This is a genomic window from Streptomyces sp. NPDC088354 (genome assembly GCF_044753585.1).
Classification (GTDB): Bacteria; Actinomycetota; Actinomycetes; order Streptomycetales; family Streptomycetaceae; genus Actinacidiphila.
Map to the genome: position 1 here is coordinate 113,103 of NZ_JBIVNJ010000013.1, position 53,712 is coordinate 166,814.

Sequence of the window (53,712 nt, forward strand, 5' to 3'; positions counted from 1 at the left end):
GAGATATGCAGGCGGATCAGGACAACCAGCCACCAAGAGCTTGACACGTCAAGCATACCGCATGTGGATGGCGGCGGTAATCTAGATCGTTTACAGGGCGCTCATAGCGCTGGAGCGCCTCGCCGTGGCCCAGCACCACCCGTGACACTTCAGCCTCGACAGCACTCGGCAGCATCGCCGCCACAGCCGTTAATCGGACTCAGGGGCGATAGACCAGCTCGAGGACGGCAGCGATCCGGACATCGGCGCCGGGCCGCAGGATCGGCAGGACGCCGTCCACGGTGAAGCCGAAGTACGCCTGGGCGTCGACGAGGGCGACCTCGTAGTCCAGGGCGCTGGAGATGGCGGTACGGCGGAGCGCCGCCAGGTCGGTGTGCAGGCCAGCGTCCGCGCACAGGCCGTGGACGCGCTGGACGAGGCGGATCTCCCCGCAGCCCGGGAACAGGGGCTGCCCCGGCTGGACGCCGGCGGCGTGCGCCTGGGCGTGGACGGCGCGGGCAGCGGTGGGGGCGATGGCGATGGTCCGCTCGTACCGGCGGAAGCTGGGGGCGATCAGCGTGACGCCGTCGACCGGCAGCTCGGGCGCGGCCAGATCGAGGACCTCGCGGCCGCGGAGGCCGGCGCGGAGCAGCAGCTCGACGAGGGCGGTCTCCTCCGGGTCCTGGGCGGCGGCGAGCACGGCGTACGCCTGCTGCGGTGCCAGGACATCGCTCGTCTCGAGCATCGGCGCTCCCTGATCACTGGTTCGGGTGCTGACGGTAGCGGGGGGGTGCTGACATCGCCCGTGAAAATACGGAAAATCCCCCCACCGCCCGTGGGCGGTGGGGGGCGGTGCGGGAGGGCTCGCATTTACTCGGGCGGCCGGTCGCGCTCCTTGCGCTGAGCGTCGGTGACCATGCGTGTGAAGCCGCTGATGAGCACGGCCATGACGAGGAGGATCGTGCTGCGGACGGCGCGGAGGGTGTCGGCGAGGAGCCCCTCAGGCCAGATGGTGATGAGGATCGTGTAGAGGCCGAGGACGCCGAGGACGGCGACGAGGGTCATGATGTGGCGGCCTGTCGCGGTCGAGCGCCAGGGCGCCCGCAGGTGGTAGATCACGACGAAGCGGGCTGCGGCCAGGGCCACCAGGCCCGAGCCGACGAGGTTGATCGTGCGTGCTGGGTCGTTCACCGCCCCTCCTCGAGGGCTGCGCGGATCCTCGCCGCGAAGTGGTTGGTCTCGCGTTGGCGGCGTAGCTCGGCGCCGAGCTGCGCCGCCTCGCGGCCGAGCTGCCCGACCTCCTTGCAGGCCTCCTTGGCGCGCTCGAGCGCCCGAGTTGCCTCCTGCAGCTCGGGGGACGGCTCGCGCGCCTCTTCTGCCGGGTCAGGTCGCCGCCGGCGACGTGTCCACCGCAGCATCGGCCGTCACCTCCTCACGGGAGGTCGGCGGCGCGGGGAGAGCGGTCAGGACCCGTACCGCGGTACGGGAGAGCTCGAGGAGCTCGGCGTTCTGCGCCTGCTGCTCCATGCGGGCCCGTTCCGAGGCGAGGGCGACGTCGCGCCAGGTGTCGCGCTCCTTGCGAGCGTCGGCCAACTGCGCGTCGCGGTCGGCGCGGATGTCGTCGACGGTCCGGCGTGGGACCAGGCGGCCGACGATGACGAAGACGACGACCAGGGCCAGGATGCCGGCGGGGCCCACGCTGCCCAGTTTCAGTCCGAAGAGTTCGCTCATGAGCAGTGCCGCCCTCGGTTCGGCCGCGGGGACGTGGCTCTCTCGATCGCTGGCGCAATGGTCGGCTTCCAGACGGTCTGGTAGGCGGAGCCCGCGGCGATGGCTGCGATGAGGATGTTCCCTCCGATGGTGTGGGCGGTGAACTGGCCGTTGAAGTAGGCCGTTCCGGCGCCGAGGGCCACCGAGGACAGCAGCATGACGAGGGTTTTTGCGGTGCTGGACCAGCGGGGCTGCTGCACGACGGCGATGAGCGGCGGCGCTGCGAAGCCGAGGAACGCGGACCACAGTTGCGCGTCGTCCGGTGCCATGGCGGGCCTACTTCTTGCGGAGGCCGTTGGCGACCTCGTACGCGTACTGCCAGGTCTTGGGGCCGGTCTTGCCGTCGGCTGGGCCGAGGGCGGCGAGGTAGTGCTGCTGCAGGGCTTGGACCTTGAGCAGGTCCAGGGCGGTCATGGTGCGGGACGGGCCGACGCGGTACGGCGGGCCCCACTGGCCGCGCTGTAGCCACGTCTGCAGGAGGAGGGCGTGGTCGGAGGTGGCGCCGAGGAGGAAGTAGCCGCGGCCGGGGAAGGCCGGCATGACGTTCGCGACGGCCGGCGCCCAGCGGTACGCCGTGGCGGGCTTCCCGCCGCGCGGGTCGTTGGGGTCGGCGGTGGGCGGGCAGATGCCGTCGGGGAAGACGGGGGCGAGGTAGCCGGTGACGCGGGAGGAGCGGCGCTCTGTGCGGTGGGAGAAGACGCCGTTGCCCTGCCCGGAGTCGGAGGCGCCGGCTGCGATGGAGTTGCCGCCCTTGGTGTAGACGTACGTGGCGTCGAAGCCGGTGACGGTCTCGGTGTGGGCGCCGTTGTCGATGTTCACCCAGGCGCCGACTGAGGGGTACTGCGACCAGCAGCCGTGGACGCGGGCCCAGCTGGTGAACGCGGAGACTGAGGCGGTCTTCGGGACGATGGCGTCCAGGCCGACGTCGGCGTACATGTCCCAGCCGAACATGACGCACCAGGCGACGCCGTCCCAGCCGTACTGCTCGCCGAAAGGCGTCTCATTGTTCCAACCGACGACGGGTTCCCAGGTCTCGTAGATGCGCTCCGGGACCGCCATGACGTGGTCCACGAGGCGTCGCCATTGGGGTGTAGCGGTGCTCATGAGGGTCCTCTCAGCCGGAGATCCATTGGAGGCCGAGGCACGAGTCGACGTCGGTGGCGACGTTGGTGTTGAGGGCGCCCCCAGAGGTCTGGAGGCCCTGGACCTCGACGTAGTCGCCGACGCCCAGCACGAGCTGGGATACGGCGGTGATGCCGCTGGAGTGCGTATTCGACGCCGACTGCAGCTTGTTGAAGGAGCCGCGGATTGGAGAGCCGTTGACCAGGAAGCGCACGGCGCGGTTTCCGACGGTGCCGGCGACAAAGCCGACCGTGCCGATCGCCAGGTAGGTACCTGCGACCTGGCAGACGTACCGGCTCGGGTTGGTGGTGGTGCTGTGGCCGCCGTCGGAGTCGAAGTCCTCAGCGTCGAGCGTGATGGCAGCCCAGGTGTTGTCGGAGAGCGACTGGGCCGAGGCCTGGTAGCCGCGAAACCGCGGCACGCCGTTGCTTCCACTGCCCATCAAGTAGTCGCCCATGGCCTTGACGGAGGCGTTCCACAGGGCTGATGTGACGTAGAGGCCCGGGGTCTCCTGTGCGATCACAGGCACGGTGCGTGGCATAGGGGGTCACCTCCTAGTAAGCGAAAGCCGCGTTGTCGAAGACCGTGGTGTCCCAGGTGGTGGGGTCGGTGACGCCAGCGGGTAGGGGCTCGCACACCACGTCGCCCGAGGTGTGGGCCTTGGTGGTGGCGGCGGTGAGGGTGAGGGTTCCGGTGGTCCAGCCGCTGGAAGTCGCGCCGACCGCGGAGACGGTCACGGTCTCAGCGTTGGCGGTGCCCTGGCCGAGGACGAGTTGTTGCCCGGGCGCGATCTGCTGCGAGAGCAGGTTCGTGTTGTCCTGGGGGCGGTTGAGCGTGATGGACGAGACGCCGGAGCCGATGCTGCTGGCGAGGGTCGTGTGCCAGGCTGCGAACACGGCGTAGGGGGTGATGTCGGCCGGTGAGCACTGCAGCGTGACCCAGGCCTCGTTGTCCTCCGTCAGTTCCCAGTCGATCTTCTCGATGTAGCAGTCGATGGCCACGGGCGGGATGCCCGGCGGCCGCCGCATGACGCGGGCCCGGGTACCGAGCTCCAGGCCGAGGACGGCGGGCCACAGGGACGGCATGGCCGACGGGTGCAGACGCAGGCCGGCGATACGCATGCTGGGGTTGCGGTAGCGGGACAGGAGGTAGCCGGCGGCGTCCTGGCACTCCAGCGGGTCGGAGGAGTTGATAGTGCGGGTCAGCGGCCTGGGAAAGTAGTTGGTGATGCTGGTCTGGTCCTGGGCGTAGAAGGCCTGGCCGGTGGCCTCCTGGGTGACGGTGACCTGGTTCGCCAGGTGGGTGGAGTCGTAGTCGGGCTGGATGTCCTCGTAGGGCCATTCCCCGAGGTCTGTGCGCTCGCCGAACGTGATCGCCGGTGTCGTGGCGTTGTAGCGGGCGGCCCTGCTGCGGAAGACGATGCTGCCGTCCCGCGCAACGAAGTGTTCGCCGGACTCGGTGTCGACGACGTTCTGCAGGGCGGAGACGCCGTCCTGACCTGACAGGCTCGTCGCGGGCCCCATGGACGTGGTGAGGCCGGTCTGAATCGACGAGGGGCCGGTGTACCCCGCGTAGCGCAGGATGCGGGCGTACCGGGCATCGGAGGACTCGCCGGCGCAGGCCGCCTTCCAAGCCTGGTACATGTTCGGGATCTGAATGATGTTGAAGAAGGTCCCGAATTCGGCGGCGAAGCTGATGTCGCCCTTGAAGTTGAAGGTAGTGCCGTTGCCCACGGTGACGTCGACGAATCCGCCGAGGTTGTCGCCGATGATTCCGGTGGGGCAGACGTCTGGGGACAGGCTGCCGATGTACGCGGTGGTGGAGCCGTCCTGGCTGAGTACGACTTGGTTCGTGGCCTGGTTGTATCCGAAGATCAACAAGTGCCAGTTGCCGTCGGCGCAGTTGGTGGCCCCGCCGAAATTCGACCCGACGCCCACGCCGGTCGGGCCTTGCACGCTGAGCGTCGGCTTCCCGGCGGTATCCAGGTAGACGTAAATGTGGGAGCCGGACGGGTTCCCGGCGGTGCGCTGGCGGTCCATGGACGACCACAGGTATGCCGCGCTCGCCGGTGTCGGACCCGTGTACCGGAACGCGATCATGCGGGTCCAGCGCGTGGGGTCGACCGGTCCGGTGATCCCCGCCGAGGTCAGGCGCAGATAGGTCGCCCCGCCAGTGGTCAGGCCTGTTCCGGGGTTGCTGTTGTTGAGGGTGGCGACGGTGTCCGTGGCGCCGGTGTAGATACCGCCGACCGGGTCGGTCGCGGTGATCGCTGTCCCGAACACCAGGCTGCCGGCGCCGTATTTGCTGATGGCCAGCGGCACGCCGGGGAAATTGCCGGTCGTGTCGGACGCCGTCGTGCTGCCTGCGGGGTCGTTGAGGGCGTACAGGAACCTGGGCTGGTTGAGGTTGACCTCGGCGGTGAGCGGGTCGGTGAGCTGCGACTGTGACAGCAGCGCGAGGGCGTCGACGACCGTGGGCGTGACCAGGCCGTAGGTGCCGCTGCCTTCCCATGAGGGCGGGTACCGCTCGGCGAAGCCGGCGTACAGCGGATACCAGACGCCCGGGCAGGTCCAGGGTGTCGCAACGGAGCCGCGCTCGAGCTGCCAGCCGTCGACCTGGATGTTGCAGGTCGCGGCCGCGGCCGCCGTGATGCGGAAGCCGCACAGGAGGTAGGCGCCGTCGGCGCCCAGGGTGGTGGTGACGGTGATGGTGGACCAGGAGGCGGTCGCCGAGCCGGACAGGGTGACGGTGCTGCCCGCTGTGACGGTGCCGACCTGCCCGGCGGTAGCGCTCGAGATGTAGGCCTGCACCGATACCGACGTAGACGGGGTGATGTTCCGGACCCGCATCGACATCGTGTAGGTACCGAGGCGCTCCCCGGCGGGCTGGGGCGTGTAACAGACTGTCTGGCCGGAGGCGGTCCCGGAGGGAACGGCGAACTGGAAGACACGGCCGCCAGACCATGCCGAGCTGCTCGCGACGATGCTGCCGCCCGAGGGGTCCGATACGGAGAACGTCGAGATACCCGCGTTGCCCTGCGGGATGGTGCCGAGCGAGTAGCCGCCGACGTCACCCCCGGACGCCTGTACCTGCGTCAGCAGATTGCGGGTGCGCGGCCACTGGGCGCGCATCCGGTAGGGCTGGTACGGCATGAGGTGCCCGTAGTACAGGCCGGCACTGTTGTTGGGATCCCAGATGCCCTCCGGGTTGGCCAGGGAGCCGGAGTGCTCGCCTGACTGGACTTGGTCCAGCTCGTATTGCCGGCCGCGGGTGATGGTCTGGGCTCCGCGGGTCAGCAGGCTGACGTCCGAGTACCGGTCCAAAGGGAAGTCGCCGCCGTTGCAGTTCCAGCGGGCGCCGAAGCCGTGCTCGACCTGCGGCCAGTTCGGGTTGTACGGGCCGCCGAGGGTGGTGTTGACGTTCTGGATCGTGGCGACGTTCCCGGGGGCCTCGGTGGCCGACGCGCTGGTCTGGAAGGCGACCTGCAGCGCAGTGGCCGCCCACGAGTACGTCGTCGAGCCGAGCGTGGTCCAGGTCCAGGAGTCGGCGGAGGCCTCGGCGAAGAAGCTGCCGCCGGACTCCCGGAGCCGCCACCAGCGGTGCGCGTGCGGATCGTACGAGCCGAGCGCGGTGGCGACGGTGGTGCCCGCGGTCTGCCGGGCGAGCTCAAAGTTCCCCGCCCGCAGCCGCATGGAGATGCTGTTGTTGGCGTCGAGGATGAGCCGGAGCGCCGTGCTCGTGGCGCCGTTGCCGGTCGGCGAGACCCCGATCTGGGCGTGGATCTCGGATGAGGTCGCGTCCCACACCGAGGTCGTGCCGAAGCTGTTGGTGCTGCCCGACGCGGTGGGCTGGGCCAGCGAGACGAGGTCGTTGACGGTGTCGAGGGTGGCCGCGCCACCGGTGATGCTGTTCCAGACCCCCGTGTTGATCGCCGGGGCAGTGAACGGGTCCTGGAAGAGCTCCAGCTTGGGGGCCATGGCTCACCGCCTCTTGTAGGGGGCGTACGTCTGGGGGTTGCGGGCACCGGCCTTGAGGAAGCCGGCCTGAACGACGTCGACGAGCTGGCGCTCGGTCAGGACGCTGCCCTCCACCTGCACTGTGAGGTGGTTGTGGATCACGGACTGGCCGGCACCCGCCCCGGCTCCGACGGGCAGCGGCGACAGCCGGCCCCGGTTGAGGGCGAGGTCGTCGACCTTGCCCGCTGCGGTGACGCCTGCAGCCATGGCCTGCACGGAGCGGACGGCCTCGTGTGTGGATGCCGCGACGCCCTTGGCCAGGCCTTGGGGGATGAACTGGCCGAGGGCGGCGAAGACAGTCGAGGGTGACTTGATGCCGAGGGCCTTCTTGATCGCAGACTGCATCGCTTTCGCGATCTTCGTCATCTGCTTCTCGATGGCCTTCTGCTGGCTCTGCAGGCCCTTGACCAGGCCCTGAGCCGACCGGATGCCCGCGCCGTACATGGCGTCGGCGACGGCCGCGCCGGTCTTGTTCGCCTGGGTCTTCATCCCGGCCTGGAGTGCGTTGACCTCCTTGATCTGTCCGGCCGACGCGGCGGCGAGGGCCTGGGCGGTGGCGCCGCCGCCCTCGACGCCGGCGGTGGCGATCTGCTCGACGAGGTCGGAACGCAGGCCCTTCTTCCGCAGGGCGGTCAGGTTCTTCGCGAACGTGGCGGCCGCGGCCGCCTGGTCGCGCATCTTTTGCACGACGTCGAAGGAGTTGACCGCGCGGCCCTCGTCGGGGGACTCGGTGATGACCGAGATGCCCTGCATCAGGCCGCCGGCGATCTCGTCCCGCTTGGTCGTCCACTGCTTCTTGATGTCGGTGAGCTTCTTCTGTGCCGCCTTGAGCTTGGTAGCCACGCTGTCCCGGTGTTTGGCGAGGGACATGAGCAGCGAGTTGTCCTTGGCGACCAGGCGCTGCAGTGCCTTGTGCGACCCCCCGAAGTCCACCCAGAGGTCGCGGGCGAGGCGCTGGGTGGCCGTGCGCACTCGGGCGGTCGACGCGGTGAGGCCGTCGACCATGCCGTGCATGACCCACGCACCCAGGGCCTTGAACTTCTTCGAGGGGCTGGCGATCTGCAGCTCGTTCTTGAAGCCCTGCTGCATGGCGACGGCGGCGCCGACCGTCGCGCGCACGGCGCCGGCCTGTCCGGCGAGGATGCCGTCGGCCATGCCCTGCATGAGGGCCCGGCCGGAGTGGGTGGTGTAGCCACGACCGGAGAACGGGCCCTCGAGCGCGGGACTGTGCGGGAAGAGCCGGCCGACCGGTCCGAGGACCTTGAGCGCGGCGTCCTTTACAGACCCGGCCATCGAGCTGATGCCGTTCATGAAACCGCGGAGCAGCGCCCTGCCGGAGTCGTACAGGTACGTTCCGATTTTGCCGAGGGCGTCCCGGGCCTTCCCTGGCAGTTTCTTGATCCAGTCGAGGACGATTTTTCCGCCCGTGACCTGGGAGTTGTAGAACTTGCGCCAGGCGGTCGAGGCCAGGCGCCCCAGGGACGCTCCCAAGCCGGCCAGGAATCGCAGGACGCGGCCTGGCAGGTCGCCGACCCACTTGAGCAGGGACCTGCCGACGTTGACCGTGGCGTGGTAAGCGTCGGAGAAGCCCTTGCTGATCTTCTTCCAGTGGGTGACGATCCACGTCACGGCGATGCCGATGGGGCCGGTCAGGAAGCCGAGGATCTGCTTCCAGTGGGTCTTCACGAAGCCGATCACCGCGGTGACAAATTCGCCGGTCTTGGTCTTGATCGCGGTCCAGTGCTTGACGACCCATAGGACGGCCAGGCCGATCGGCCCGGCGAGCAGCGCGAGCAGTAGCGGCCAGTGCGTCTTCACGAAGTTGATCACCCAGGTGACCGCCGTGCCGATCGCGTGGAATGCCGCATCGACGATCCGCCGGAAGCCAGCGAAATGCGTGTAGGCGTAGATCAGTCCAGCGACCAGGGCAGCGATCGCGATGACGATCAACATGATCGGGTTGGCGTCCATCGCGACGTTGAGCGCCCACTGCGCGACGGCCGCGGCCTTCTCCGCGATCGTCGAGGCGATCAACGCCACCTTCTGCGCGACCCATGCGCCAGCCGCTCGCAGAGCGGACAGGGCCGATGCCGCCATGGCGCGGCTGGCACGGCCGATGGCGAGAGCGGCGCTCTTGGCTGCCGTGCCCACCGCGCGCATGCCGGAGGCGAGGCCGGACCAGGCTGCCTTCGCGCCGGTGGCCGCAGCGCGGCCGACCGCTCGGCCGAACGACGCCACGGCAGAGCCGGCCCGCTTCGCACCGGAAATCGTCGAGTTGAAAGCGGTGCGCAGCTTCCCGCCGAACGTGCCGGCACGGCCGCTGAATGCGCTCTCGGCGACCTGGGCAGAGCGGAAGCCCTGGACGACCCGCGCGCCCATGCGGACCCCGGCCGCGCCCATGCGGGCCATGGACGCGACGCCCCTGGCCGCAGAGAGGGCGAGCTTGGCGGCGTACGCCACGACCGACAGGGCGAGGACGCCGCCGATGACCGCCGCCAGCGCTACCGCGACGTTCTTGTGCCGGCCGAACCAGTCGACGATCGAAGTAACGACCGGGATCAACTTGGTCCCGATCTCAACCGCCAGAACGTGAAGGGTGGCCTTAGCCTTGGCGAGCCTGACGTTGAAGAGCTTCTGGGTCTGGTCCCATCCTTCGACGTCCTTGGTGGCGTGGTTGTAGGACTCCCGGATCTTGTCGACGCGGTGTCGGTAGCCTTCGGTGTTCTCGCCCGTGAGCTGCAGCGCGGTATTGAGACCGATTGCGCCGCCGAGCATTTTCCGCATGGCCTCGGTGTACGTCTGCGCTGCGGGGCCGCCCTTTTTCAACTCGTCCGCGAATCCATGCGAGCTCTTGAAAAGCGTTTTGAACTGCGCGCCCAACACCTGCTGGTCGGCAGGGAGTTTACCGATCGCCTTGGCGAACTGATTGGAAGTGAGGGATCCCTTTTCCAAGCCGTGGGCCAGGTCCTGAAGCTTGGGCGGCATCAGGGAAATCATCTTGTTCATGTTCTGCGTAGCGAACTTCGTGTTATTGAAGCTGCTGAGCAGAACCGTTCCGGACTTGCCCATCTTGCCGAGCACGGTCTTCGACAGCAGATCGAACGTGCCCGTCAGGCCCCGGCCGCCCTCCTCGACGTCCTTCATCTTGGTCGCCACGTCGGTCGACGAAAGGCCCAGTCGGGCCATCTCCTTGACCGCCACGGCGTTGGGCGAGGCGAGGGAGCGGATAGTGGAGGCCAGTTCCTGCGTGCCCTCGCGGGCACTGGTGCCGTGCTGCGTCAGCGTCGAAAGGGCGCCGGATACCTCAGAGAAACTGATTTTGTTGGCAGACGCGATCGGCAGGACCGTCGACAGCGAAGCAGCGAACTGCTCCATCGTCATTTTTCCTTCACCGGCTGCTGTCTTCATCGCATTCATGACCTGGACTGAGTCCTTGGCCTTGAGGTGATACGAGGCCATGACCGAGGTCATGGCGTTGGTGACGGATTCCAGTGAGGCATTTTCTTCTCGCGCACCCTGGGCTGCGGCCTTAAGAACTTTCAGGCCGTCAGCACCGCGAATCCCCGCCTTCTCGACCTGGTACATGCCCTCGGTCAAGTTCTCCAGCGGGTTGCCGGTTTCCTTGGAGATGTCGAGCAGGCCGGCCCGCACAACCTTGAGGCCGGCCATGGTCTCGCCGGCGGCCGTGTGGAGCACCATCGTTGAGGCTTCGAAGTCGCCGGCCATCTTCATGGAGGCGACGCCGACGCCGGCGCCGATGAGGCTGACGCTGCGGCCCATACGGGCCATGCCCGTTGCCACGGTGGCACCGGCGGCCCGCATGCCCGCCGCGGTGCCGTTGACCTGGGCACGGGCCTCGGCCATCGTCGCTCGGAGCTGGGTGATGTCGCCCAGCATCCGTACGACGACTGGGGGCAGGAGCCCTCCCCCGCCTCCACCGCCTCCGCTCATGTGGGACGCACCCCCTGTCTGTTTCCGGCAAGGGGGCATCGCCGAGCGGCGTGTCCCGTGGGTCAGTGCGCGGCGCCGCGCGCGAGCGCGGCCCGCCAGGCCGTGTGGTAGGTCCGGCTGATGGCGCCGCTGGCGATGAGTTGCTCGTAAGCGGGCTGGACGTACGGGCGCGGCGGCAGTTCGGCGCCGTGGCCGGCGGTGCCGCCGAGCTCCTGGATGCGGCCATAGACGGCCGTGGGGCCGACCTGGGCGAGCCACTTCCCGAAGCCGACAGGGATCGGCCCGACCACCTTGGTCGAGCGGCGCAGGGTGCCTGTGACCAGCGAGGGCGGCTCTCCCGGGGCGCTGGGGGTCGGTGTGCCCTTGGGATGGCTCGAGGTCGTGAGCATCTGCTTGATGCGGGCCTCGGCCAGGTGCGCGGCGTGTGCCGTCGCCAGGCGCGTCGCGCGCTCGAGGTCGTGCTCGAGCGCCACGAAGGCGCCGGTGAGTTGGGTGAGCCCGAGGACCTGTACGCCGCCACCGGACACCAGGCCCACCCCCTGTACTCAGCGGGCCTGGCGTTCGGCGTCGCGCTGCGCCTGCTCCCGGGCCTCTTCTCGGACCTCGTCGAAGAGCTGGGCGAGCTCGGGCAGCACCGTGTCCAGCCATGCCGGGAGCTCGTCGACCTGTGCCGGGGTCCACCGGTATCGCTCGGCGTACCAGGCGTACATCAGGCCGTCGTCCCAGACGGTGGGCGGGTGTTTGCCCGGGATGGGGCGTCCCTCCAGCCGAGCTCTTACTCGGCGGAGGGCTCGGTAGGGGACGCCGGGTCAGCGAGCTGCTCCGGGGTCGGCTCGGGGGCGCCGGGGAAGAGCAGCTTGTGCGCCGCCTTGACGAGCTCGTGCTCCTCGAGGGCGTTGCCATCCTCCATCGGCAGCATCTCGAGTGATTCGGCGGTGACCGGAAGCGGGAGCGAGTACGACCAGGCGGCGATGAGGACGGCGAGGACACCGTCCGCCATCTCGATCTGGGTGCCGAGGGTCAGCGCGCCGTCCTCGCTGATCTCGACCATGCGCAGAGCGCGCTTCTTGTCGCCGCGGCGGAGCTCGGCGGGGTCTCGGAGCTCGACCCAGGCGCCGGACGGCAGGCTGATTCGCTGGTTCACGTGGTTCTCCTGGTGAGGGTTGAGGGTTGGGGGCGGCGGCCTAGTAGGAGCCGGGGGCGACGTTGCAGGTCACGGAGACCTTGCAGGGGCTGTAGGAGCCGGAGCCGCCCGCATTCGTCGTGTTGAGGACGGCCTTGAAGGTGTTGCCGTACTCAACGGCGGTCTTGGAGCCGTCGGGCTCGGACTCGGTGAAGGCGGCCTGGGCGAAGTCGAATGTGACGCCGCCGGCGGCGTTGCCAGCCAGGCCGTTGGAGATCGCCAACTGCAACTGCGGCTGCGTGTTGTTGATCATGTAGAGGTACGGCGACTCGGACGCGGCGACGAAGTTGAGCTTGCCTTCGACCGTCAGGCCGGCGCGCTGGATGATGTACGGCGCCTGGATGCCGTTGCCCGTGAAGTACGGGTTGAGCTCGCGCTTGATGCTGATCTCGCCGTCGGTGACGGTCGGGATGAGCGTGCCGCCGGCTGCAGGGCCGCCGATGCCGACGGCCATGCGCCAGGACGCGATCGGTGCGACGGAGCCGGGGTTGGAGACCGGTGCGGAGCCGAGTGCAAGCGACGGGAAGGCGGTGGCCTTGGCGTCGAAGGTGAACAGGTCCGACTCGGCGTTCCACTTGAAGCCGAGCTCGGAGAAGCACGCGCCCGGGTACTGGCGCGCGCCGGACACGGCGGTCGGGCCGAGCATGTGGGTCAGCGTGTGCGACGGTGGCTGGCCCGAGCCGCTGTTGAGGAGCGACCAGGCATAGGTGTAGGGCCCGGTGACGGGCTGCACCGCCTGCGCGGAGGCGTGCTGGTAGGCCAGGCCCCCGGTCGGCGACGCCAGCGGAATCGTGTACGGCCCGGAGCCGGACGGGGTGCCGGTGGTGAAGACCTCGGCGGTGGCACCGGTGCCGATCTGGATGACGGTGCCGGACGGGATGGTCGCGGCGGTGGAGATGCTCGAGGCGCCCGGTGTCCCGGTCGCCGAGAGCGTGGTGCCGCCGGTGCCGGTGCTGGTTCCGGTGACAGCCAGGTCGCCCATGATGTTGCGGAGCATGTAGCCGAGGCCGTCGAGGAAGACGGGGCCACCGAGGTCGAGCTCACTGATCTGGGTGCCGGGGATCTGCGCGAAGCTGTCGGTGGCCATGGCGCCGCGCCAGGCCTTGTCCTCGAGGAACTTCGGGCTGTCCTTCGGCTTGAAGGAGTCGAGCAGCAGGGTGGCGGCCATGTTGACCGCCGTGCCCTGGCTGACTTCGGTGGCGATGCCGACGAATTGCTTGGCCGGGGCGAAGGTGGTGGGCACCGGGTTACTCCTTGCTGCTCAGGAGGCCGCCGGCGTTGTCCGCGGCCTGGTTCGGCTTCCGGCGGGTCTTGGCCCAGCGGCCGTCGGTCGGCGGCCCTTCGGGCCAGTCGAAGACAGTCGCGGCGCGCTCGGGAATCGCCGCCGTGGTCTCGGTGGCGGGTACTGCGGGCTGGTGCGGGTGGCAGGTCAGCGGGACGTGCGGGTACACACAGCCGATGCCGTGGACGTACTCGTAGACCCCGGGGCCCTGCTTCTCCGGGTCCTGCTCGGGCTCGTCGACGGCGGCGGCCTGGTCCTCGACGACGTCCTCGGGGTGCCCGTCGGCAGGTGTTGCCTCGGCGGCCCCGTCCTGGGGGGCCTTGGCGGTGGACTTGGGCATGTGGCCCTCCAGTGCGGGAATGGCGAAGGCCCCCGCGGTGGTGCGGGGGCCCGAGGTGGCGGTCGGGGCGGTCAGGCCTCGACGAACTCGACGGCGGCGAAGCGCATCGAGAAGTAGCCCTTGGTGAGCTCGGCCTTGGTCGAGGGCTGGGCGTACTCGAAGTCGAGGCCGTCGCCGCCGGCCGGGCCGCCCTCCTCGACGTGCTCGGCAGCCTGGAACACGGCGCCGCCGAGGGTGCGGTCGCGGCGCAGCCACTCCGCCAGGGCATCGCGCAGGGCATAGGCGTCGTCCTGGGCGTCCTCGGCGTACGCGGTGCGGGAGCGCAGGTACACGTTGAGGATGACCTCGTACACGATCTCTTTGATGCCGCCGTGCTCGCCGCCGACGGCGCGCCTCACCTCGTGACTGCGCGGGATCGCTACCACGATCTGGGAGCCGGTGCGGGCGCCGGGCTCCATGCCGAGGAAGTAGTCGGCCTGGTTCTCGTTCTTGGGCCAGCCGCGCCGGACGACGCCGACGCCCGGGACGGGCGAGCTCCGGTAGGTCCGGGTGGGCTGGTCGTAGTCGCCGCCGAAGTACCGGCAGATCCCGTCGTGAGTCGCAGTGATGGACACGGCGTCACCGGACCCTTCGGTACGAGGTGAGGGTGCGGCGGGCCTCAGCGAGCAGGCCCATGCCCTTGGTCCGGGTGTCCTCCGAGCGGGTGGAGGCGGCCTGGTTGTCGGGGTACTCGTCCTCGGCCGGGGAGTCCGGGCGCATGAGCTGGACGATGGTGTGCTGGACGACGGCCAGGCGCGCGTCTGCCGGGAGGCCGGAGAAGTCGTGCTCTGCGTCGTGGTCGTAGCGCAGCGGGCGGAGCAGGTCGATGACGGTGGGTTCGGGGGTCGTCGTCAGGGGCGGCGGGGTCCAGTCCGGGGAGACGATGACGGCCTCCTCGCGGGCGGGCTCCCAGATCCGGTATCGGCCGCCGGGCTCGATGCCCGTGGGGTCGTCGACGACCAGTTGCAGTGCGCCCTCGTTCGCGCCCTCGGTGAGGAGCGTGACGGCGAAGCCGGCCTCGTAGGTCATCTGGGCGTAGATGGTGCCGCCGGCGACCGGGGAGCCGAACTGCAGGCTGCCGGACCAGCCGACCGAGCCGTTGTTCGCGATGGACGCGACGATGTTGGCGTCCTGCTCGATCCACACCGTGGGGTTTTCGAGGGTGGTGAGCGCGGTCTCGTTCCACCCGTACCCGACGCTGCCGACGCGCCTGACGGGCGTGTTGTCGGCATGGATGGTCAGCCGGCCGTCCCGGTTGAGGAGCGTGCGCTCCCGCTGGGTCACGACGTGTGCGGCCAGGGGCTGGTCGCACTCGTCGTCGGCCCATTGGCTGGCGGTGAGCAGGCGGTTGGTGAGCTCCGCGGTCTGCGCCTCCGGGTCGCTGGTCGCGCCGAGGTTGAGGCCTTCGGTGTCCAGATAGGTGGGGTGCGCGCGGAAACTGGCCGCGGAGACGTACGGGATGACGGCCACGGCTCACCTCCAGAGGGTTGCGGGTGGTCAGGCGTCGGGGGCGGGGCGGGTCCAGGTCCCGTGCTCGCAGCCGACGGCGGTGACGGTGTCGCGCCAGCCCTGGGGGAAGCATTGGGGGCAGGGGCGTTCGGCGGGCTCGTCGCTGCCCTCGTCGGCCTTGGGCGCGTCGTCGTCGCCCGGGTCAGGCGTCGGCTCGGTGCTCTCCGTGGCCGGGGCGGGCGCCGGGGTCTCCTCGGCCGGCGCGGGCGCCGGGGTCTCCTCGGCCGGGGCCTTGGCGGCGGTCTTCTTCGCAGCAGCAGCCATGGCAGCTACTCCTTCTCGCAGGTGCTCCCGCAGCGGGAGCAGGTACGGACGAACGATCCGAATGAGCAGGTGGGGCAGCGGTAGCCGCCGCGGGTACGGCCGCCGAGGTTGGCGGCGAATGCGCCGTACTCGCGCAGCGCGCGCTCGTGCTGGGGGTTGTCGACGGTGACGGTGCCGTCACGGCCGGCGGTGTACGAGGTGACGGAGCCGGTCTGGGCTCCCTGGATGTCGATGCCGCGGACGGCGCCGTCGGGCAGGCAGAGGCGGGCCATGACGAGCTCCTGTGAGGGTGGGAGGGGAACGCCATGGGGCGCCCTCGGCCGGTGGCCGGGGGCGCCCCATGTGCGCGGTGATCAGGCCTTCTTGATGCCGGTGATGGCACCGTTCCAGGCCGGGGCGTAGCAGAGGAGAGCGCCCATCCAGTAGCTCGAGGACTCGAAGGCGAACTGAGTCACGGGCCAGTCGACCCCGAGCAGGTCCTGCACGTTGAAGACGGACCACACGTCGCTGACCTCGGAGTCCGGGAGCGGCAGGGTGTCGGAGATGATCGGGGCGTTGCCCTGCGGCATCCAGGGGTGGACCTCGACGGCGACGCCCTTGCCCGTGACCTCGTTGATGATCGTGTTGACGACGTCGCCGAGGGTCACGCCAGTGAGCTGGTCCTGCGTGATCGTCATGCGGTAGTTGCTGGACGAGTTGGTCTTGAGCGCGTCCGAGAGCTGCTTGCGGTCCGAGCCGTTGAGCAGGGTCCGGTCGGGGTCGGCCTTGACCGCGTCGTACAGGGCGGCGAAGGCCGTCTGCCACTCGCTGCCGGGGTTGGTGTTGGAGAGGACCGCGTTGAGGCGGTTGACGTACCCGGAGTCGGGACCGGTGCAGATCGGCAGGATGCCGTCGTAGCCGTTGGTGTAGGCGGTGGTGTCGGCGGTGATGGTCGACGCCGCGACGCCGGACGTCGGGAGCGCGCCCTGCAGGGTGAAGGTGTTGTAGCCGACGCGGCCGGCGTACCAGCGGGAGGCGTCGCCGGGGTCGGATGCGCCGGTCGAGACGTACACGCGGACGCCGGTGGCGCCTGCTGGCAGGACGCAGGTGACGTCAACGACCTGGCCGGCAGTAACGCCGACGTTGGCCGCGGTGCTGAGGACCGACTGCCCGAAGTCGCCGGCGTCGCTGGTGACCTTGACGTAGACGTTGGTGGTGAAGCCGGACAGCGCGACCTCGCTGCCCGCTGCGGTGCGGGCGGTCAGGGCGACGCCCGTCGGCGCGGCGACGGCGCCGAGGAAGCCTCGGCCGCTGGTACCGCGGCCCATGAGGAGCATGCGCTCCTCGAGCAGCATGCTCGAGTAGAGCAGGCTGGTGCGGGAGAGCTGGCGGACGTCCTGGTAGCCCTGGCCCGCGTACTGCGCGCTCCACGTGACGGCGTCCGACACGCTGAACTGCGAGTAGGCCACGGTCTTGTCGTAGCCCGCGTACGAGATCTTCGGGCCGCGCGCGTAGTACAGGGCGTTGCTCGCACCGGACGGCGCGAAGTTGGTCTGGGTCGTGTCGCCGATACCAGGGTGGATGTTGGCGACGCCACCAGTAGCAGTACCAGTGAAGCCAGAGATGACCTTGAACTGGTGCGACAGACCGATGCCCTTCTTACGGGGCAGGCGGTTGCGCAGCGGCGTCGGCCGCGGCGTGAGCATCTTCGCCGGGGCCTCGAGGTCGTAGGCGACCAGGCCGGTACCGATCGGCGAGGACGGCGTGATGTCCTTCATGAGGTCCGGCTGCTCGGCCTTGAGCGCCTCGAGGGCGCTGGTGACCGAGGCGAGCGCGTCGGAGGACATGGCCTTGGCGATGTCCGGGCCGTCGAGGGCCTTGGTGAGGGCCTCGAAGGCGTTGCCCGGCCGGGCGCCGAAGTCGATGCCGCGTCCCTCGCCGAAGGCCTGCGCGACCTCGCTGGCGCCGACGTGGCGCGTCGGCAGGGAGTCGATGGTGGCCATGAGCTCGTCGAAGCGGCGCGAGACTTCGGCCTTGGACAGTTCCGGGGCCTCCGGGGAGTACCCGAAGAGGGTCTGAGCCTTGGGCAGAGGCATTGCCCTGCTCCTCTCGTGGAAACGGCCCCGCGCGGGGGCCGGGTTGTACGTGTCAGGGGGTGGGGAGAGCCCGCTGGGTCAGGCGTCGGCCTTCGCCAGGAGCTCGCGGCGGCGCTCGAGGTAGCCGTCCCGCAGGTCGCGGTCCGAGCACTGGTCGGCCTTGGTCTGCAGCTCGGCGGCCTCGGCGCGGAGCAGGTCCGCGTCGCTCTTGCGGGCCGACTGCGCCTGTGCCGCTGTCCGGGTCAGCGCGGGGCCGCCCGGTGCCGGGAGGGCTCGGAGCTCTTCGATCGTCTGCTGCGCCTTCGTCAGCTCGCCCTCGAGCGCGGTGATGCGCTCCTCTGCGGGCTTGCCGGCCTCTGCGAGGGCGGACTTCACGAGCTCGGCCACATCGGCCTTGGTGAGGGCCTCGGCCGGGGCCTCTGGGGCTACGGCCTCGGGGGTCTGGGGTGCGGGGGCCACGGGAGCGGCCTCCGGGGCGGCCTCGTCGGCCTTGGCGGTGTCCGCGGTGTCGGACAGGCACATGTCGCCGTCGTTCGCTGCAGCGGCGCTGCGGATGAACCACCGCAGGCTGCGGATGGCATCGAGGAGTAGGCCGATCTGGTTGGCCTTGCTCAGGTCGCCGCCGGCGAGGGTCTCGGCCTCGCCAACGATGAGCTTGGCGATGCAGGCGATGGCCTGCTGGCTGTCGGTGATCTCACCGTCGCTGTCGCCCTCACCGCCGTCGGTGGTGTCGGCCTCTTCCATGTCGTCGCCCTTGACGAGGGCCGGGACCAGGGCGCGGACGTCGCGCAGGATCTCCTCGGCCTTCGTCACTACTGCGGCGGCCGCGGCCTCGTCGGGGCCGTCCGCCTTGTCGGCCGTGGCCGTTCCGTCGGCGTTCCAGTTCTCGGGCACCATGCCCTCCAATCCGAGGGCCTTGGCCCGCTTGATGATGTGGCGTCGGATGGCGTCGTGATCGGCGCCTCCGCGGCCGACCGCGCGGATTGCCTTGCGCAAGTCGCCCTTGCTGGTGATCGGGTAGGAGCCGTCGGGCATCGCTGCTCCGGCGGCCGCGGCCTTCTTCCGGCCGCCGGCCGGAAGGTCCGCCTTCCGTAGTTCGGCGGCCACGCCCTCGGCGACCAGGCCCCGGATCATGTCCTCGCTGACCGGACCGCCGGTGACGGTGATCTGCAGCGTCGGCGAGGCGACGGCCAGCTCGTCGGTCTTGTCGGTCGTGACGGCGGTGCCCGCGGCCGCAAGGGCGGTGAGCGCGTTCTTCACGACGTCGGGGAGCTGCTCGTACGTCTCGGCGGGGATGCCGAAGGCTTCGGCGTCGGTCTTCTCGACGACGGTGGCGGCGTCGACGACCTCGAGCTCACCGCCGCCGCCGTCGGCCTTGGCGAGCTCGAAGAGCGTGGTGGGGTTGCAGGGCCGGTCGACGACGGACACTTCGATGATGTCGCCGCCGACGACCTCGCCGCCGGGGGCGTCGGCCTTCCCCATCTTGATCTTCGGGCTCTTGATGCCGACCGAGAAGCCCTTCAAGACGCCGTGCTTGACCTTGAGGCAGGCGACGGGGTCGACGATGTGCGCGGCCAGGAGGTGCGCATCGTTCTCGCCCTTGGTGAGGCCGACGCCGACGCCCACGGCGCGCTTCGCGTCGTGCTGCTCGCGGACGTTGGCGCCCTCGGCGAACCAGGCCGGCATCGCGGTGTCGAGCCAGTCGGCGTTGAGACGCTGCTGCGCACGGTCAAGGTCGGGTGAGGCGGCCGGTCCGTAGACCATGACGGTGCCGTCGTCCTGCTCCTCGGTCCGGGTGATCGGCGCCCACGCGTAGGTGAGCTCTCGGGGCATTGGCTGCTCCTTCCGTGAGCGCGCTGGTGGGGTCATGTGCCGAGGTCCTCGGGGAGGAGGGCGCAGCGGCAGGAGGGGTGGGCAGGCGGGTACTGCTGCCCGCTGGGGAAGGAGTCGCCCATGCCGATGGCTCCGGCGGACTCGTTGTTCATGCAGATTGGGCAGACTCGCTGGTCGACGGCGGTGAGCCAGGACTTCTGGCGGACGCCGTTGGCCCGGTAGGTGTTGAGCGATGCGGCGGACACGCCGCGAGCGATCTCGGTGACCGCGATGCGCTCGGCCCAGGCCGGGTCGGTGAGCAGGTGCTCGATGCCCCGGCCGAGGGTGTCGGCGGAGTCGCCGCGCTCCAGGCCGTCGGACAGGGTCTTGGCGAGGCGGTCCATGCGGTTGGCGGCGACGTGGCGGATGGTGATGCCGGCGTCGTCGTGGAGGGTCTGCAGGCCGTTGGTGGCGCCGTTGGCGTTGACCAGGCGGGCTGCGTCGGGGTCGCCGGGCTTCCAGGTGGACCAGTCCACGCGGGTGTCGCCGGCGAGGACCGCGGTCGAGGAGCGCTCGCCGATGACGTAGCCGTCGGTCCGCATGCCGTGGATGGAGACGAGGGCGTCCGGCATGCGGATGCCCTGTGCGCCGAGCCAGCCGGCGGCGTCGTGCTGCGGCTGCGCTTGCTGCTCGTCGCCGCCGCCCATGTGCTCGACGTCGCCGAGGTCTGGTTCGTCGGCCTTGACGACGATGCCGCGCTGGGCGATCCATCGCTCGGCCAGGGCGCGGGGGTCGACGAGGCCCCGCATGGCCTCGATCAGGATGGCCTTCCAGTAGGCGGCGGCGCGGAGGTCGGCCTGCCAGCCGGGCCAGTCCCGGACCCGGTCAACGTCGGCCGGGGCCGGTGCTTTTGGGCCGGTGGCCTCACCGCCCTCGGCGAACAGGACGAGCTCCTGATTGACGTCGGGGGCGTCGGCCTTGGTGACGACGGAGAAGCGGAACGGGCGTCGAGGCTGCGGGTTGCGGCGGGCCCAGCGGCGGAATGCGGCGAGCTCGGCCTTGACCGCCTCCGGCCTGCCGCCTTCTTCCTGCTCGTCCTGGTCCTCGTCGTCGTCCTCGGGCTCCTCCTCGTCGGCGTCGTCCTCGTCGGCGTCGGGGTTCTCCCGGGCGGGCTTCGCCGGGCCGATGACCGTGCCAGGCTCGGCCTGGGCGGAGGCGCCCTCGAGGAAGACGACGCCCTTGGTGGTGACCAGCATCGGCATGTCCGCCTCGGGGAAGTCGTACCGCGGCTTGCCGGCGTCGTCCCGGGACTCGTTGAGGGTCATCCGGCCGGTCTTCATCCGGGCCTCGTTGACCGCGTCGGCGGCAGCCTCGTCCTCCTCTTCCAGACCGAGGAAGCGGAACTCGAGGTCGCGTGGCATGCCGAGGTGGGTGCGCAGGACGTCGGTGACGAACTCCTGCAGCCACCGCGTGGTCGGCAGCGTGCCCTTGCGGTGCTGGACGGAGGCCTGACCCTCGTGCCACCCGGTGCTGCCGAGGCCTCCCTGCTCGGTGAAGCCGAGCTCCGCCATGGTGGTGTCGAAGTGCGCGGCCAAAAGCTTGATCAGGAAGAGGTCGTACTCGGGCTTGTACCGCTCGGACGCGTCGGTCTGGGTCTCGAGCTCCATGCCGGGCGGCAGGATGCGCAGGCGGTGCCGGGCGCCCGCGGCGCCGTAGGCATCGTTGAGGAAGGTCTCGTACTCCTTGAGCTGGGCCGGGGTCCAGCCGGAGTTGCCGTTGTTGCGGACCAGGCCGGTGGGGACGGTGCCCTCGGTGTACTCGGCGCGGATCCACTGGCGGCGCTTGAGCCAGGTGTCGAGGTCCTCGAGGGCCTGCTCGACCGCGCTGTACCCGTAGATGGTGTGGGAGCGGACGTTGCGGCGACGGTAGACGAGCTGGTCGGAGCCGTAGCCGTTGAGGATCTCGCCGTGCTCGTCGGTGTCGGCGACGAACTCCCCGCGCGGGAAACCCCACAAGAGCTGCTGGTAGGCAGCGTTCGGCGGGAGGGGTCGGCCGCCGCGGTGGTCGCGGAGCGGCTTGATGGTGGAGCTGTCGAGGACCTCGAGCGCGAACAGGTCGCCGCCGTACGTCTTCCTTGGGTAGAGCGCCACCGCGTCGAGGACTAGGTGGTCCTCGAGAATCTTCCCGAGCCAATCGGTGGTCGTCTCGCCCTGGCCGCGGTCGGGCTTCTCCATGAACTCCATGGCCCGGGTGATTTCCGGGCTCAACTTGTCGCGGAGCGCCTGCACGATCTTGTGGTCCGGCACTTCCTCGCCGGCCTCGGCCTGGGCACGCTCGATGGCCTTCTCGGTCAGGGTGATGGTCCAGCCCAGAGAGGAGACCTCGGCCTTACGGATCTCGATGCAGCGGCGGGGCAGGCCTCCGGCTTCGGACGCGTCCCGCAAGACCTTCCAGGGGATGAGCCGGTCGTTGATCCCAGGGAGGTTGGAAGTGACCGGGTACTCGTTGAAGCGGGGCTCGGGGCGGCCGCTGTCCGGGCGCGGCGGGTCGATGGCCGCGGGGATGAGGGGGACGCCCGGGCCGAACGCCACGGCCGGGTCGGTGCGGGGCAGCGGCGGGAACACGCCGGTGACCTGACCGCCGGCGCGGACGGACGAGAGCAGGGCCGCGACCTGCTCGGTGGTGAACGTCCCGCCCGCGGTCGAGGCGGTGATGGCCTTGTTCAGCTGCCGGGTACGGCTGCGGCCTGGCTTGCGGCCCACGGCACCCCCCTCACGATCGTGGTGGACGGGTCAGATGCCGGCGGCGACGAACAGGCCACCGGCGCAGAGCTCCTGGTGTGCGGCGCGTTCCTTGAGGGCCTCGGCGAAGGCCTCGGGGCTCGGGCTCTGGACCAGCCATCGGCGGGTACAGGCGCGGCCGCGCTCGGGGCGGGCGTTGCACCACAGGACGCGGAAGTGAGCCTGCGGGGTGTGGACGGGGCAGCGGGGCGCGAAGCCGGGCAAGCGCAGTGCGAGGCGAGGACGCACGGGAACTCCGAGGGTGAGGGGGTCAGGCGGCGTTGTTGTACTCGCGGAGCCAGTCCATGGCCTGGTCGACGCCGCCCGGCGGGGTGAAGAACGCGAGGATGAGCGCGTCGGCGTTGTCCGGGGAGCGGCCAAGCCTTTTCTTGGTCTCGTCCTTGGGCTCGACGACGATGCGGCCCGCGCTGTCGGTGGTGTACTTCGGGGCGGTGAGCTGGGTGACCAGCCGCTCGCGGTCCATCTCCTCGAGCTGGGACAGGTCCCAGGCGCCGTCTTCCGAGAGCTGCCGGCCGATCTCCCACCAGACCTGCGACCGCAGCCGCGGGAAGCGGTCGGGGTCGCTGCTCTTGTTGGACACGTTGACCGGGATGATCGAAGCGGAGTGGATGCCCTCCTGGCGCTTCTCCAGGAGGTTGCCGGCGATGCCCCAGCCGATGCCGATGGAGTCGATCTTCACGGCGGACGGCTTGACGAGGTGGATGACCTCGAGGACCTTGCGCGCGGCCTTGACCGGGTCTTTCTCCCGGAAGTGCCACTCTCGGCCGACGACCATGCCGCGGCGTTCCCGGATGACGGTCTCGTCGCCGCCGGCGCCCATGTCGACGCCGAGCTCTACCGGGTTCTGCTGCTCCGGCGGGCGGGTCTCCTCGCGGGGGGCGTGGCACTTGCGGATAGCGGAGAGCCGTACGACGCCGTCCTCGGCGTCGTTGGGGAACTCCCCCAAGACCTTGGAGATGTAGGTCGGGGAGTCCTCGCCGAACTCCTCGCGCATCTCGTCGACGTAGTCCTGGCCGACGAGCATCGGCCGGAGGCTGTCGGGGACCTCCTCCCCCGTGAAGTTGGGGGTGTCGAAGGTCGAGATGTGGATGGTGTTCCAGCGGGAGTCGGGCTGGCAGACCCGGGCGAAGTGCGAGGAGGGGTCGTCGGGGTTGCCGATGGCGAGGATCCGGCAGTGCTCACCGGTCGCGATCGACATGGCGGCGGTCCAGAACTGCTTGTTGATGCCGCACGCCTCATCCAAGATCACCAACACGTACTTGGCGTGGATGCCCTGGAAGGCATGCGGATTGTAGTCGGACGGCTTGCGGCCGAAGGCGATGAGCCGCTTGCCCAGCTTCCAATCGGTCTCGTTGATGCGGCCGATGAACGAGGTACCGCGGCCCTGGGCCTTGGTCCAGGCACCGTTGATCTCGGCCCAGAGGATGGCCTTGACCTGGTCGCCGGTCGGCGCGGTGGTGACCACGCGGGCCTCGCCCGGCGGGTGGGTGTCCAGCCACCAGCACACCAGCCGGGACGCGTTGAAGGACTTACCGGAGCCGTGGCAGGAGTGGACGGCGGTGAGGCGGTTGTCGCGGACGGACTCGGCGATGTCGATCTGCTTGGACCACAGATGTTCGCCGAGCTTGTCGTGGGCCCACAGGCCGGGTTCGTTGGCGTACCGGCCTGCCTGCTCCTCGCGCTCCGCGGCCGCGTCGAGCCGGGCGGCGGCGAGCGCGAGAGCGTCCATGTAGGCCGCCTACTCGACCGCCCGCAGGTGCCGGGCCGCAACGGCCTTGGCCGCGGTGGCGGCCTGGCCGGTGACGCCGGCGTGCGTGAGCGCGGCTTCGATGGCGCCGATCACGACGGTGGCCTGCTGCTCGCTGATGGCCGCCAGCCGCTCGTCGATCCGGAGCCGGCCGATGGTGCCGAGGACGTTGACGCACCGGTCCATAGCCCGCTCGTACAGGGCGACCTCGGAGCGGAGCTGCTCGGCGTTCTTGTCGTCGGTGTACCGGATCCGCTCGAGCATGTTGACGCGCTCGGCGAGGGCGTCTTTCCAGGCGACGACCTGGCCGGCAAGCTCGGAGAGCGCGGTCAGCGGGTTGTCGACGGGCGGGACGTCGAGGACCGCCAGGGCGCGGCGGGTCTCTTCCTCGACGCGGGCCTCGTTGACACGGCGCTCGCCGGCGGCCAGGTTCTGCGGGGCCTTCCCGCCGTGGACGCGGCAGACCTTCTGGCCCTTGAGCGCCCACTGCTTGCACTGCTCCCCTCCGCCGCCCTTCCTCTTCGCAGTGCAGCGCCGCTTAGCGGTGGGCTTCTGCAGATTGCCGGTGCGGTTGGCCATCACCGGCCTCCGGGCTGCCAGTGATCGGGCAGTACGGTCTCGGCCGGGAGCCCCGGGGCAACCTCGGCCGGAGGCTTCTCCGGCACGCAGTCACAGTTCGGCAGGTCCGCCTCGTTCGGCGCGGTGCAACTGCTCGCGTGGACCAGGGCCGCCGCTTCCAGCGTGATGGCGTGCGGGCCACAGGAGTGGACAGGGCGGAGGATGTCGCCGCGGTCCCACAGCGGCCGGAACTGCAGGGCCGGTTCTGCCGGGTCGGCCAGGAGTCGGCGCTCGGCGCGGCGGGACAGCTCGTCACGCTCGTAGTCGGCGTACTCCTCGTCCGTGAGGCGTCGGTTCCAATGCACGATGGCCGGCGCGCCGCACAGGATGCATCGTGGGCCGTTGGGGGCCGCGGGTGCGGGGACGGGGCTGGGCGGGATGATGAGGGTGGTGTCCACGCCGGTGCCTCCTTCTTTTGTCAGTTGACGGTGAGCTGGCCGACCTGCAGGACGGGTTGCTCGGGACTGTCGTGGATGCGGATCCACATGACGTACCGGCCCTTGGGGAGCGTCACGGCTCCGGCGGGGCCGACGAGGACCTGCGCCCGGTAGGCGCCGGTGCCGGGGACGGGCTCGGTGCCGTCCCAACTGCCCACGTACCAGGTGTCGGGCTGGCCGCCGAGCGGCGTAAAGGCGAACTCGACGAAGTCGCCGCTGGGGTTGAAGGGCTGGCCTTCGACGGTCGCTGTGACCTCGGCCTGGACGTACTGCAGCGACAGGACTGAGAGGGACAGCACTCTGACCCCCATCCATGGATGTGATCGCGTGTATCAACTTGGTCAATCTGGACCCTTAGTTGCACCTTCGAGCAACCATGGACCATTTCTTGAGGTACATCCTTTTTCATGACAATCAATGGTCAAGCCGCCGAGGGCGCTCCGGCGGGCGACACCCCCGCCGTTTCTGTGAGTGACTGGTTAAAGAAGGTTCTCGAGATCGCGGGCCTACTCATCACCGTGGCGGGCTTCTTCGGGTTGACCAGCCTGCCAGTGCCTCGATCCGCAATCGTCCTTGTTCCGTGGGGCATCGCCGTTCTGCTGGCGCTGCGCTTGCCTAGGCTCGTCCCGCAGGGGCGCCTCGCTCTCATCACCGTCGTTGGCTCCTTGTGCCTGATCGCATCTGTAGCGGTGCACATCTCCGAAGACAGTGGTCATGTAACCGATGCGGACGCGGTCAGGTGGCTGCAGGACGGACTGGATCGACCTTCCGCGGGGACAATCGGGCCGTGCCTCAACGTGAAAGGTAAAGGCCCCATCCCCAACGATTCACAGGTGTGGGTCACCAACCTCAACGCCACATCAGATGGCCAAGAAGCAGAGGCAGACACCACGAAGGGCTTCCTCAACTGGCGAGCTGCCCATCGAGTTCCGGGCACGGAGAGAGACTGGGAGACCGGGCGCTTTGGTATTGGCAGCGCAGACGACGCCGGCAAACGGTTCTACGTCTACGTCTACGTCGTACCCAAGTCCTCGACGGTGGGGATGGATGATGCGTCACACGCCAATCGAAGCGAACTCCCAGCTGGTGCTGTTGAGATCGGACGCTTTCCCGTGACGCGCAGCCCTGCCCGTGGCGCCTGCAGCTAGGGCAACCGTGTCCACCTGCCGCCAATAAGGCGCGTGATCCAGCGCCCGGCCGTCGCCTGGATGACATGCCACCGGCCGGGTCGCTGTTGGACCACCCACCGCGGCTCCGCCGGGACGTTGGTGTCCCAGCGGAGGATCGGGCCGGTGACGCGGAGGGTGATGTCGCGGATGACGCCGTGCCGGAACTCGTACGAGATGGCCGCCGCGGTGGCCGTGGCGGCCTCAAGGGCGCGGGTGTAGAGGCGGCCGGAACGGACGTGTCCGGTGGCGACGACGGTGGCCCGGTAGGCGCCGAGGACGGTGCGCCGTGCGCGTCGGGCCGTGATGGTGGCGGTGGCCGCGCGGGGTAGCGCGGCCCGGCGGCGCAGGCCTGCGTCAGCGGCCGCGGTGGCCTCGAGGACCAGGCGCACGGCGCCGGTGAACGCTGCGGCGGCCGCCGTCGTGGCGGTGGCGGCCACGGCCTGGGTGATGAGGCGCCGGACGCCGCCGCTCGAGGTCACGGCCGCTCGAGCGGACAGGCTGGCAGCACGGCCGGTCGTCCCCTCGGTGAGGCCGTCGGCGTGCTGCAGGAGCCCTGCGGCCCGGGTGAGCGTCCCGGTGACGCCGAGCACCGCGGCGAGGGCCGCGCCGGTGGTGCGGCGCGTGGTCGCCGCGGTGGCGACGGCCGCGGCGCGGGTCATGGCCGCCGTACGGGCTGTGCGGCCGGTCGTGGTCGCGGTCGCGGCCCGGACGAGGACGGCCGCGCGCCGTACGCCGCCGGTGCTGCTGGTGGCGGCGCTGGCGGTCAGGCCGCTGGTGCGGCGCGCCGCGGCGGCCACGGCTTCGGTCGCGGCGGCGGCGAGAGCCGTAGCGCGCGCGGTGGTTGTGGACAGGGTGACGGTCGCGGTGAGGAACACACCGCGGATGACCTGTCCGACCGAAGCGGTGGCCGTCGCGGAGACAGTGGCGGCCAGGACGCGGAGGAACGAGTGCCCGGAGGTCTGCGTCCCCGTGAGGGTCACGCCGGTGGCCCGGGTCAGGGCGGTGCTGCGTGCGGCGCGGACGGTGGCGGTGACGGTGGTGGTGAAGCGCAGCAGCGTGGAGCGGGCGGTGCGGCCGGTGACGGTGACCGTGGCGGTCAGGATGGCGGCCGCGGTGCGGGCCCTGCTCGCCGTGGTGGTGGTCGTGGTGGCGTAGGCGAGGCCTGCGCTGCGGCGGATGCCAGCCGTGGCGGTCACGGCCGTGGCGGCGGTGAAGACGGCGACGCGGCGGATTCCGGCCGTGGTCGTGGCGGCCGCGGCTCGGGCCATGCCGAGGGCGCGGACGGCGGCCGCGGCGGCCGAGCTGGTGGCCGTGCGGGTGAGCTGGGCGCGGCGGGTCATGGCGGCGGCCGCGGTGGCGGTGCTAGAGCGGCTCAGGGCCGTCGTGCGGGTCGTGCTGCCGGTGACTGTGGCGATGGCGGCGAGGACGATGGCCGCTCCTCGGCCGAGGACGACCGCGGCCGCGGTGCCGGCGGTTACGCCGGCGCGGACGGCCAGTTGCCGGACGACGCCGGCGCCGGCGGTTGTTGACGTCTGCCTGGCAACGCTCGTGGCGCGGACAGTGCCGACTGTCGTGGTGGCGGTCGCGGTGCGGCCGAGGAGGCTGCTGCGCCTGGTCGTGGTGCTGCTCGAGGCCGTCGCGGTCACGGTGACGGCGAAGGCGCGGCGGAGCGCGGCGGCGGCGGACGCGGTGGTGGTGCGGGGTAGCGACGTGGAGCGCCGGGCGGCCGGGGTGGCCGTGGCGAGGACGGCCAGGACGCCGAGGACGGTGGCGCGGACGGCCACGGCGACCGTGCTGACGGTCGCCACGGCGGCCAGTGTGGTCGCGCGCCGTACCGCGCTGGTGGTGGTCGCCGCGGCGGTGCGGGTCATGCCGGCCGCGCGGCGTACCGCCCCGATCGTCGTGCTGGTGGCCGCGCGGGCGAGGAGCGGGGTCCGCTGGATGCCGGTGCTCGTGCCGGTCGTGGCGGACCGGGCGAGGGCGGTGGCGCGCTGGGCGACGACGACCGCGGTGAGGAGGGCGGAGCGGGCCAGGGCGCCGCGGCGGTTGTTCGCGGCCGCCGTCGTGGCGGTGGCGAGGCGCTGCACGAGCGCGGCACGCCCCGTGCCGCCGGTCAGAGCGGCGGTCGCCGACGCTGACACCGGGATGACGACCGGTGCGGGGACGTACTCGACGAGGAGCCAGAGGGTGGAGACGCGGCGAGTCGTGCTCTGGGAGACGTTGGTGCGGTAGCCGATCTGGGCCGCGTTGAGCTTGGTCGTGGTCCAGGCGCCGCCGGCCTGCGGGTCGGTGTAGGAGGTCAGCTGGTACGGGCGGATCGTGTTGTTCGTGTGCGTGGCGAACGTCGTGAGGTTCACCGGCACGGAAGCGGACTCGACGACCGTGCCCGAGGCCTGTGACTTGAGGCGGTAGACGATGCTCGCGGTGGTCGTCGCGTTGCTGCCGACGCGGCCGCCGACGGCCACCAGGGAGATCGTGTCGGACGCGCCGATGCCAGCCGACGCAGCGGACGCCAGGTTGAAGTCATCCTGGTTCGTGGTGCCTGTCGCCGTGGTGGCGTTGTAGCTCGTGGCGTCGTTGGGCGTGACCTCGTTGACCCTAGTGAAGTTGTTCGCGGTCCCAGAGGTGCCGCCCACGGCGGTCGCCCAGACGTTGGCGTCGCCAGCCGAGTCGGGGCGCAGGTGGACGACGTTGCCGGCCCCGGGCAAGCCGGTCTGCGCGGTGCCGGTGTTGTCATTGACGGCGATGTCGTCGATGTAGAGGTCACAGGTCGTGGACCCCGCGACGACGTCGGTGAACGCGCCGACGCGGATGACCGGGGCCTCGAAGCCGGTGAAGCCTGCTCCGGCCACGGCGCCGGAGAAGTCGGTCCCGTCGAGGTAGCAGTGCTGGACGTCGTTGACGCCGTCGAAGTCCATCTCGACCCGGTACCACTGGCCGGTGTTGAGGGTGGCTGAGGAGCCGCCCACATAGGTGTGGGTGGTGCCGGAGCCGGTAGACGTCCGCAGGGTGCCGTTGGTTTGCAGAAAGAGACGGGGCGACCGGCCGGGCGAGCCGAGGCCGTCGCAGCTCGCCATGATGATCGTGTCGACGCTCGGCATCGTCGCCACGTACAGGTACATCCGGTAGAACACACGCCGGGCGGCGACCGAACCGAACTGGTGCGAGATGTACTGCACCGTGGCCGACGGGTTGAAGCGCATCGAAGCGGCGCCCGCCCGCTTGATGGTGGTGGAGACCGTCGGCGCGCTCGTCGAGGCCTCGGAGAACTCGATGCCGCCGGTGGCCGACTGCAGTTCAAATCCGCACGTCCACAGGCGTGCCACGGCAGGCCCCCTGTCAGGGTCAGGAGAACTTAGTGGTCAGGGTGTAGGAGACCTGGTCGCCGGAGGAGAGGGTCTGGGCGCCGTGGTCGGCGTGGAAGAACAGGCTGCCGTTCGTCACGTTGGTGACGCCGGGGATGTTGCCGCCGGTGACGGTGTCGCCGGACGCAATGGTGGAGATCGCGGCGGAGCCGTTCTGCGCGCGGGTGACCGTCAGGGTGTTGGTGCTGATGCCCGTGATCTTCAGGACCTCGGTGCGGACCTGGATGTACTGGTTGGTCGAGAAGTTCGCGCCGTTGGCGACGACCAGCGTGGTCGCCGAGTTGGAGCCGATGACGGCGGAGCCTGCCTGGACGCTGTCGACGGCGGTGGGCTTCGAGGCGGAGTCGGAGAGGGCGACCTCGGAGATCGTCTGCCCGCTGCCCGCGGTGAAGGTTCCGGTGACCTGGTAGGTGTCGTTCGGCGTGGTCCCCGTGACGAGGGACGACGTGCCGGCGACGCGGGACTCTGTGGCCTCCTTGAAGAGGGCCACGTCGGTGACGGCGGCGGTCAGGCCGGCGGGGTTGTTGCCCCAGGCGAGGTTGAGCGGCTCCGCCTGGGTCGGCGAAGATCCGCGCATGCGGCCAGCGATGATCTCGCGGCCCTTGCTGGTGATGACGGCGCCCATCAGGTCCTCCTTCGGCGGTTGGATCGGGCGATACGACGGTTGGCGAGCCGGCGGCCGACGAGTTGCCACCAGGCCTGGCGGACCGGGTTGCGGTACTGGGCGGAGACGACGCCCTGGTCCTCGACGGTGCCGTCGGCCCTGGTGATGACCATGTGGAGCTCGGTGGATAGCGGGACGTCCGCGCGGCCGGCGCTCATTCTGGCTCCCCCGCCGCGGCCTGTCGGCGGCGCTTGGCTTCCTCGGCTCTGACCTCGGCGAGGCACTCGGTGTAGCGACGGCCGCTGGCGGCCTGAAGTTCGCGGGCGCGCTGCTTGGTCGTTGGGCTGTTCTTCGGCACGTGCTGCTCCTCGTCTACGGCGCGGGCCCGCCGGCGGGCAACGGCCGCGGCCTGGCCGCAGTACCGCTCCTTGGGCGGCCCGTCGAGCACGTAGGTGACGAAGGCGCGCTTCTTGCGGCGGCCGTCCGCCCGGCTCATCCGCGAGTCCCTGAGAGGTCGAGGCGCTGGCGCAGGAGCTCGTGACGGATCTCGTCCCGGACGACGTCACGGAACCCGTGGGGTGGCTGCTCGGGCCAGTGCCACGTCCCGCCGCGGCGTACGCCCTCGCTGTGCTGGCAGGCGGTGTGGAAGAACTGCCCGGTGGGGTTGAGCACGGTGCAAGCGATGGCCTCCGGCTCCCAGACCTGGTGGAGGGTGCGGGTGGTGCCCTCGTCGTCGGTGTCGGTCCGCTTGGTGACCCACTGGCCGACCTCGCTTACCAGGGCGGTCCGACAGACGGAGCCGAAGCGGCCGTCGGCTGATCCGTACGCCTGGTAGTGGACGGTGTCACCTAGGACCGGCGTCCTGCCCATCGCTCACCCCCAGGTGCTCGTCGACGTGCGCGTGGACCGGCGACAGGTCGGCGGCGAGGACGAGCGTGATCGCACCATCAGGGGCCGGAACGACCGGCCTCTCCGGCATCCGGAGCGTGAGCGGGACGCGGAGTTCCACGTCGCATTCAGGGCATTGGACGAGGTATGCGCCGGCTGCGGCCATCAGGCACCGGACCTTGGCGGCCAGGACCAGTTGCCGTTCTGATCGCCGAGGTGCCGGGAGGTCGCCCAGTACAGGTCGGAGCCGTCGAGATGGACGTGGAGGCTGCAGGCGGCCTTCGGGGTCTCGCCCCAGACGCGGACGATGGTCGCGGGGTACTGTTCGCCGGCCCGGACAGGGTTGCCTCGGGCGTTCTTCTCGTCGCGCTCTCGGCTGATGGCGCGGACGTCGTCGGCTGACAGCCGGTACAGGACCGTGCTGCCGAGGGGCGGGGCTGCCGGGGGCGGGTGGAAGATCAAAGGCTCGGACATGTGGAGGGTTCTCCTGGGACGGGGCCGCGCAGACGTCGCGCGCGGCAGTTGACCAAGCAGCGAATGTGACGTTTTCCCTGCAACGTGACTTGTCGCGGCATAAGTTACGTGTCCTTAGGAGGGCGTCATGACGACCACACTTTCCAAGGGCGGCAATGCCTCACTTCCCGGCAACGCGTGCCGGGTGACCATCACCACTGCCACAGGGGGCATCGACGTATGTGCCGTGCTCCTGTCCGAGGCAGGCAAGGTGCGCACCGACGACGATCTGGTCTTCTACAACCATCCCGCCCAGGACGGCGTCGCCCTGGACGGGCAGTCCATCAGAACGGATCTCGCAGCGCTCCCGTCCACAGTGGATAGGGTCGCTATCGTCGCCAGCGTCGATCCACAGCGCAAGAACACGCACTTCCATGCAGACAACACTCCGCAAGCGGTCATCGACTGCGGAAACGCTCGGCTCACCTTCACGCCCCCTCCGTTCATTCACGAAGAGACCGTTGCAGTGCTGGTCGAGATCTACCGACGCGCGCAGCAATGGAAAGTTCGGGCTGTCGGCCAGGGTTGGGATACCGGACTTGCGGGTCTGGCGACGGACTTCGGAGTGGTTGTTGACGACGACGCGCACACCACACCGGCAGCCACTACATCCTCCTCCGACCTGCCGGCAACTGGCGCCGCGTCGGCCATTAGCCTCGAAAAGGTCCAACAGTCGGCACCAGGGCTCGTAAGCCTCTATAAGGCCGCGAAAGTCAGCTTGACCAAGAATGGAATCATTGGCCAGCGCGCAGCCGTTTACCTAGTTTTGGATCATTCTGCGAGCATGACCGGCTTCTACAGAGACGGCACCATGCAGCATCTCGCCGAACAGTCTCTCGGCCTCTCAGCAAACCTGGATGACGACGGCACCGTACCTCTGGTGGTCTTCTCGCATCAGGTTGATCTAGTGTCCGACGTCAGCCTCACCAACTACGCGGGACGCATCGATGCCCTCCACAAGAAACTCGAGTGGGGTGGCACGTGTTTCGCACCCGCCATGAGCGCCGTCATTAATCACTACAGAAGGACTCGCTCAACCGACCCCGCCTTCGTCATCTTCCAGACCGACGGAGATCCGTTTGATCGAGAGGAAACGCGAGCCCTCCTACGCGCATCCAGCAAACTACCGATCTTCTGGCAGTTCGTTGGCTTTGGCCTGAGTCGCGACCTGCGTTTTCTCCGCAGCCTAGACACACTTGGTGGACGCGCAGTAGACAATGCCGGGTACTTCGGAGCCGGTCAAAACCCTAAAGCGCGCTCGGACGCCGCCTTGTACGACCGCCTCATGAAAGAGTTTCCAGACTGGCTCAGGGTCGCACGTAACGCAGGAATTCTTCGCTAGGCCCGCGACGTTCCCGCGCGGGTCCGCTCACGCTATGTACCGCGATCCAGGGTCGGTTAGCCCGCTGCCCGGATCAGCCCCAGGTCCCCACTGGGGCGGGCCGCCTCCCAAAACGACTCCGGGCAGCGGGAGATGTTGGATGTCCGCCGCCAGTGACGACCCTCGGCGACTCCAGCGACGGACGGTCCCCGGCCCGCAGCCGAGCGAGGACGGCTGCGGGCCGGAGCAGGTGGGAGTGGCGGGCCTACTGGGGCCGCACGACTCGTGAGCGCGTCAGATCGGCGCTGCGGTCTGCCAGGAATTTCACGTCGTCCAGGAGGTAGAGAGGACGTCCCCGACCGCTCTTCCCGACGGGAGCGAGCAGGTTGCGGTAGATCCAGCCGCTAACAGTGCCGCGCCGCACGCCTACGGCGTCGGCAGCTTCTCCCAGGGTGACCATGTCTGGGGACGTCGCCGACGGCGGCTGAGGGAAGAAGTCGGCGCGTGAGCGGTTGAGGTTCTTCGTCGTGGGCCAGTCCGGGTTCGGGGCGCCGTACTCGCAGCGAATGGACCGGACGTGGGCGGTGAGGTCGTCGGCCTGCTGGAAGTATTCCGAGGTCCCGACGCGCAGGTGCCTGAACTGAAGGTGGCGCTGGCGTTCGTCGAGACGGTCACCTGGCTCGACGGCCAGGATGTCGTCCGGCATGAGGCTGGCGAATCGGCTGGCCGGGTTGATGGTGGTTCCGATCTTGACCAGTGGCCCGCGCAGCACGTAGTAGACGATCGACGGGAAGTCTGGAGTCACCGGCTCGGTCGCTACCGGCGCCGGCTGCTCGCTGGCCTGACGTCGACGGCCGGTCTCTACGGATTCCCTGACGGTCTCCTCGGTCAGCTTGATGCCGCTGTCGCGGGCCTCCCGCAGGGCTGCGGCGATGTGCATGAAGGCGGGGTCTGTGGTGTCCACGAGCGCGAGGAGTGCTGCGCCGCTCGGGCGTGTGCCTTCGTCCTCGGCGTGGATGCGCATCCTGCCTGTGGGCGCAATCCAGCTACTATTCATCTGTTCGGCGCTCCCTATAGCGTCGGCCAGGCCCCGGGAGTGTTAGCGCACTCGCCGGGGTTCCAATTACCCGAATTCTACCGGGGCTTACCTCATTGCGTAGGTTCTGCGGGCGCGCTGCCGCGTTGCCTTTTCCGCCCTGATGACGTCCACTGCCAGGAAGAGCGGACGGCCATGGTCGTCCTTCGCTGCTGGCATGAGATGTCCGCGGTGCTTCCAGAGGCGGATCACGCCGGGCTTCACCTCGGCGGCTTCGGCTGCCTGCGCGACGCTCCAGTATGTGCTGTGGAGATCAACGGATAGATCGACCATGTGTCACCTCCGAGTGGTGAAAACACAAAAGCCCCACGGTGAGGTGGGGCTTCCTGATTCCGGGCACGCCGGAGACGCCCCCAAAGTTACGCGAAACTCGGCGATGCATTCAAGCTGCGGTTTCTCCGGGCGCGTCGTCCGGGTGACGCGGTGGCGGGCGGTCGTCGGTGAGGACGCCGCGGAGGACGTCGTCGACGGCCTGGCGGTCGACGACGTCGGCCGTCACGGGGCGCCGGGCGGGGGCTGGGGTGGGGACGTCGCCGATGAGGCTGCGGACGTGGTCGTGGTACTCGGCCTGGGTGAGCAGGGCGCCGCAGTCGGGGCTCTGGCACTCGATGTAGGGCAGGCCGTTGACGAGGCGCAGGTCTCGAGCCTCGGCGAGCCAGGGGCCGCCGCAGCGCTTGCAGGGGGCGAGGCGCTGTACGGCGTGGGCTTCGTCCTGGTGCGTGAAGCGGACCATGGCGCGGTGCCAGTGCGCGATCTGCGCGGCGGGGTTGCCGGAGGCGATGACGACCGTGCCGGTGCGGGTCGGTTCGTGGGACTCGGTGGCGAGGGGGTGCTCCTGCAGCAGCCACTCGAGGTGGCGCTCGAGGATCGTGACGGCCCGGTTGGTGCGCCTCTCTTCCCGCACCCCGTTGGCCAGGAGCCGGTCGGAGTTGATGCCGCGCAGGCGCAGCAGCTCGGCCGCGGTCTCGAGGAGGCCTCCGGCGACGAGGTCGATGAGGAGGCGGGCGGACTGCCCGGGCCAGGGCGTGGTGTCGGTCGGCGCGCTGTGCGTGGTGGAGACCGACGGGGCGCGGGTGGCGTGGAGCTGCTCACGGCCGACGGCGTAGAGCAGGTTGGGGAGCTCGAAGAGCTGTCGGCGGGTGCGCTCGACGCAGCCAGGGCAGTGAACGGGCGTGCCCCACGACGCGGGGATGTCGTGGGGGGTGCCGTTGACGGCGAGGGCGTGTTCGGCTCGGCGCCACGCGGTGTTGCAGGAGCCGGGACAGAGGGCGGGAGTGGGCATGGGGGCCCCCGGGGCAGAGTGTGCGGTGTCACCCCGTTAAACGATCAACAGGCCCTCTGTGGCGGCGCCCCGCGCTACTTCCCGGCGAGTACGGCCCGCACGTCGGCGTCGCACTTGCCCAGGGCCGTGGTGACGTCCTTGGGCTCGGGCATGGATGACTTCTGCGCATTGTCGAGGGTGTTCTGCTGCGCCCACTGGTTGATCGCATCGCCGACGGTCGCGATGTCGCCCTGCCAGTTCCGGATGCCGGCGGGCTCGTTGGTCGCGTCGAAGTGTCCGTCGGCCTTGCGGAAGGCGTCCAGGTAGCTCAAGTCGTTCATGGCCTTGGATTGCCAGGGGCCGAAGTCGGGCGTTCCCCAGGCGTTGCGGCCCTCGTCCAGGAGGCTCCGGTAGTGGTCGTTGCTGGCGCGGAGGATCTTGGCTGCTGCTTCGCGGGCTGCCTTCGGGGCAGTTCCGGTGGGGTCCGGGACGACGAGGTCTCCCAGGTCTGACGGCGTGGCCGTGGCGGCTGCCGGGCGGGGCTTGTCGGCCTGGGTGCCGGGGGTGGAGCTGCAGCCGGTGATGCCCACGGCAGTGAGCGCGGCAGCGGCGGTGAGGAGGGTGCGGAATTTCATGGCGCGATGCTGCCGCTACGGCCGGGCGCGGCGCCGGAGCGTCACAGGGTTGTGACGATGCGTTCGATAGTCGTCGCCGGCATCTGCTGAGCTTCGTGCCGCAAGCTCCGTTCCCACTCCCAGTATGGTCGCGCATCGAAGTGTTTCGGCGGACTGTGGACGCCCATTCAGTGGGGTGCGATGATCATGCGGCCGTCAGGCCTAGATCTGGCGCAACCGGAGGGGATCGTGAATCTCTACATCGCCATACCGCTTGCCTTGTTGACGTCACTCATCGCCGCTTCCGGTATTGCAGCAGTCGTCTGCGGTTGGATACCCCCGTGGGGCCGACGCTACGTGCGTCGGCCGCGCCTCTACGGCTCCGGCCAGCTGATTGTTGCTGCCTCCCTCAGCTGGCATTGGATCTTCGTCGTGCTGATTGACAATCCGTGGTCCCATCAATGGGGCTCGCTGACCGGCAGCGTGATCCTTCTGATCGGCCTCCTCGTGACCTGGATCGGCCAGTCGTCCGGAGGTAGCCAAAGAAACGGGGCACGCCGAGGCTGACTCAACGGTTCTCGTGCCTGACCGCGAACCGCTTTCGCCAACAGCACACAGACCCGTGCGCCGACCTCCGCTCGTCGAGTGCCGTCTGCAGGGCGGCCACGGGGTCAGGCATCGTCGTCCTCCAGGTCGAGGGGTAGGGCGTCCTGGTCGACGTTGTGGCGGCCGCCGCCCATGGCGCGCCAGCACTCGGGTCCGTACCCGCGTCCGCGTGAGGCGTCGCTCTTGAGGTCGCGGCCACACTTCCCGCAGAACCGTGCGCGCCGGCGGGGTGGCCCGCTCACGGGGCGGCCGCGGTCGACGGGAGTAGCTCGAGGACGGCCCGGGCCATGGCGGTGTACTCGCCTCCGGAGAGGCGTACGGCGCCGCCGTCGCGGAGCAGCTCGAGGGCGTTGGGCCCGAGGAGGATGGGGACGGAGCGGAGGGCGTCCTCGATCCGCTCGAGGGTGACCGGGTTCGTCGCGGCCGGGACGAGGGCGTACCCGGTACGGCGCGGCCGCCCGTTGCCCAGACGGGGCGAGGGGTGCAGGACGCGCGTGAGGATGTGGCGGGGGTGATGGCCGGTCTCGGCGTCGACGACGAACGCGGACGCGTCGCCGGGGGCGTACCGCTGGATCCGCAGGCGACGGTGGGTACCGGGGCGGCAGGAGGCGAAGACCTGCCCGCATTCAATGATCATCAGGTGGGCTCCGCAGGGGTCGGGATGCCAACGGGGCATTCGTCGTACAGGACCAAGGAGGACTCGGGGCCACGCGCTGGCCGGGGTCCTTCGGGGCCGGTCTCGCCGCTCCTGCGAAGCTTCTTGCGCAGGCGCCTGCGTTGCGCCGGGGTGCAGGCCAGAAACCAGACGTCCCAGCGGGCCCGGTTGCGCGCGGTCCAGTTGCCGGTGTCGGCGTAGCGGCGCGCGCGCCCTCGGTGCCAGTCGTCCAGGTCCTCGCCGTTGAGCCACGCCGGAGGCTGGTGCGCGTACCGGGCGAATCGTTCTGCGGTACCCAGACCTGGGCGGCCTTCGGTCATCGCTCCGCCACCGCGACCGGGGTGCAGGTGGGGCATTCGTCGCGAACGTCGGGCAGCGGCACGGACCAGTGCACGGCGAGGTGCATCTCCCACGCGGTGACGTCGCCCAGGACCTCGCCGCAGCCGTTGCAGCAGCGCTTCACCGTGAAGCGGGTGCCGCCCTCGGGGTGAGGCTCGTCGGGGGTGGTAGGGCGCGGGTTGGCGACCTCGAGGAGGACCAGGCCGTGACAGGGCTCATCCTCGGCGCAGGTGCAGGCGAGGTCACGGCCGCCGAGCTCGGCGCGGATCTGCTCGTCGCTGGGGTACAGGAGTCCGGGGTCGGACCAGCCGGGCGGCATGCGGCGGCGGGTCCGGAGGAACGTCCGGAGCTCGGCGGCGGTGGCGTAGCGGCCCGCGCTCGAGTCCGTCAGGCAGTAGAACGGGTTCGCCCACGGGGCCTCGAAGACGGCGACGGCGCTGGGGGGCGTGTGGAGCGGCGCGGACACGATGCGGTCGGGCATCAGCGGCCTCGCTGGTCGACGCGGGTGGCGTCCTCGATGTGCTTCATCCGGTGCTCGAGGGGCGCGGAACGAGGTGTTCCGAGGGTTACTCAATGGGGACTCCGGCGGGCGAGGGGTGGCGCGCCAGCGCAGTCGACCGTGCTGCGTGGCGCGCCACCAGTTCGGCGCCGGGGGATGGCGCCTCACTCCCTCAACGAATCACCGGGTATCGGTGGCAGCTACCCCGGAGGGGGGCTCACGGCGTTGAGTATCTGTCGGTGTGCCTGAGCCGCTGCTTGCGTCTGTGAGGCATCCGTGCGGCGCAAGACGAACAGGCTCGCTAGTGCGAGGACGCAGGGCCCACAGAGCAGGCCTGCTAACCACACCTGTCCGTCCAAACCGACAACGACGGCGCCAGCGAGCATTCCAACGCTGAGGATGAATCCGGCAACGAGTCCAGCCAGATAGAGCGTGTGCGTACGACCGGCCTGAGCCTGCTCGGCTTCGACGCGCAGCCGGGCGCGCTGAAGATCTGCTTCTGCCTTCTCCTTCGCCATGCGCGCCTCATGTTCTCGGCGAAGTTGAGGCTCCAGCGCCTTCAGGGCGAGTTGAAGGTGCTCTGGAGGCAACGCTGCCCACTGCATGGCAATTTCCAGACCCGTGGGCTGCGGGGCAGGGGTCCCGGTGCCTTGTCCCTGCGTCATCGTTCCGTCCCCCCGCCTCCGCCGTGCATCGGTTCGAGCCCCGCGAGGCCGTCAGGGGGCGGGCCGAGCGCGCGAAACAAGGTGTCAAAGCCTCCGGCCAGCTGACGAACGGCCGCCCCGGTGTCCTCGTTCTGCGTGATCTCGACGAGGTCGGGGGCAGGACGATCCCAGACGTCGGACTTCGCGAGGTCGATCATGATGAAGCCCGTGCCAACCGCGGGGTCTCTAACGTCGCTGATCACTTGATCCGCCGTTCCCACCACGTGGGCCCATAGACCTGCCCTATAGAAGCTGGACCCGCTCCGGAAGAAATGTCGTACCTTGTCAGGTTCAGGCTTCCTGGGGCCGCGCCTTCGTTGCAGTTGCAGGAACACAAGTACGCTGCCAGCTCCGAAGACAGAGCCGACTACAGCCCCGATCAGCAGCACGTCCACTTCCGCACCTCCCCTGTGCGAGATGCCCAATCTAGGCGGCTCACTGCTTGGCTGCATGAAAATAGCCCAACAGGGTCTACCGAGTGCGGAGTAGCGGCGGAGTGACGCCAGCCAGGCGCTCACGGGCGATGTCGGCATAGCGGACGGACTCCTCGATGCCGATGAAGTTGCGGCCCTCAAGGAGAGCGGCAACGCCGGTGGTGGCGGAGCCTGCACACCAGTCGAGAACGGTGCCGCCCTCGGGGACCATCCGCACCAGCTGGCGCATGACCGCGACCGGCTTCTGCGTGATGTGCTGCCGGGCGTTCCCTCGGGGCTGGCTGCCGGTGTAGAGGCCGGGGAGGTAGACCGGGGTGTTGTCGGGGATCATGGCGCCGCTGCTCCCCCAGACGATGAACTCGCAGTCCTGCTTCAGCCGGCCTTTCTGGGGGCGGGCGAGGGGCTTGTTCCAGACGGCGATGCCGCGCCAGGTGAAGCCTGCGGCTTGGAGGGCGTCGGTGGTGGTGGGGAGCTGTCGCCAGTCTGTGAAGACGAGGGCGGCGCCGCCGGGGCGGACGATGCGGTGGGTGTGGGCGAGGACCTGCGAGAGCCAGAAGGCGCAGGCGCGCTGGTCGCGGTTTTCGCCGGCGAAGTCGGCGAGGTCGGGCACGGCGTGGCGGCCGCCTTCGGTCAGGTACTTGGCGCGGGCGGTGCGGGTGGTGCGTTCGGTGGTGGTGCGGCCGCCGGAGTTGTACGGCGGGTTGCAGATGACCGCGTCGACCTGTGCGGTGAGGGTGGGCAGGATCGTCAGGGCGTCGCCGTGGTGGAGTTTCCAGGTTGGCATGGTGGTTCCCCCTTCGCGTGCGGGCCGCTTTCGCCCTGGTGGCGAGCGGGTCGGTGCACGTCGTGCTGGAGCATGGGGGTGCTCGAGACGCTGCGGTGTTGGAGGGGTGTTCGACACGCTGCGGGCGGACACCCGGTCGGCGGGCAGTGGCGTAGCACGGCGCGTAGCAGTTGGGGGCGGTCTGCCGCCCGCGGGACCGCGGCGCGCGGTTGTGCACGGTGGAGTTCACGGGGCTGGCCATCGCCTTGCAGCAGCGCTCCAGCGTGAAGCGGCTCAGCCCGCCGAGCGGGTGACCGCGGCGCCCTGACGCAGGGCGCGGGGGATCTCGGCGACTTCGTCGACGGCGGCGATCAGCGCCTCGAGGCGCGCCGGCGGCTCGTCGCTGTCGATCTCCACGGCGTAGGAGATGCCGGTCGATCGCCATACGGAGGGGTCGAAGCCGCCTTCCGCTCGCACCCGTACGCCGCGCAGCTCCAGCCCGGCGGCCTCGGCCTCCCGGTAGAGGTCGTTGAGCACGCACGCCGCCACTGCCAGGTTCAGTACGTGGCCGCCGGTGAACGCCGATCTCACCTCGACCCCGCCGGGCGTCCAGCGGTGGGGCAGCCGGACATGCTCGCCGCCCTCCGACAGATACGACCCCGCGCTCGCCATCACTGTGAACCGCTCGTCCATAACCCGCCCCCTCTCGTCGTGACCCATCATGGCCTGCCCCGAATTCGCGGGCAGGCGATTCGGGCTTGCGGCGGAGGGCGGGCCGAGGTGAGAAGCGGGGCGCGGGCCGACTTCCCGAAGCCGGTCGCTGAGCCCAACTCGCGGCCGGTGTGGACACGCAAGTCCATCAAGCAGTTCGCGGCGGGTTGGATCGCAGGGGCGGACGGCCGCGCAAGATGCCGGCGGCCTCAGAGCGCACGGACAGCGGCCCGGATCTCCTCGGAGGGGGTCCGGGGCGCCGCCCTGCGGGGGTATGTCCCCACTTCGGCCATTCAACCGCGCGGCCAGTCGAGCGCTGCGGGCGCCCATTTCTTAGCCCTTAGCAATTAGAGCCCATAGGGCAAGTGCCGCACAACCGGCCGCGATTGCGGCAGCTAGAATTCTCTTTGTCCGTTTTTTTCGTCCTCTCCTCAGGCCGCCATCTACGAGAGCATCCGTGTCGACGACGTAATTTTGAGTCGCCCCTTCCATGAGGCGTCGAATCTCTGAATCCATGGAAGATCATCACCCTTCCGAGTGTATCGATGGACCATCACCGGATATTGTGCAGCTTATAAACTTTATCCGCATTTTTGATTTGTGCCTGAATTTCACCCCTCTCCTTCGCGAGTGCAGAGATGTCACCCTTGATCATCTTCTCCTGAATTTCAGACTCGACATGTAGCCACTCATCCAGAATTCCCGTTGAAAGGCCGCAAACAACGGCATCGGACGCTATCCGTTTTTGGATCTCCATAGGGACATTCTTCTCGGGTTGATCCATGGTGGTCTTATAAGGGACGCCTTTTGATTTCATACACTGGGACCATTCCTCAAACTTGGACTGGACCCGACTATCAACGAATGACTTCCGCCACGACTCCGACTGAATTTTGTCAGCATGAGGACTCGTAGCCGTCGCTTTATCTGCTCGACCAGTGACTTTCGAACTTCCGATCACGTAACACCCGCCTGGCTTACCTCGGTCTCCAAGAAGGGCCTTCTGGCGAGAGGTCAGCGGCCCGGGGGAAGGGGCAGGGGTGCCCTCCGGGAACGCGTACCCGTACTTTTCGGCTTCCGCCAGGTTGCTGAGCCCGTACCTTCTCTCTAGGAGAGTGGGTAGCTTTACGGCAGCCGGCATCTTGAAGGACTCTTCTCCTTTCGCATGCATGCAATCTTCGATGGCCATATTCTTAGCGTTTGAGATTTTGTATGCGTCCTCGCTCGAAAGAAGGAACTCCTCGATCGGGAGATGTGACTTCTCCGACCAAGGGGTACCCGCCGAGTTAATTTCCCCGCTTTTAATGGTCTCATGTTTTTGTGGTGAATTTTCGGATGAACATGCGGTGAGTAGAATTATACCGCTTACTGCGAAGACAGCTGGCCGTCTCACGGAGCTCCTCGATCGCCGTTCGGTTGACATGTCGGATAGGCGTCCAGGTGTCGCAAGGTTTATTTTTCGTAGGCCCTTGACACCCGTTGCCTGCCGACCCTGTATAGACGAAGATTGAAATTCTTGGAATTTTACAGCGTATGGGCTTTAGGGTCAAGGGCGGCTTAATTTATTTAGGTGGTATGTCGTGGTGCACCATGGTTGATTCCGCAATCCCGCAATGATTTCTGGTGTCAGATGGGCAGATTGACACGGACCGTGAGGCCGCCACCATCGCGGGGTTCTGCGGTGATTCGGCCGCCGTGGGCGCGCGCGACGGATCGCGCGATGGACAGGCCGAGGCCAACGCCCTTGTCGCTCCCCGTACGCTCTTGACGGAGGCGTTGGAACGGCTCGAAGAGGTTGTCGATCTCGTAGGCCGGCACCTGCGGTCCGGTATTGGCGACCTCCAGGACCGCCTGACCGTTCAGGGTGCCGGTAGTAATCTCCACCCAGCCGTCGTCGTGAACGTTGTAACGGACCGCGTTCTGAACGAGGTTCAAAACGATGCGCTCTAGCAGAAACTTGTTCCCCCGAACTTCGGCCTTTCTTAGCGTGCTACGCAACACCAGACCCTTGCTCTCAGCCTCGCTGCGGGTCTGTTCTAGCGCTCGGTCGGCAGCTTCTGCGAGTTCAACTGGCTTGCGGTCTACGATCTCATTGTCGCTTCGGGCGAGAAGCAACAGTCCCTCGACCAGTTGCTCGCTGCGCTCGTTGGTAGCCAGCAGGGTCTTGCCCAATTGTTGGAGTTCCACCGGCGCCCCAGGATCCGAGAGCTGAACCTCCAAGAGCGTGCGCGAGATCGCCAACGGCGTTCTCAATTCGTGTGAAGCGTTGGCAACGAAGCGCCGCTGGGCGTCAAAAGACCGCTCCAGGCGCTCCAGCATCTCGTCGAAGGTGTCAGCGAGCCGTTTCAGCTCGTCATCCACGCCATCCAGTTCGATCCGGCGGGCCAAGTCGGATCTGGCTACCACCTGGCGGGCAGTCCGGGTGATCCGGCCAAGCGGGGAGAGAACACGTCCTGCCATGGCGTAACCGAAGGCGAAAGCGATAATACTCAGGCCAAGCAAGGCAAAAATTGACCGGCGCAGCAATACGTCCAGGGCCATCTCCCGCTGCCTGTGCATACATTGACTCAGTATGTCGTTCGCTTGCGAGGCGGACTGTCCCGATTGGAGACCACGACACATGTCGCTAGTGAGCTGTACGGTGCTTCCTGGCAAAAGCGTGAAGAGGGGTTCACTGCCGCGCTGAAGCGCTTGGAAACTGAGCTCATAAATGAGCGTCAGAAGGAGGATGCCCGCGATCATGAACATCCCGCCGTACAGGAGCGTAAGGCGTATCCGGATCGTCGGGCGCAGCGAAAAATCGGGAGTCCGCCCCTCCTTGAAGACATCTTTGGTCATGGCTTCGCCCGCCTCGCTCGAGAGGAAGCGGCGGAACCTGTAGGCGCGGTCCATACACTGCGAGGCACGTAGCTCCTTGACGGCCGACGACTCAACCCCGACATGCTGCACGTGATGGCATGTGTCCTCTGTAAAGGCCCGGATACCTGCTCAACTCCTCAGACGCTCTACGGCAGGCCTGAGGGTTACATCCGGACAGGCTGCCCACAGGGACAATAGGGGACAGGGCCTGTCGCTCGTCGCCCCACGGGCGACAGGAGTAAGCGAGAATATGGTGTTTTTACGCTTGCATGTCTGATTCGTATGGCATGCACTTCTGCGACAATCCTCGCAACCCCCTATAGATCGGACCGCGCACTCGCCCTACAGCGAATGGCTTGAAGGCGACCTTTGGAATGCCAAGATCGCTTGACGCGGTGCTGCGCTGTACCTAAGTTCCTACGCGTCCCGGTCGCACACGTGTGCGCCCGCCATACGGGGAGGGAACCTTATGAAGATCAGCAGTGCCGTCGCGGTAATTGCCTTGTCTGCCGGCTTGGTGGGAGTAGCGGCGCCCGCCGCCAGTGCCGCCACATGCTCGGTGCCAACCTTCTGCCTCTACTTCAACTCCAACCAGCAGGGGGCCTTCCGCGAATTCGACGCAAGCGTCGCCTCCTTCGCCGACGGGTCCACGTTCAACAAGATTGGCACCACCAACAACGGCTATGGCCAGGGCGTGTGGAACAATGCCGCCTCTGCCAAATTTGCCTCCAGTACGTCCGGCTCCGTATTCGGTCTCTTCCACGCCCGCGTCTACTACAACAGCAACTTCATGGGCGCGTATGACTCGTTCAACTACCCCGGCGAGGGTGCGTATCTGAGCGTGGGGCCGCTCACCAACACGTATAACAACAACGCCTCTTTGAAGATGTGGTAATCCTCTGCATGTCGAGGCAAGCCTGTTGACGTTGGCAACATCGTCATACCGGGCCGCACCCACCACGGGTGCGGCCCTTCGCCCTCCAGCGTCGGGGTAATTTGCCCAAGAAAGCAACGGTAATGGGGCTCAGGCAATGACGAATCGGCGCAACTCGCCTCGCTCGGGCGACAGAATCCGCCACTCTGCACGTGATCGTCGTCTAGTCCTCGGGCTGCGGCGTCGGGAGGCCAACCTGTCTGCGCATCGCGCAGGTTGAGCTGGGCGCACTATTACGCCGTCCATGCCCGGCGCTCGAACTGGGCGTCCTTGAGCTCGGCCGCAGCCGCGAGGAGGACGACGCGGACACGGCCCTTATCGGTGGGGGTGGTGTTCTCGGTCAGAATCTGCCAGCCGCGCCCGGCGAGGGGCTTGAGTAGGGCGGCGGTGGCCCGCGCCCCTGGCGCCAATACGCCAGGCACTATCGCCCAGCTCCAGCCAACCAAGGGACGACAGAAAGCTGCGCCACCAGGGCGCGGCGGATCTCGGCGGCGCGGGCGGCGGCCGACTGGCCGGCGGTCACCGCCGGTCCTCGGGCGGGTCCGCCGGGAGGCCAGCCTGCTCGCGCATCGCAGCGTTCGACAGGTCGGCGTGCTGCGCTCGCTGCTCCGGGCTCCAGGCCCGAGGGTCGCTGCCGTGCTGGTCGACGTGGCGGCGGAGGGCGGTTGTGGCGGGGGGCTTCTTGGCCATGATGGTGGTGCCTGTCTCCTGGTGGTGATGGGTGTCCCGGGGCGGCCGCCACGCCTGCCAGCTACTACGGCCGTCCCGGCGGCTACTTGCGGCTGATGATCGTTCGGTGGGGGTTGTCGGGGTCTTCCTGGTAGGTCAGCCACTCCCCGCCGACGAGCCGCGAGGTGTTGCCGGTGTTGTTGTTGCCGGGCTGACCTGCGGCAACAACGCCGTCAGGGGCCTCCTCTTGGTCAGGGGGAGGGGCGGGTGGGATGTCCCGGCGGTGGACGCCCTCACGTACGCCCACCCCGGGGGCCCGCACGCCGGCCCGTACGCGGATGCCCACGCGGGCCAGCTGGTCGCGCACGTCGCGGGTCTCCCAGGTCCTCCCCGTGACCCCTGACAGGGCCTTGGCGAGGGCCAGGAGGTGGACTCCCCCGGTGGGGCCGAGGAGGGCCCGCAGGTACTCCCCCAGCTCGTCGCGGGAGAGCTCCGGCAGGGGTGTCGGCTGCTGCTCCCCCGCGGGCTGCTCGGGCTGTTTCCCGCTGCTCTCCCCCGCCGGCTTGGCCTGGCTTTCGGGGGCCTTGCCCTTGGTGCGGCGGAGCTTGGACAGGTCGGGCAGTGGCTCGCGTAGGCCGAGGACGATCGCCATGAGGACCCAGGCGACGACGCCGGCACCGACGATGTGGCCGGTGAAGGGGAGGCCGTTGACGACCAGGGCGAGCACGACCACTCCCCCGAGGCGCGGCAGCGGCGTCGTCAGTGCCCAGTCCCAGAAGGCTGCGGCCATCCGGCTGGAGCCCTGCCAGATCGCGATCCAGATACGCATCAGCCGCTCCCGAACATCATCAGGACGCCTGCGGCGAGGTCGACGGGGACGTTCCAGATGGTGTCGGTTCCGGCGAGGGGCCAGACGCAGGCGGAGGCGATGCCGAGGATCGCCCCGAACAGGGGGGTGATCTTGGCGCAGAGCATGATGATCAGCAGCAGAAGTGAGGCTGCGCCGACGGTGACGTTGCCGAACGGGTGGTGGCCGCCCCCGACGCCGATCCCCTGCAGGCCCTGCTCCGTGAGCTGCTGAGGGTTGGCCCACATCTGGCCGGCCGCGTTGAATGCGGTCCCGGCCAGGAAGCCGAAGATGAGCGCGGGGTTGTGCGTGAGCTTGACCCTGCCCTTCCCCCGGACGGCGAGGATCAGGAAGACCGCCATGCACAGGGCCAGGCCGCCGGCGCCGAGTGCGCCGAAGGCGGCGTTGTTGGCGGATGCGATGTACACGAGGGGTCCTTTCACCGGGGGGCGTGCAGCGCGAGCGCGAGGGCGGCGGTGCACACGGGGATGCGGGCGACCCAGTTCACGACTGGGTACAGCGGCTCGGGGATGCGCATCCCACGGATGAATGCGGCGATGACGAACGTGACGATGACCAGGCCGACCGCGGTGCCCAGGCCGGCGCGGCCGGGGGCATCGGCGGCGTGGCTCATGGCCTGCTCCAAGCCCAGCCACCGGCCGACGAACGCGCAGGAGCCGTGGTAGGCGGCCCACATGGGGTTCACGCGGCGCCGGTCGTGCCGCGCGGGCCGCTGTGCGGCGGCCGGCTGGGAGATGACGATCTGGGAGGCGTGGCCGTTCTGGTCGATCGTCACGGTCGTGGGCACAGCGGGCTCCTTGGGCTGGTCGTCGCCGCGGCGCTTGAGGGAGTACCAGCGGACCGGCTCCTCCCCTTTCGCTACGGGCTCCTTGGCGGGCGGGGCCGGGTCTTCGTAGAGGCGGTCGAGCCAGTCCCGCGGTCGCTCCGGGGCCGCGGCTTCTGCGGCTGGCTCGGTGGGGGTCGTGCCGAGGCCGCGGCGGCGAAGCCACCGGCGGATGCCGAGCTCGTCCTCCCCGGGCCCGGTCATCGCTGCTCCCCGTCCGTCTTGAGGAGGCGCTGCAGGCGCTGCGCGCGGGCCTGGCCGATGCGTAGTTCGCGCTGCAGGATGCGCAGGGTGGCGCCCCGGGATGCCCCGCGGCCGCCGCCGGCGCGGATGGCGTCGTCGAGGCGCCGGGCCTCGTCCAGGAGGTCGTCGGTCTCCTCCTGGTCGTCCTCGTCGGGCGGGCACGCATCCGGACCCGGCTGCGCATCCGACACGGCCGCATCCGCATCCGGGTGCGCATCCTCGGGTGCGCCGACCGCATCCGCCGGGCCCATGTCGGCAGGGATGCGGGCGTGGACGGCGGCCGCACGGCGTGGCGCTGCGACGGCGGCCGCGACGACAGCGGGGTGCGGTTCGGGCATCGGCGCCAAGTCGAGGACGAGCCTCTCCCCCGCATCCGCAGGTACGGGTGCGGGCGGGTTGCCCAGGCCGAGTGCGATGCGCACCTGCGCCTCGGACACGACCACTCCGGCTGCGGTGCACAGGGATGCGATCTCGCCCGGGGTGGCGTGCGGGTGCGCGGCGGCGACCGTGCGGACGGCGTCTATCGGCTGCATCCGGGTCAGCGCCTGGTGGGCGAGTGCGCGCATCGTGGCAGGGCGCACGGGGCCCGACTGCACCCAGGGCGACGTCACTTCCATCGTGGCGAGTTCTCCGGCGGTGCGGCGGGCGGCGAGCTGCGCAAGCAGCTGCTGACGCTGAGCCGGGTCCTGGCCGACCTGCGCGCGGGCGACCGCGGCCGCCAGGCGCCGGCGGGTGAATCCGGCGAACCGCTTGGTGTGCTCGAGGCGGGCGGCGAGCCGTACGGCGGTCGCGGTGGCGCGGTCACGGCTGATCTGCTCGGCGTCGCGGCCGCGCACGGCAAGGCCCAGGCGGGAGAGCAGACGCTCGCGGAGCTCGCGGAGGATGACCGCGGGAAGGCTGGCCGACAGCGCGCCGGGCTTGGCGTGCCAGAGGTCCAGGCCGAGGGCGAGGTGGCAGAGCACGGCGGCCAGGACCGGGCCGACGAAAGCTCGGACGGTGCCGCCCCAGATGTCCTCCGTCTCGGTGTAGGCGGGGATGACCTGGACCATGGTGATGACCCAGACCAGGATGCCGGGCGCACCCGGGGTCGCGCGGGTGCGCAGGTTGCGCTGCGCCATGAGTGCGCAGGCGAACAGGGCGAGCTCGGCGGCGAAGAACAGGAATGCGCGCTCGCGGACGGAGTGCATTCCGAGGTGGTCCTCGGCGAAGCGCCAGGAGGTGTCGCCGCTGTAGGCGGTGCAGGCGGCGGCCGCCATCGCGGCGACGACGACGGCGGTCGGGGTGCGCTCCCGTGTGGTGGTCGGCTGCGCATCCGAGTGCGCGGGGTGCGCATCCGGGGTGCGCAGTCGGCGGGCGCGGCGCCGCGCGAGGTGGACGAGTGCGGCGAGGAGGGCGAGGGCGAGCAGGCCGGCGGCCGTACGCATGGGGTGCTCCTGGGTCCAGCCGAGCGGGCCGTACACCGGGGCCTCCTTGGTCGTGCGTGAGGGTGGGGTGGCCGTGCCCGCGACGGAGGGTTGCGGGCACGGCCGGCATGAGGGAACGCGGTCCGGGGCGGCCGGTCAGCCTCCGCTCAAGGCCGCGAGGAGCGCCGCCTTGGCCGGGGAGTCCGGGGCGGCGTCGAGCGACGCGCGGGCCTGGACTCCCTGCTCGACCCAGGCGCGCCGGGTGTCGGGGTGCCGCGCGGCGGCGTAGTCGGCCGCTGCGCGGTCGAGGAGCTGCGCCGTGGTCGCGCGCGCGTCGGCGATGGCCGGGGTCGTGCCCCGCTGCTGGGCGGTCACGACGCGCGCCCGGTGGGCGTGCGGGGGCCGGGGATACGGGGGACGACCGGGCCGGGGCGCCAGTCGTCGGGGTCACTGCTGGGCTGCCAGGTGGAGGCGCCACTACGCTCGTGCATCGGATCTCCGTGGTCGTTGCGGTCTGCGGAGGTCCGGCCCCCACTCCGATTGCTGCCAGGCGCCGGAGAGGGGGCCGACTTGTTGTGACACATCGAGAGTAGCGACTTTGTTGTTTTAAAACAACGAAGTCTGAGAGGATGGGGGCATGCCCGACTCCCCCCAGGGAGAGGAAGAGCACGCGAGAGGAGGGCCGGACATGGTGACGTTCCCCGAGATGCCGGACCGGCTCGAGCAGGCCAACCTCGGCAAGCTCAGCGCGCAGCGGATCAGGAAGCTCGCCGAGACCGATCCGGACTGGCCGCTCCCGCTGGACGAGGCACCGAAGGTGGGACGCATCCGGCTCTTCGACTGGCGCGTGCTGGAGCCGTACTTCCGCGATCGGAAGTCCCGGCAGGGCTACCGCTCGGACAAGCACGGCCCCCCGCGGAAAGAGACGCCAGATGACGCCACAGAAACCGGCAGTAGCGGCAGTTCAGACGAGGCGTAGGCGAGCAGCCGTGTACCGGCTGTACGACGTACACGGCTCGCTGCTCTACATCGGGTCGGCGTACGACCCAGATCACCGCTGCAAGAGCCACCGGACACAGCCGTGGTGGCCACAGGTTGCGCGTCGCACCGACGAATGGTTCGAGCACCGCATGGCGGCCTACACGGCAGAGACGAAGGCCATTGCCCGCGAGGACCCGCCGCACAACGTGATGGGGACGGCCCGCTACACGCTCCCGCAGACCGAGGCCGTCCTACGACGCAACGAGGCATCGCGGCAGCGAGCACGCGTCGAGAAGGAGAGCCGGGAGATCTGGCGCCAGACCGTTGCGGCCGGCCAGGCAGAGGGCCTGCCGGACCGCGAGACCTTCCACAGGGCCAGAGAAGCCCGCTTTGCCCACATCGAAGCGAGCGGCCTGTTCCCCGGGGTCGTCGCAAGGCAAAAAGCCAGGTAGGGCCTCGAGCAACGGTCCGGCCGGGCACACTGGCCGGCATGGAACAAGATTTTGAGAGTGAGGCCCACGTCGTCCTGGACGGCGAAGAGGTACCCGTCAGCGCGTTCTTCACCGTTTCCACCGGCGGGCCACTCAAGGAGTGGTCCGGAACGCTGACCTCAGACGAGCCGGGCCTCGGCTTCAAGCTGGTCAACGCGCGGCGCACCGTGCTGCGGATGCCGGACGGCAAGGAAGGCAAGATCGTGCCGACCGACAGCGATGGCAGCTTCAAGGGAAGTGGTCCGGCCCCGGTCTGACCTCGCGGTTGGGGCCCCTCGCTCGTTCGTAGACTGACGGGCGCCCCACCAGCGATACCCGGAGGTCCCCATGCGCCCTGATCGTTTCGAGACGTTCGCCATCGACACGGTCCGGCAGGCCGCACACCCGCTGGTCAGCAAGGTCCTCACGCTCAAGGAGGCCGGCGGGAAGCAGCCGTACGGCCTCGAGGTCGCGTTCACGACGGGCACGGCCCTGCGGTGGCAGGTCATCGGGGAATCCGCGCCGGGCGACAAGTACGACCAGGCCGAGGTGCCGGTCGAGGGCGAGGCGCCGATGGCTCCGCTCGGCGGGGCCGACTTGGCGGGGAAGCCGGACCGGGCGATGGGCGAGGCGTGGCTCGCGCATCTGCTCTCGGCGGCCGGCTCGACGGAGCTCGCGTCGGTCGAGGAGTGGTCGAAGCGGGCCGAGGCCAAGGACGGGCATCACGGGCTGACGCTGCGGTTCCACTCCGGGGCGAAGGTCTACGTCCGCTCGGTCTAGCTCAGCAATCCCGCGGGACCAAATCCGGCGATCGCCGGTTTGGCACGGTACGCCGCGCGGACAGTCTTACCGCAACGTCGCTGGTCAGATGGGGTGCAACCAAATTGTTGCCCCTATGTCGGTACACAGAGTGGGCACTCTGTGCACCGACACGGTATGTTAATTACGCACCGCGAAAGCGGTACGGAGCCCCTTGGCGGGCTGCCGGGACAAGGTCGGAACCAGGCAACTGGATCCTCCACCCACGTGGTGGCAGTGGCCCCCGGAGCCCTCCAAGGGGCTTCGTCTTGCTACGGAACGGCCCACTTCGCGAACCAGCAGCGGTTCACGATGAAAACCTGCGACCCCCAGACCTTGACCCCGTAACCCAGCATGATGCCGGTCGGCGAGCGGTAGAGCTGGTGCTTGCAGGAGAGCAGGTACTGCGCGCAGTCCTCGTCGGTCGGGTCGCCCGTGAGGGCGACGTTGAGCATGCCGGCGTGGATGTCGGCGAGCTGGACGCCGTCGCGGTCGGTACCGGTCCACTTGGGCGGCCACTTGAGGTACTGCCAGGGAACGCCCCAGGTCTCTCCGCACTGACCGTTCCGGACCCGGGTGAGGTAGTCGGCCGTGTCCGCGTGGTCGACACCCTTGACCGTGCCGAGGTAGGAGAGGGCGAGGCGGGGCCCTCCGGCCCAGGTGGCGGCGCAGTAGGCGACGCGCTCGAGGAGGAGCCGGGTCGTGTAGTTGTAGAAGCGGGTGCCGTCGGCCATGCCCCCGGTGGGCACGACGTTCCGCTTGGGGACGATGACGTGGATGACCTTGACGCCGGGCATCAGGGACAGGGCCCGTGCGGCTCGCGCGCGGCGCTCCGGGCGCTTGGCCTTGAAGTGGTCGACCCAGTGGAGCGGGGTCGTCGTCCCCGGGTTGCTGGTGTGGATCATGTCGCGCAAGCCGTTGGCCACGAAGCGGACGTTCCAGTCCTCCTCTTCGGGGACCACGAGGGCGGTCATTGCGAAGAAGGGGGAGCCGAGGGCGCCGCGGTCGCCGGTCTCGTCGACGTAGACGCGCAGCTTGGGGAGGGCGCCGAGCGCGGTGGCCGTGAGCGGGGCACTCATCGGTGCCTCGCTGCGGGGAGTGCGCGGGTGCGCGCGCTGCGGTAGGTCCGCACCATGGGAGGCCGTTCTCCTCTGGTCTTGTGCCCCCGGGGAAACGGGGTGCGCGTGGGTTGCGCTGGAGGCAGTTCGGGCCTGCGGGCGCACGACAGCATGGGCACCAACGGCGAGGCCGCTGATGCTTCAACAAGACTAGAGGATGAGAGGCGGGTTGGAGACCCAAAACCACAACCTGTAGTGGTTCCACCGTCATCCGACCACTACATCTTGTGGTCGGTCAGACTTCTCCCCCTGAGGCCCACGCGAGAGGCGCCGGGCAAGAGCTTGCGCTCTGTACACGATCATACCGCTTTCGACAACGTCACCGGCGCGGAGCAGGCCACCGCGCGCCGCACGGCCCCGGGTTGCATGGTGTCCGTATGCGCGCGATCTGGAGCGGCTACATCTCGTTCGGCCTGGTCACGGTGCCTGTGCAGCTCTTCGCCGCGACCGAGGAGCACGGGGCGGGCTTCCACCAGGTCCACGCGGCCGACGGGTCCAGGATCAAGCACCGAAGGTTCTGCGCGAGTGAGGACGTCGAGGTGCCGCAGTCGGAGATCGCGCGCGGGTGGGAGCGGCCGGACGGGCGGACGGTGGTGCTCCTCGACGAGGACCTGGCCGCGCTTCCCCTGCCGACGCGCAAGACGGTCGAGGTGCTGGGCTTCGTCGACGCGGCCGACGTCGACCCGGTCCTGTACGCGAAGCCGTACTGGGTCGGGGCGTTGGGCGAGCAGGGGCAGCGGCCGTACGCGCTCCTCGTCGAGGCCCTCGCGCGGCACGGCACGGTCGCCGTGGCGAAGGTGACGCTCAGGACGCGCGAGCGCCTGGCGGTGCTGCGGCCGCGGCACGGGATGCTCGTCCTCCACACGCTGCTCTGGCCAGAGGAGATCCGGGAGCCGGACGACCTGTCGAGCGCGGCCCCGGTGACCGAGCGGGAGCTCGAGCTCGCTGAGCTGCTCATGGACTCGCTGGCCGGCGTCGAGATCGCGGACTTGCACGACGAGTACGCCGCGGCGCTCGAGCAGCTCGTGGTGGCGAAGATGGCCGGGACCGAGGTGGAGGAGCCGGCCGAGCCGGTGGAGGTCGTCGACCTGATGGCGGCGCTCGAGGCGAGCATCCGCGATGCGGGAAACCGGTAGGTCGTCAATTGGGTCATCGAACAACCTACCGGCCGCGATCACTCTGCGTATAATTTTCGCGGAGTGATTCCCTAACTGGTCACTATGAGTTTCGTCAAGAGTTACCGCCCCGTGTCTTCATCACAACGCGCGTTGCGCTATGGTTGGCCCCAACGCGACCCCGATCGGCGAAAGAGCCCCTGGGCTCGGCTTACGAGCCTAGCTGATCGGGGGTTCGTGGTTTCTGGGGGCGGTCAGTAGTAACGCTTGGTCCCCACGCGCCAGAGGTCGTACTCGGTGACGACCTTGTTGGCGATCTTCTTGTAGTGGGTGTCGTCGCCCCGCTCCCACTTACGGAACACCGCCCAGAGGCAATAGTCGATTGCCTGCAGAGCGTATTCACTGTCGTCCCGCCAGAATGCGAGAGTCCGCTTTACGCGATAGGGAAGGCACTGCTGCATGACCTCTTCGATCGCGCGGCGGAATGCCTTGCGGACTCGCTTGGTCCCCAATTCGGCTGCGACGATGAGGACCTCGTCGTCCTGCTTGAAGATCTGCGGTGCGATGTATCGCAGGTGGTAGTACCAGGCGTACTTGAAAAAGGTCGGCTCAGTGGTGCGGATGTGCGGCTGCGCCTTGTCCTTCTCCATGATGGTCACGTCGACGCGGAAGTCGAAGTCGGCGAGCAGGGCGTACACGCGCTCGCGGACGTACTGGCTGTCCGCGGTCGCGTGGAAGCAGGAGTCCAGCCCGTGGTGCGACCAGGCCAGTTCGTCGCGGAGGCCGGCCATGGCGGCGCGCAGGCGAGCGAGTTCGTTCTCCTCGATCAGGAGAGTGCCGACGGCGAAGTACTTCGTCACGTCGGGGCTACGCCGGCATTGCAGGTCTCCGCTCTCGTCGGAGAAGAGGATGTGCCGCTTGCTGCTCAAGGCGCTCTCCATTGG

Annotated in this window: 63 protein-coding genes; 9 read left to right on the forward strand and 54 right to left on the reverse strand. The window is 69.1% G+C overall.

What is annotated here, in order from left to right:
- Positions 1–199 precede the first annotated feature (199 nt).
- From ACIP98_RS20840 to ACIP98_RS20965, 26 genes are all read right to left on the reverse strand, one after another.
- Positions 200–724: a hypothetical protein gene (locus ACIP98_RS20840; RefSeq protein WP_401977247.1), complete on the reverse strand. Its 525-nt coding sequence runs from the start codon at positions 722–724 to the stop codon at positions 200–202.
- A 125-nt stretch (positions 725–849) separates the two neighbouring features.
- Complete coding sequence (locus ACIP98_RS20845; RefSeq protein WP_401977248.1) at positions 850–1,170, reverse strand: hypothetical protein; 321 nt, start codon at positions 1,168–1,170, stop codon at positions 850–852.
- Complete coding sequence (locus tag ACIP98_RS20850) at positions 1,167–1,397, reverse strand: hypothetical protein (RefSeq protein ID WP_401977250.1); 231 nt, start codon at positions 1,395–1,397, stop codon at positions 1,167–1,169. Before ACIP98_RS20850 ends, ACIP98_RS20845 begins: the two co-directional genes overlap by 4 nt.
- Positions 1,363–1,710: a hypothetical protein gene (locus ACIP98_RS20855; RefSeq protein ID WP_401977252.1), complete on the reverse strand. Its 348-nt coding sequence runs from the start codon at positions 1,708–1,710 to the stop codon at positions 1,363–1,365. The genes ACIP98_RS20850 and ACIP98_RS20855 overlap by 35 nt, the downstream gene beginning before the upstream one ends.
- Positions 1,707–2,018 carry a hypothetical protein gene (locus ACIP98_RS20860; protein WP_401977254.1) on the reverse strand — a complete coding sequence of 104 codons (312 nt, stop codon included), beginning with the start codon at positions 2,016–2,018 and terminating at the stop codon, positions 1,707–1,709. Before ACIP98_RS20860 ends, ACIP98_RS20855 begins: the two co-directional genes overlap by 4 nt.
- Before the next feature lie 7 nt (positions 2,019–2,025).
- A complete protein-coding gene (locus ACIP98_RS20865; RefSeq protein ID WP_401977256.1) occupies positions 2,026–2,853 on the reverse strand; it encodes a hypothetical protein in 828 nt (275 codons plus the stop codon).
- Between the two features lie 10 nt (positions 2,854–2,863).
- Complete coding sequence (locus ACIP98_RS20870) at positions 2,864–3,400, reverse strand: hypothetical protein (protein WP_401977257.1); 537 nt, start codon at positions 3,398–3,400, stop codon at positions 2,864–2,866.
- Positions 3,401–3,425: 25 nt separating this feature from the next.
- The gene (locus ACIP98_RS20875; protein WP_401977259.1) at positions 3,426–6,848 is read right to left on the reverse strand and encodes a hypothetical protein; all 3,423 of its coding nucleotides are present in this window, start codon (positions 6,846–6,848) and stop codon (positions 3,426–3,428) included.
- Between the two features lie 3 nt (positions 6,849–6,851).
- Positions 6,852–10,784: a phage tail tape measure protein gene (locus ACIP98_RS20880; RefSeq protein ID WP_401977260.1), complete on the reverse strand. Its 3,933-nt coding sequence runs from the start codon at positions 10,782–10,784 to the stop codon at positions 6,852–6,854.
- Positions 10,785–10,900: 116 nt separating this feature from the next.
- Positions 10,901–11,365, reverse strand: a complete 465-nt coding sequence (locus ACIP98_RS20885; protein ID WP_401977262.1) for a hypothetical protein — start codon at positions 11,363–11,365, stop codon at positions 10,901–10,903.
- Between the two features lie 18 nt (positions 11,366–11,383).
- The gene (locus ACIP98_RS20890; RefSeq protein WP_401977264.1) at positions 11,384–11,548 is read right to left on the reverse strand and encodes a hypothetical protein; all 165 of its coding nucleotides are present in this window, start codon (positions 11,546–11,548) and stop codon (positions 11,384–11,386) included.
- 65 nt (positions 11,549–11,613) lie between these two features.
- Positions 11,614–11,982, reverse strand: coding sequence for a hypothetical protein (locus tag ACIP98_RS20895; RefSeq protein WP_401977266.1), 369 nt, complete (start codon positions 11,980–11,982; stop codon positions 11,614–11,616).
- A 40-nt stretch (positions 11,983–12,022) separates the two neighbouring features.
- Positions 12,023–13,264 carry a hypothetical protein gene (locus ACIP98_RS20900; RefSeq protein ID WP_401977268.1) on the reverse strand — a complete coding sequence of 414 codons (1,242 nt, stop codon included), beginning with the start codon at positions 13,262–13,264 and terminating at the stop codon, positions 12,023–12,025.
- 4 nt (positions 13,265–13,268) lie between these two features.
- Positions 13,269–13,643 (reverse strand): hypothetical protein, encoded by a 375-nt coding sequence (locus ACIP98_RS20905; RefSeq protein WP_401977269.1) that lies wholly within the window; start codon positions 13,641–13,643, stop codon positions 13,269–13,271.
- Positions 13,644–13,714: 71 nt separating this feature from the next.
- Positions 13,715–14,257 (reverse strand): hypothetical protein, encoded by a 543-nt coding sequence (locus tag ACIP98_RS20910; RefSeq protein ID WP_401977270.1) that lies wholly within the window; start codon positions 14,255–14,257, stop codon positions 13,715–13,717.
- A gap of 4 nt (positions 14,258–14,261) precedes the next feature.
- Positions 14,262–15,152 carry a hypothetical protein gene (locus ACIP98_RS20915; RefSeq protein WP_401977272.1) on the reverse strand — a complete coding sequence of 297 codons (891 nt, stop codon included), beginning with the start codon at positions 15,150–15,152 and terminating at the stop codon, positions 14,262–14,264.
- 27 nt (positions 15,153–15,179) lie between these two features.
- A complete protein-coding gene (locus tag ACIP98_RS20920; RefSeq protein WP_401977273.1) occupies positions 15,180–15,455 on the reverse strand; it encodes a hypothetical protein in 276 nt (91 codons plus the stop codon).
- A 5-nt stretch (positions 15,456–15,460) separates the two neighbouring features.
- The gene (locus tag ACIP98_RS20925) at positions 15,461–15,727 is read right to left on the reverse strand and encodes a hypothetical protein (RefSeq protein ID WP_401977275.1); all 267 of its coding nucleotides are present in this window, start codon (positions 15,725–15,727) and stop codon (positions 15,461–15,463) included.
- A gap of 81 nt (positions 15,728–15,808) precedes the next feature.
- The gene (locus ACIP98_RS20930) at positions 15,809–17,530 is read right to left on the reverse strand and encodes a hypothetical protein (protein ID WP_401977276.1); all 1,722 of its coding nucleotides are present in this window, start codon (positions 17,528–17,530) and stop codon (positions 15,809–15,811) included.
- A 78-nt stretch (positions 17,531–17,608) separates the two neighbouring features.
- Entirely contained in the window at positions 17,609–19,363 is a 1,755-nt protein-coding gene (locus ACIP98_RS20935; RefSeq protein ID WP_401977277.1) for a hypothetical protein, read from the reverse strand.
- A 32-nt stretch (positions 19,364–19,395) separates the two neighbouring features.
- Entirely contained in the window at positions 19,396–22,104 is a 2,709-nt protein-coding gene (locus ACIP98_RS20940) for a phage portal protein (protein ID WP_401977279.1), read from the reverse strand.
- Positions 22,105–22,134: 30 nt separating this feature from the next.
- Positions 22,135–22,371 carry a hypothetical protein gene (locus tag ACIP98_RS20945; protein ID WP_401977281.1) on the reverse strand — a complete coding sequence of 79 codons (237 nt, stop codon included), beginning with the start codon at positions 22,369–22,371 and terminating at the stop codon, positions 22,135–22,137.
- A gap of 22 nt (positions 22,372–22,393) precedes the next feature.
- Complete coding sequence (locus ACIP98_RS20950; protein ID WP_401977283.1) at positions 22,394–23,872, reverse strand: hypothetical protein; 1,479 nt, start codon at positions 23,870–23,872, stop codon at positions 22,394–22,396.
- A 9-nt stretch (positions 23,873–23,881) separates the two neighbouring features.
- The gene (locus tag ACIP98_RS20955; protein WP_401977284.1) at positions 23,882–24,469 is read right to left on the reverse strand and encodes a hypothetical protein; all 588 of its coding nucleotides are present in this window, start codon (positions 24,467–24,469) and stop codon (positions 23,882–23,884) included.
- Entirely contained in the window at positions 24,469–24,906 is a 438-nt protein-coding gene (locus ACIP98_RS20960; RefSeq protein WP_401977286.1) for a hypothetical protein, read from the reverse strand. Before ACIP98_RS20960 ends, ACIP98_RS20955 begins: the two co-directional genes overlap by 1 nt.
- A gap of 20 nt (positions 24,907–24,926) precedes the next feature.
- A complete protein-coding gene (locus ACIP98_RS20965) occupies positions 24,927–25,244 on the reverse strand; it encodes a hypothetical protein (protein ID WP_401977287.1) in 318 nt (105 codons plus the stop codon).
- Between the two features lie 108 nt (positions 25,245–25,352).
- On the opposite strand from ACIP98_RS20965, the gene ACIP98_RS20970 reads away from it, so the two are divergent.
- On the forward strand, positions 25,353–26,093 hold the full coding sequence (locus ACIP98_RS20970; RefSeq protein ID WP_401977288.1) for a hypothetical protein: 741 nt from the start codon (positions 25,353–25,355) through the stop codon (positions 26,091–26,093).
- Here ACIP98_RS20970 and ACIP98_RS20975 read toward each other — a convergent pair.
- The 6 genes from ACIP98_RS20975 to ACIP98_RS21000 all read right to left on the reverse strand — a co-directional run bounded on the left by ACIP98_RS20975 (position 26,090) and on the right by ACIP98_RS21000 (position 31,445).
- Positions 26,090–29,440, reverse strand: a complete 3,351-nt coding sequence (locus ACIP98_RS20975) for a hypothetical protein (protein ID WP_401977289.1) — start codon at positions 29,438–29,440, stop codon at positions 26,090–26,092. The genes ACIP98_RS20970 and ACIP98_RS20975 overlap by 4 nt on opposite strands.
- Positions 29,441–29,459: 19 nt before the next feature.
- Entirely contained in the window at positions 29,460–30,104 is a 645-nt protein-coding gene (locus ACIP98_RS20980) for a hypothetical protein (RefSeq protein WP_401977291.1), read from the reverse strand.
- On the reverse strand, positions 30,104–30,301 hold the full coding sequence (locus ACIP98_RS20985; RefSeq protein ID WP_401977292.1) for a hypothetical protein: 198 nt from the start codon (positions 30,299–30,301) through the stop codon (positions 30,104–30,106). Before ACIP98_RS20985 ends, ACIP98_RS20980 begins: the two co-directional genes overlap by 1 nt.
- The gene (locus ACIP98_RS20990; RefSeq protein WP_401977294.1) at positions 30,298–30,579 is read right to left on the reverse strand and encodes a hypothetical protein; all 282 of its coding nucleotides are present in this window, start codon (positions 30,577–30,579) and stop codon (positions 30,298–30,300) included. The genes ACIP98_RS20985 and ACIP98_RS20990 overlap by 4 nt, the downstream gene beginning before the upstream one ends.
- A complete protein-coding gene (locus ACIP98_RS20995; RefSeq protein ID WP_401977295.1) occupies positions 30,576–30,953 on the reverse strand; it encodes a hypothetical protein in 378 nt (125 codons plus the stop codon). Before ACIP98_RS20995 ends, ACIP98_RS20990 begins: the two co-directional genes overlap by 4 nt.
- 183 nt (positions 30,954–31,136) lie before the next feature.
- Positions 31,137–31,445, reverse strand: coding sequence for a hypothetical protein (locus ACIP98_RS21000; RefSeq protein WP_401977297.1), 309 nt, complete (start codon positions 31,443–31,445; stop codon positions 31,137–31,139).
- 127 nt (positions 31,446–31,572) lie between these two features.
- On the opposite strand from ACIP98_RS21000, the gene ACIP98_RS21005 reads away from it, so the two are divergent.
- Positions 31,573–32,826 (forward strand): VWA domain-containing protein, encoded by a 1,254-nt coding sequence (locus tag ACIP98_RS21005; protein WP_401977298.1) that lies wholly within the window; start codon positions 31,573–31,575, stop codon positions 32,824–32,826.
- A 244-nt stretch (positions 32,827–33,070) separates the two neighbouring features.
- Here the strand turns inward: ACIP98_RS21005 and ACIP98_RS21010 are convergent, their stop codons facing one another.
- The 4 genes from ACIP98_RS21010 to ACIP98_RS21025 form a co-directional block, all read right to left on the reverse strand.
- A complete protein-coding gene (locus ACIP98_RS21010; RefSeq protein ID WP_401977299.1) occupies positions 33,071–33,829 on the reverse strand; it encodes a GIY-YIG nuclease family protein in 759 nt (252 codons plus the stop codon).
- Positions 33,830–33,949: 120 nt separating this feature from the next.
- The gene (locus ACIP98_RS21015; protein WP_360901542.1) at positions 33,950–34,174 is read right to left on the reverse strand and encodes a MerR family transcriptional regulator; all 225 of its coding nucleotides are present in this window, start codon (positions 34,172–34,174) and stop codon (positions 33,950–33,952) included.
- A 109-nt stretch (positions 34,175–34,283) separates the two neighbouring features.
- A complete protein-coding gene (locus ACIP98_RS21020) occupies positions 34,284–35,183 on the reverse strand; it encodes a hypothetical protein (RefSeq protein WP_401977301.1) in 900 nt (299 codons plus the stop codon).
- 74 nt (positions 35,184–35,257) lie between these two features.
- Positions 35,258–35,797, reverse strand: coding sequence for a hypothetical protein (locus ACIP98_RS21025; protein ID WP_401977302.1), 540 nt, complete (start codon positions 35,795–35,797; stop codon positions 35,258–35,260).
- 228 nt (positions 35,798–36,025) lie between these two features.
- Between ACIP98_RS21025 and ACIP98_RS21030 the strand changes: the two genes are divergently transcribed.
- A complete protein-coding gene (locus tag ACIP98_RS21030; RefSeq protein WP_401977304.1) occupies positions 36,026–36,343 on the forward strand; it encodes a hypothetical protein in 318 nt (105 codons plus the stop codon).
- Positions 36,344–36,447: 104 nt separating this feature from the next.
- On the opposite strand, the gene ACIP98_RS21035 is transcribed toward ACIP98_RS21030, so the two are convergent.
- From ACIP98_RS21035 to ACIP98_RS21075, 9 genes are all read right to left on the reverse strand, one after another.
- Complete coding sequence (locus ACIP98_RS21035; protein ID WP_401977305.1) at positions 36,448–36,624, reverse strand: DUF6011 domain-containing protein; 177 nt, start codon at positions 36,622–36,624, stop codon at positions 36,448–36,450.
- A complete protein-coding gene (locus tag ACIP98_RS21040; RefSeq protein ID WP_401977306.1) occupies positions 36,621–37,019 on the reverse strand; it encodes a hypothetical protein in 399 nt (132 codons plus the stop codon). The genes ACIP98_RS21035 and ACIP98_RS21040 overlap by 4 nt, the downstream gene beginning before the upstream one ends.
- Positions 37,019–37,357: a hypothetical protein gene (locus ACIP98_RS21045; RefSeq protein ID WP_401977308.1), complete on the reverse strand. Its 339-nt coding sequence runs from the start codon at positions 37,355–37,357 to the stop codon at positions 37,019–37,021. Before ACIP98_RS21045 ends, ACIP98_RS21040 begins: the two co-directional genes overlap by 1 nt.
- The gene (locus ACIP98_RS21050) at positions 37,354–37,857 is read right to left on the reverse strand and encodes a DUF4326 domain-containing protein (protein ID WP_401977310.1); all 504 of its coding nucleotides are present in this window, start codon (positions 37,855–37,857) and stop codon (positions 37,354–37,356) included. The genes ACIP98_RS21045 and ACIP98_RS21050 overlap by 4 nt, the downstream gene beginning before the upstream one ends.
- 679 nt (positions 37,858–38,536) lie before the next feature.
- A complete protein-coding gene (locus tag ACIP98_RS21055; RefSeq protein WP_401977311.1) occupies positions 38,537–38,974 on the reverse strand; it encodes a hypothetical protein in 438 nt (145 codons plus the stop codon).
- Positions 38,975–39,050: 76 nt separating this feature from the next.
- Positions 39,051–39,797 (reverse strand): DNA-methyltransferase, encoded by a 747-nt coding sequence (locus ACIP98_RS21060; RefSeq protein WP_401977312.1) that lies wholly within the window; start codon positions 39,795–39,797, stop codon positions 39,051–39,053.
- A gap of 273 nt (positions 39,798–40,070) precedes the next feature.
- Positions 40,071–40,469, reverse strand: a complete 399-nt coding sequence (locus ACIP98_RS21065) for an OsmC family protein (RefSeq protein WP_401977314.1) — start codon at positions 40,467–40,469, stop codon at positions 40,071–40,073.
- Between the two features lie 571 nt (positions 40,470–41,040).
- On the reverse strand, positions 41,041–41,880 hold the full coding sequence (locus tag ACIP98_RS21070; protein ID WP_401977316.1) for a hypothetical protein: 840 nt from the start codon (positions 41,878–41,880) through the stop codon (positions 41,041–41,043).
- Positions 41,881–42,113: 233 nt separating this feature from the next.
- A complete protein-coding gene (locus tag ACIP98_RS21075) occupies positions 42,114–43,325 on the reverse strand; it encodes a sensor histidine kinase (protein ID WP_401977415.1) in 1,212 nt (403 codons plus the stop codon).
- Positions 43,326–43,815: 490 nt separating this feature from the next.
- Between ACIP98_RS21075 and ACIP98_RS21080 the strand changes: the two genes are divergently transcribed.
- The gene (locus ACIP98_RS21080) at positions 43,816–44,241 is read left to right on the forward strand and encodes a hypothetical protein (RefSeq protein ID WP_401977318.1); all 426 of its coding nucleotides are present in this window, start codon (positions 43,816–43,818) and stop codon (positions 44,239–44,241) included.
- A 272-nt stretch (positions 44,242–44,513) separates the two neighbouring features.
- Here ACIP98_RS21080 and ACIP98_RS21085 read toward each other — a convergent pair whose 3' ends face one another.
- The 7 genes from ACIP98_RS21085 to ACIP98_RS21115 all read right to left on the reverse strand — a co-directional run bounded on the left by ACIP98_RS21085 (position 44,514) and on the right by ACIP98_RS21115 (position 48,661).
- Positions 44,514–44,702 carry a hypothetical protein gene (locus ACIP98_RS21085; protein ID WP_401977319.1) on the reverse strand — a complete coding sequence of 63 codons (189 nt, stop codon included), beginning with the start codon at positions 44,700–44,702 and terminating at the stop codon, positions 44,514–44,516.
- Between the two features lie 97 nt (positions 44,703–44,799).
- Entirely contained in the window at positions 44,800–44,970 is a 171-nt protein-coding gene (locus ACIP98_RS21090; protein WP_401977321.1) for a hypothetical protein, read from the reverse strand.
- A gap of 82 nt (positions 44,971–45,052) precedes the next feature.
- Positions 45,053–45,778 carry a hypothetical protein gene (locus ACIP98_RS21095; protein ID WP_401977322.1) on the reverse strand — a complete coding sequence of 242 codons (726 nt, stop codon included), beginning with the start codon at positions 45,776–45,778 and terminating at the stop codon, positions 45,053–45,055.
- Entirely contained in the window at positions 45,778–46,224 is a 447-nt protein-coding gene (locus tag ACIP98_RS21100; protein WP_401977323.1) for a hypothetical protein, read from the reverse strand. Before ACIP98_RS21100 ends, ACIP98_RS21095 begins: the two co-directional genes overlap by 1 nt.
- An 11-nt stretch (positions 46,225–46,235) precedes the next feature.
- The gene (locus ACIP98_RS21105) at positions 46,236–46,844 is read right to left on the reverse strand and encodes a hypothetical protein (protein WP_401977325.1); all 609 of its coding nucleotides are present in this window, start codon (positions 46,842–46,844) and stop codon (positions 46,236–46,238) included.
- Entirely contained in the window at positions 46,841–48,343 is a 1,503-nt protein-coding gene (locus ACIP98_RS21110) for a hypothetical protein (protein WP_401977327.1), read from the reverse strand. Before ACIP98_RS21110 ends, ACIP98_RS21105 begins: the two co-directional genes overlap by 4 nt.
- Positions 48,344–48,442: 99 nt before the next feature.
- On the reverse strand, positions 48,443–48,661 hold the full coding sequence (locus ACIP98_RS21115) for a hypothetical protein (protein WP_401977329.1): 219 nt from the start codon (positions 48,659–48,661) through the stop codon (positions 48,443–48,445).
- Positions 48,662–48,974: 313 nt separating this feature from the next.
- Here ACIP98_RS21115 and ACIP98_RS21120 point away from each other — a divergent pair, with 313 nt between their 5' ends.
- The 4 genes from ACIP98_RS21120 (at position 48,975) to ACIP98_RS21135 (ending at position 50,517) form a co-directional block, all read left to right on the forward strand.
- Positions 48,975–49,265: a hypothetical protein gene (locus ACIP98_RS21120; protein ID WP_401977331.1), complete on the forward strand. Its 291-nt coding sequence runs from the start codon at positions 48,975–48,977 to the stop codon at positions 49,263–49,265.
- Between the two features lie 10 nt (positions 49,266–49,275).
- Entirely contained in the window at positions 49,276–49,719 is a 444-nt protein-coding gene (locus ACIP98_RS21125) for a hypothetical protein (protein ID WP_401977333.1), read from the forward strand.
- A gap of 38 nt (positions 49,720–49,757) precedes the next feature.
- Complete coding sequence (locus ACIP98_RS21130) at positions 49,758–50,015, forward strand: hypothetical protein (RefSeq protein ID WP_401977334.1); 258 nt, start codon at positions 49,758–49,760, stop codon at positions 50,013–50,015.
- 70 nt (positions 50,016–50,085) lie between these two features.
- Positions 50,086–50,517 (forward strand): hypothetical protein, encoded by a 432-nt coding sequence (locus tag ACIP98_RS21135; RefSeq protein WP_401977336.1) that lies wholly within the window; start codon positions 50,086–50,088, stop codon positions 50,515–50,517.
- Positions 50,518–50,807: 290 nt separating this feature from the next.
- On the opposite strand, the gene ACIP98_RS21140 is transcribed toward ACIP98_RS21135, so the two are convergent.
- Positions 50,808–51,614, reverse strand: a complete 807-nt coding sequence (locus tag ACIP98_RS21140) for a DUF3800 domain-containing protein (RefSeq protein WP_401977338.1) — start codon at positions 51,612–51,614, stop codon at positions 50,808–50,810.
- Between the two features lie 416 nt (positions 51,615–52,030).
- Here ACIP98_RS21140 and ACIP98_RS21145 point away from each other — a divergent pair, with 416 nt between their 5' ends.
- The gene (locus tag ACIP98_RS21145) at positions 52,031–52,789 is read left to right on the forward strand and encodes a Ku protein (protein ID WP_401977339.1); all 759 of its coding nucleotides are present in this window, start codon (positions 52,031–52,033) and stop codon (positions 52,787–52,789) included.
- A gap of 233 nt (positions 52,790–53,022) precedes the next feature.
- On the opposite strand, the gene ACIP98_RS21150 is transcribed toward ACIP98_RS21145, so the two are convergent.
- A complete protein-coding gene (locus ACIP98_RS21150) occupies positions 53,023–53,697 on the reverse strand; it encodes a DUF3800 domain-containing protein (protein WP_401977340.1) in 675 nt (224 codons plus the stop codon).
- Positions 53,698–53,712: the final 15 nt, after the last annotated feature.

What these genes read in the sequence shown, in the direction of transcription:
- ACIP98_RS21065 (WP_401977314.1), bottom strand. Translation starts at nt 40,469, where the DNA reads ATGGACGAGCGGTTCACAGTGATGGCGAGCGCGGGGTCGTATCTGTCG.
- ACIP98_RS21095 (WP_401977322.1), bottom strand. Translation starts at nt 45,778, where the DNA reads ATGCGTATCTGGATCGCGATCTGGCAGGGCTCCAGCCGGATGGCCGCA.
- ACIP98_RS20890 (WP_401977264.1), bottom strand. Translation starts at nt 11,548, where the DNA reads ATGTACGCCTGGTACGCCGAGCGATACCGGTGGACCCCGGCACAGGTC.
- ACIP98_RS21080 (WP_401977318.1), top strand. Translation starts at nt 43,816, where the DNA reads ATGAAGATCAGCAGTGCCGTCGCGGTAATTGCCTTGTCTGCCGGCTTG.
- ACIP98_RS20855 (WP_401977252.1), bottom strand. Translation starts at nt 1,710, where the DNA reads ATGAGCGAACTCTTCGGACTGAAACTGGGCAGCGTGGGCCCCGCCGGC.
- ACIP98_RS21040 (WP_401977306.1), bottom strand. Translation starts at nt 37,019, where the DNA reads ATGATCATTGAATGCGGGCAGGTCTTCGCCTCCTGCCGCCCCGGTACC.
- ACIP98_RS20850 (WP_401977250.1), bottom strand. Translation starts at nt 1,397, where the DNA reads ATGCTGCGGTGGACACGTCGCCGGCGGCGACCTGACCCGGCAGAAGAG.
- ACIP98_RS21060 (WP_401977312.1), bottom strand. Translation starts at nt 39,797, where the DNA reads ATGCCAACCTGGAAACTCCACCACGGCGACGCCCTGACGATCCTGCCC.
- ACIP98_RS20840 (WP_401977247.1), bottom strand. Translation starts at nt 724, where the DNA reads ATGCTCGAGACGAGCGATGTCCTGGCACCGCAGCAGGCGTACGCCGTG.
- ACIP98_RS21025 (WP_401977302.1), bottom strand. Translation starts at nt 35,797, where the DNA reads ATGAAATTCCGCACCCTCCTCACCGCCGCTGCCGCGCTCACTGCCGTG.
- ACIP98_RS21105 (WP_401977325.1), bottom strand. Translation starts at nt 46,844, where the DNA reads ATGACCGGGCCCGGGGAGGACGAGCTCGGCATCCGCCGGTGGCTTCGC.
- ACIP98_RS20925 (WP_401977275.1), bottom strand. Translation starts at nt 15,727, where the DNA reads ATGGCCCGCCTCTGCCTGCCCGACGGCGCCGTCCGCGGCATCGACATC.
- ACIP98_RS21140 (WP_401977338.1), bottom strand. Translation starts at nt 51,614, where the DNA reads ATGAGTGCCCCGCTCACGGCCACCGCGCTCGGCGCCCTCCCCAAGCTG.
- ACIP98_RS21130 (WP_401977334.1), top strand. Translation starts at nt 49,758, where the DNA reads ATGGAACAAGATTTTGAGAGTGAGGCCCACGTCGTCCTGGACGGCGAA.
- ACIP98_RS20950 (WP_401977283.1), bottom strand. Translation starts at nt 23,872, where the DNA reads ATGGACGCTCTCGCGCTCGCCGCCGCCCGGCTCGACGCGGCCGCGGAG.
- ACIP98_RS20970 (WP_401977288.1), top strand. Translation starts at nt 25,353, where the DNA reads ATGACAATCAATGGTCAAGCCGCCGAGGGCGCTCCGGCGGGCGACACC.
- ACIP98_RS21075 (WP_401977415.1), bottom strand. Translation starts at nt 43,325, where the DNA reads ATGACCAAAGATGTCTTCAAGGAGGGGCGGACTCCCGATTTTTCGCTG.
- ACIP98_RS20955 (WP_401977284.1), bottom strand. Translation starts at nt 24,469, where the DNA reads ATGGCCAACCGCACCGGCAATCTGCAGAAGCCCACCGCTAAGCGGCGC.
- ACIP98_RS20860 (WP_401977254.1), bottom strand. Translation starts at nt 2,018, where the DNA reads ATGGCACCGGACGACGCGCAACTGTGGTCCGCGTTCCTCGGCTTCGCA.
- ACIP98_RS21000 (WP_401977297.1), bottom strand. Translation starts at nt 31,445, where the DNA reads ATGTCCGAGCCTTTGATCTTCCACCCGCCCCCGGCAGCCCCGCCCCTC.
- ACIP98_RS20980 (WP_401977291.1), bottom strand. Translation starts at nt 30,104, where the DNA reads ATGGGCGCCGTCATCACCAGCAAGGGCCGCGAGATCATCGCTGGCCGC.
- ACIP98_RS21120 (WP_401977331.1), top strand. Translation starts at nt 48,975, where the DNA reads ATGGTGACGTTCCCCGAGATGCCGGACCGGCTCGAGCAGGCCAACCTC.
- ACIP98_RS21145 (WP_401977339.1), top strand. Translation starts at nt 52,031, where the DNA reads ATGCGCGCGATCTGGAGCGGCTACATCTCGTTCGGCCTGGTCACGGTG.
- ACIP98_RS20880 (WP_401977260.1), bottom strand. Translation starts at nt 10,784, where the DNA reads ATGCTGGGCGACATCACCCAGCTCCGAGCGACGATGGCCGAGGCCCGT.
- ACIP98_RS21005 (WP_401977298.1), top strand. Translation starts at nt 31,573, where the DNA reads ATGACGACCACACTTTCCAAGGGCGGCAATGCCTCACTTCCCGGCAAC.
- ACIP98_RS21010 (WP_401977299.1), bottom strand. Translation starts at nt 33,829, where the DNA reads ATGCGCATCCACGCCGAGGACGAAGGCACACGCCCGAGCGGCGCAGCA.
- ACIP98_RS21015 (WP_360901542.1), bottom strand. Translation starts at nt 34,174, where the DNA reads ATGGTCGATCTATCCGTTGATCTCCACAGCACATACTGGAGCGTCGCG.
- ACIP98_RS20935 (WP_401977277.1), bottom strand. Translation starts at nt 19,363, where the DNA reads ATGCCCCGAGAGCTCACCTACGCGTGGGCGCCGATCACCCGGACCGAG.
- ACIP98_RS20995 (WP_401977295.1), bottom strand. Translation starts at nt 30,953, where the DNA reads ATGGGCAGGACGCCGGTCCTAGGTGACACCGTCCACTACCAGGCGTAC.
- ACIP98_RS20865 (WP_401977256.1), bottom strand. Translation starts at nt 2,853, where the DNA reads ATGAGCACCGCTACACCCCAATGGCGACGCCTCGTGGACCACGTCATG.
- ACIP98_RS20875 (WP_401977259.1), bottom strand. Translation starts at nt 6,848, where the DNA reads ATGGCCCCCAAGCTGGAGCTCTTCCAGGACCCGTTCACTGCCCCGGCG.
- ACIP98_RS20990 (WP_401977294.1), bottom strand. Translation starts at nt 30,579, where the DNA reads ATGAGCCGGGCGGACGGCCGCCGCAAGAAGCGCGCCTTCGTCACCTAC.
- ACIP98_RS20930 (WP_401977276.1), bottom strand. Translation starts at nt 17,530, where the DNA reads ATGCCTCTGCCCAAGGCTCAGACCCTCTTCGGGTACTCCCCGGAGGCC.
- ACIP98_RS20905 (WP_401977269.1), bottom strand. Translation starts at nt 13,643, where the DNA reads ATGCCCAAGTCCACCGCCAAGGCCCCCCAGGACGGGGCCGCCGAGGCA.
- ACIP98_RS21050 (WP_401977310.1), bottom strand. Translation starts at nt 37,857, where the DNA reads ATGCCCGACCGCATCGTGTCCGCGCCGCTCCACACGCCCCCCAGCGCC.
- ACIP98_RS20920 (WP_401977273.1), bottom strand. Translation starts at nt 15,455, where the DNA reads ATGGCTGCTGCTGCGAAGAAGACCGCCGCCAAGGCCCCGGCCGAGGAG.
- ACIP98_RS20985 (WP_401977292.1), bottom strand. Translation starts at nt 30,301, where the DNA reads ATGAGCGCCGGCCGCGCGGACGTCCCGCTATCCACCGAGCTCCACATG.
- ACIP98_RS21045 (WP_401977308.1), bottom strand. Translation starts at nt 37,357, where the DNA reads ATGACCGAAGGCCGCCCAGGTCTGGGTACCGCAGAACGATTCGCCCGG.
- ACIP98_RS21135 (WP_401977336.1), top strand. Translation starts at nt 50,086, where the DNA reads ATGCGCCCTGATCGTTTCGAGACGTTCGCCATCGACACGGTCCGGCAG.
- ACIP98_RS21020 (WP_401977301.1), bottom strand. Translation starts at nt 35,183, where the DNA reads ATGCCCACTCCCGCCCTCTGTCCCGGCTCCTGCAACACCGCGTGGCGC.
- ACIP98_RS21090 (WP_401977321.1), bottom strand. Translation starts at nt 44,970, where the DNA reads ATGGCCAAGAAGCCCCCCGCCACAACCGCCCTCCGCCGCCACGTCGAC.